Below are 57098 nucleotides of genomic sequence, written 5' to 3' on the forward strand. Positions count from 1 at the left end.
GTCGACTCGTGCGGCAACCCGCTCGACGTCGGGCGTGAGGAACGGCTGTTCACGCCGAAGCAGCGGATCGGGCTCGCGGTGCGCGACGCCGGTTGCCGGTGGCCCCGGTGCGACCGTCCGGCGTCGTACTGCGAAGCGCATCACATCGATGAATGGCACCGCGACCAGGGCCGCACCGACATCGACCGGGGGATTCTGCTGTGCCGGTTCCACCATATGGAGCTGCACCACGGTGGATGGCGGATCACCCGCGACGGGAAGGGCGACTTCGTCCTGCACGGCACCGATGGATCGGCGACGATCCTCACCCGACGGTTGCCGCTCCGCTACCTCTGGGGCGACGTGGATCCACCACCCAAACGATTTCGCCCCGCCGCCTGACCGAACCCGCGAAGGGAACCCCGGCCAGGCCGGACGGAGTGCGCAGATGCGCCGATTCGTCTCGGGGATCCGGGGCGTGGGCCGGACGGGCTCAGTTCACGCAGGGCACGTTCCCCGACTGCAGCGGGGACGACGAGTCCGTGTAGACCGGGTGGGGCGCCGGGGTCGAACCGGACCCCGAGGGGCCAGGCGACCCGGATCCGGATCCGGAAGACGACGACGGAGAGGCGGAAGGCGCCGCGGTCGGCGTCGGCGGGTTCAGCAGGTCCTTCACCTGCGCGCGGATCGCATCCACGTCGACGATGTTCACGTCCTGCCCGTCGACGGTGTCGTAGTGGTCGATCGGCAGCGTCACGAACGAGATGTTGCCGCCGGCCAGGCTCTGGGCCTGCTGGGCGAACGACAGCAGATCCAGCTTGTCGTCGAGGGCGACGTCCTTCTTCGCCACGTCGATGAGCTTCTGCAGCTTGCCGAAGTCGGTGAACGTCGACGCCTGCTTGAGCTTCACCGCCAGCGAGACCATGAACGCCTGCTGACGACGGGTGCGATCCAGGTCGGTCATGTCGAAGTCGCTCGAGGTGGTGTCGCGGCGCTGCCGCACGAACGCCATCGCCTGCGCGGCGTTCAGCTGCTGCACGCCGGCGGGGAAGTCCGCACCCGAGAACGTGTCGGCCGTGGCGTGGTTCAGGCACACCGTCACAGGCTGCACGGCCTGTGCCACCTCGTAGAACGCGGCCATCGTCACCTCGACGAAATGGTCGATCCTGACCCCACCGAGGAACGCGGACACCGTCTTGATCGTGCTCTGCCGGGCCGCCGTCCGCGACTGCTGATACGCGTCGTCGCCGGTCACGCCCTTGTCGGCCAGCTTCCTCATCGAGGCGTCCATGGCGTCGCCGTAGGCTTCCTTGATCTTGCCCTTGTCGACTCCGTCAGGGGAGTCGGGGAAGTCCACGTAGTCGTCGCGGGGGATCGAGATCCCGACGGCCTTGCCGCCGTTCGCGGGGATGTGGATCAGCATGAGCACGTTGGTGTTGTAGCCGCCGACGGACGCGTCCTCCGCGTGGATCTGGTCGTAGATCGCCTGCGGGAACGGCTTGCCGTTCTCGTCCACCCGGCTGTCGAGCCCCATGATCAGGATGTTGGACTCGCCCGTGTTCTGAGCAGGGCCGTTGCCGCCGATCGAGGAGCGGTGGATCCCGGTGTTCGCGTCGACGTAGGTCGTCACGATGAACGCGGCCGCCGCGATCAGGGCGACGATGACCACGGCGATGATGCCCACGGTCCAGCGACGGCGTCGATACATGCGGCGGCGGGCCGCCTGCTCGGGGCTCAGCGTCATCATCCGGGACCGTTCCTGTCGTCGGGCGGGCAACTGGTCGATCTTGAGACACCCACCTGTGCGAATTCCGGGAGAGGCGCGTGCGCCGGATCCGCAGGCATGCGACGATGAGCGCATGTTCATGGTGACGACGAACGACGTTCCCGGTTACCGGGTGACGCAGGTGCTCGGCGAGGTCATGGGCCTCACCGTCCGCTCGATGAATTTCGGGCAGGGCTTCACCGCGGGATTCCGCGCGATCGGCGGCGGTGAGATCCCGGAGTACACCCAGGTGATGTACGAGTCGCGGTACGAGGTGATGAACCGGCTCTGGGCCGAGGCGACCCAGCGCGGCGCGAACGCCGTCATCGCCATGCGGTTCGACACCGGTGCGCTCGGCAGCTTCACCGAGGTGTGCGCATACGGCACCGCCGTGGTGATCGAGCCGATCGCCGGATACGCGCAGGCCCCGGCCCAGCCCGCGCCGCCCACCGCCTGACCCGAGCTTCGGCACCGCGCCCGATCGCTCGTCAAGCCTGCCGTGCGAGCACCAGCAGCTCGCCGACCTCGCAGGGCGGCGAGCGCGCCGCCGGAGATGCGGGCCGGGCGATCGGATCGTGATGCCGGCAGGCGGCGGTGCGCGTCGATGCCGTCGCCCGTTCGCCGGGCCCGAAAGGCCCCGCCCGCGACTTGAGCGAGGTGACCGGGCCCGGCTCGGGAACCGGATCCCGCGCCGCGCATTCGAGACGTCCTGGGCCCGCGACGTCAAGCTTCGTCGCACAGCTATGCCGACGGCGAACACGGGCATGCGCCTCTCGCCCGGTGGTTACTCTCGATGTACCGGGCACGAACAGTGCCATCGCCCGGCGGTGCCATCGCCGCCACGGGCTTCGCCCCGAAGAGGGCAGACGAACAAGGAGTGACATGTTCGAGAGATTCACCGACCGAGCCCGTCGTGTCGTCGTCCTCGCCCAAGAGGAGGCGAAGATGCTGAACCACAACTACATCGGCACGGAGCACATCCTCCTCGGCCTCATCCACGAGGGCGAGGGAGCCGCGGCGAAGGCGCTCGAGTCGTTGGGCATCTCGCTCGACGCCGTCCGTGAGCAGGTGCAGGACATCATCGGCCAGGGGCAGCAGCAGCCGACCGGCCACATCCCCTTCACCCCGCGGGCCAAGAAGGTCCTCGAGCTGAGCCTGCGCGAAGCGCTGCAGCTCGGCCACAACTACATCGGCACGGAGCACATCCTCCTCGGCCTCATCCGCGAGGGCGAGGGCGTCGCCGCCCAGGTCCTCGTCAAGCTCGGCGCAGACCTGAACAAGGTGCGACAGCAGGTCATCCAGATGCTGTCGGGATCGCCGGGGCGCGAGCCCGCCGCGGTCTCCGGCGCCGCGCACGACGGCAACCAGCAGGCGGCCCAGGGCGGTTCACAGGTGCTCGACCAGTTCGGCCGCAACCTCACCCAGGCCGCGCGCGACGGCAAGCTCGACCCGGTGATCGGGCGCGAGAAGGAGATCGAGCGGGTCATGCAGATCCTCTCCCGCCGCTCCAAGAACAACCCGGTGCTGATCGGCGAGCCCGGCGTCGGCAAGACCGCCGTCGTCGAGGGCCTGGCCCAGGCGATCGTGAAGGGCGACGTCCCCGAGACGCTGAAGGACAAGCAGCTCTACTCGCTCGACCTCGGCTCGCTCATCGCCGGATCCCGCTACCGCGGAGACTTCGAGGAGCGCCTGAAGAAGGTCACCAAGGAGATCCGCACCCGCGGTGACATCATCGTCTTCATCGACGAGATCCACACCCTGGTCGGTGCGGGCGCCGCGGAGGGCGCGATCGACGCGGCCTCGATCCTGAAGCCGCTGCTCGCCCGCGGCGAGCTGCAGACGATCGGCGCGACCACGCTCGACGAGTACCGCAAGCACTTCGAGAAGGACGCCGCGCTCGAGCGCCGGTTCCAGCCGATCCAGGTGCAGGAGCCCACCCTCCCGCACACGATCAACATCCTGAAGGGGCTGCGCGACCGTTACGAGGCGCACCACAAGGTGCAGATCACCGACGGCGCCCTGGTGGCCGCGGCGAACCTCGCGGATCGCTACGTCGCCGACCGGTTCCTTCCGGACAAGGCCATCGACCTGATCGACGAGGCCGGCGCCCGCCTGCGCCTGTCGATCCTGTCCTCCCCGCCGGAGCTGCGCGAGTTCGACGAGAAGATCGCCAAGGTCCGCGAGGAGAAGGAGTTCGCGTCCGAGGAGCAGGACTTCGAGAAGGCCGCCTCGCTGCGCGACCAGGAGAAGGAGCTGCTCGCCGAGCGGCTGCGCCTGGAGAAGCAGTGGCGCAGCGGCGACGTCGCCACCAGCGCGATCGTCGACGAGGGCCTGATCGCCGAGGTCCTGGCGCAGGCCACGGGCATCCCGGTGTTCAAGCTCACCGAAGAGGAGTCCAGCCGCCTCGTCTTCATGGAGAAGGCGCTGCACCAGCGCGTCGTCGGCCAGGAGGAGGCGATCGCCGCCCTGTCCAAGACGATCCGCCGTCAGCGTGCCGGGCTCAAGGATCCGAAGCGCCCCTCGGGATCGTTCATCTTCGCCGGCCCCACGGGCGTCGGAAAGACCGAGCTGGCCAAGGCGCTCGCCGAGTTCCTGTTCGACGACGAGGGCGCCCTGATCTCGCTCGACATGAGCGAGTTCGGCGAGAAGCACACCGTGTCGCGGCTGTTCGGAGCACCTCCGGGATTCGTCGGCTTCGAGGAGGGCGGACAGCTCACCGAGAAGGTGCGCCGCAAGCCGTTCTCCGTCGTGCTCTTCGACGAGATCGAGAAGGCCCACCCGGACATCTTCAACTCGCTGCTGCAGATCCTCGAGGAGGGCCGCCTCACCGACGGCCAGGGCCGCGTGATCGACTTCAAGAACACCGTGATCATCATGACGACGAACCTCGGTTCGTCGGCGATCGCGGGCGGGCCGGTCGGCTTCCAGATCGAGGGCAACGCGCAGAGCACCTACGAGCGGATGAAGGGCAAGGTCGACGAGGAGCTCAAGCGCAACTTCAAGCCCGAGTTCCTGAACCGTCTGGACGACGTCATCGTCTTCCCGCAGCTGAACAAGGACGAGCTGCGCCAGATCGTCGGCCTGTTCGTGAAGCGCCTGTCCGACCGCCTGCTCGACCGCGACATGACGGTGGAGCTGACGGACGAGGCCAAGGACCGGCTGATCGACATCGGCTTCGACCCGACACTGGGCGCACGGCCGCTGCGCCGGGCGATGCAGCGCGAGGTCGAGGACCAGCTGTCGGAGAAGATCCTGCACGGCGAGCTCAACCCCGGCGACCACGTGCACGTGGACGCGCAGGACGGGAAGTTCATCTTCACCACCGGGCCGCGCGGCGAGAAGGTCTCCGTCGGCGTGAACACCGCCGCGACCATCCCCACCACGCCGGACCTGGCGGCAGGGGCCTGATCGGATCCGCATCCCACGAGAGGGGCGAGTGCTTCGGCACTCGCCCCTTCGCGTGTTCCGCGCATGCGGGTCAGGATCAGCGCGCCGGGGCGACGGGATCCGTCCCGTGAGGGCGCGGGTCGGGTCCCGGAGATGGAAAACGTCGCTCGCGGGGGCGCCGGGGCGCCGAAATCCATCCCGTGAGACCGCGGGTCGGGTCCCGGAGATGGAAAACGTCGCTCGCAGGGGTGCCGGGGCGGCAAAATCCATCTCGCGAGGCCCGGCGTCGGGTCCCGGAGATGGAAAACGTCGCCGCCAGGGGCGCAGGGGCGCCGAAATCCATCTTGTCGAGGGGTGGAGGCGTCGTCTTGCCGGTGCTCAGCGGCTCCGCGCGGTGGACGGACGCCGCGGGCTGCGCACGGTACGGCGACCGCGACGCGGTGCCGCCGCGGGCGCACCGAAGGACTCCAGCGCACTGCGCGCGGCGGAGAGGGACGGGTAGCTGCCGAGACGGCGGCTGTGTCGATCGTGCAGGACGTGGGACGAGCCGTCGACGGCCACGAAGCCGGCGTACTCGCCGTCCCGGGTCGCCACGTACACGTCGCGGTCGGCCTGTTTCCAGGTGATGTTCATGATGATGCTCAGATGTTCGAGGGCGGGGTCGGCCGCCGGGAGGATCTCGCCGGGCGCGCGGACACGCGTCGATGCGGTTCGCGGGCATGTGCTCCGGCCGAGGGGTTCGCGCGGTGCCGAAGAGACGTCGGCAGTCCAGGCGCGGAATCTCCGAGCCTAGCAGATCCTGCTCTCGCATGCATACTTCAACGCTCGCGCACCGGCTCCGCGCCCCACGACACGGTGTCTGAAGCGAGCGCCCCGCCTTGCGCCGCCGCGACCGGGAGACCGGACGCGGACGTCGAATAGCATCGCCCTGGCAGCACTCGACGAGGAGGACGGAGACGGCGATGGCACGGTGGCACATCGAGGACATCGACGGGCTGATCTTCTCGAACGGGTGGCGCGCAGGGGCTGGCGGAGTCCAGTCGATCGTGTCGCCCGGCGACGGCGGCATCGTGGCCCACGCCGGACTCGCGGACGAGTCGGACGTCGAGCGCGCGGGCGCGAGCGCCGTCGCGGCGCAGACCGCCTGGGGACGCACGTCGTACCGCACCAGATCCGACGTGCTCATGGCCGCGGCCGCGGCGCTGCGCGAGATCCGCACGGACGTCGAGCTCGTCCTGATCCGGGAGAGCGGATCCCTGCCCAGCAAGGCCCGCCACGAAGTCGGCAAGGCGATCGACGAGCTCGTGGCCGCGGCGGGCCTTGTGACGATGTCGCAGGGCGACCTGCTGCCCGTCGAGGATCCGGGCACGATCGGGATGGCGCGGCGGATACCCGTCGGCGTCGTCGGCGTGATCTCGCCCTGGAACGCCCCGCTCATGCTCGCGATCCGCTCGGTCGCGCCGGCGATCGCGCTCGGCAACGCCGTGCTGCTCAAACCCGACGTCAAGACGGCGTTCTCGGGAGGCGCCGCGATCGCAGAGGTGTTCCGCCGCGCCGGGCTCCCGGACGGCGTGCTGCACGTGCTCCCGGGCGGCCCCGCGACGGGCGAGGCCGTGGTGCGCTCGCCGCACACGGACGTGATCTCCTTCACCGGCTCGTCCGCCGCGGGCCGCCGGGTCGGCGAGGTCGCGGGCGGACTGCTCAAGCGCGTGGTGCTCGAGCTCGGGGGCAACAACGCCTTCGTCGTGATGGCCGATGCCGATCTGGATCAGGCGGTCGCCGCGGGCGTCGCCGGAACCTTCCGGCATCAGGGCCAGATCTGCATGGCCACCGGACGCCACCTCGTGCACGAGAGCATCGCCGACGAGTACGTCGAGCGCCTGCGCGCCGCCGCCGCGGCCCTGGTGCCAGGGGATCCGCTCGCCCCCGGCACGACGCTGGGCCCGCTCATCACCGCCGCGCAGACCGAGCGCGTGCACGGCATCGTGCAGGCCGCGGTCGCGGACGGCGCACGCGTCGTGCACGGCGGCGCCTATGACGGGCTCTTCTACGAGCCGACCGTGCTGGACGGCGTCGACGAGGGCAATGCCGCCTTCCGCTCGGAGATCTTCGGCCCCGTCGCCCCTGTCACCCGGTTCCGCACCGAGGAGGAGGCGCTCGCACTGGCGAACGCGAGCGACTACGGCCTCACGGCCGCGATCCACACGCGCGACGTGGCGCGAGCGCTCGGCTTCGCCGCACGGCTCAGGGCCGGCATGGTGGCCGTCAACGGGCAGACGATCTACGACGCCGCGCACATCCCGATGGGCGGCATCGGTGCGTCCGGCAACGGAGGTCGCCACGGCGGCCATTGGAACCTGGACGAGTTCACCTACTGGCAGTGGGTGACCGTCCCCACGATCTCGGGCTGAGGGCCGGCCCGCGGGCGGAAGGGAGCGTGCTGCTCCGAGGGGGACGGCACGTCCTCCTTCGTCGTCTCCGCGGCGCTGAGGGATGCGACATCGTGTCGGAATCGGCGGCCGAGTTTCGCGCTCACGGCACGTATCGTCGCGTTCCGGCGCCTCCCTAGCCTGGGATTCCCGCATTCGAGGAGGAATCCGTGACCGCATCCGTGAAGAGCACCCGGGAGCCGCTGCCGCCGTTCGGTGAGGACGAGTGGCCCGAGGCCGTCGAGGTCGTCGTCATGGGCGGCGGACCGGTCGGCATGAGCTGCGCGATCCTGCTCGCCCAGCGCGGGATCGACGTGCTGCTCCTCGAGCGCCGCGACTTCGTGTTCCGGTTTCCCCGTGCGCACCTGCTCAACCCGCGCACGATGGAGGCGTTCCACGACATGGGCGTCGCGGAGGACATCTACGCCGCGACCCCGACCCACGATCGCTGGCGCAAGGCGGTCTGGTACACGACCGCGACAGGGCCGGGGCGGTTCGACGGGCTCAAGATCGGCGAGGTCCCGGCGTGGGGCGGCGGGCCCGACGCCGAGCGGTACCGGGCCTCGAGCCCTCGTGCCTTCGCGAACATGCCGCAGCTGCGGCTCGACCCGCTCATCCACCGGCATGCGGTCGTCGCTGCGCCGGGCCGGATCCGCGCGAAGCAGGAGGTCATCGACATCCGGCAGGACGCGGAGGCGGCGACGGTCGTGGTTCGCGACGTCATCACGGACGAGGTCCGCGAGGTGCGTGCGCGGTACGTGATCGCCGCCGACGGCGGACGCGACAGCGCTGCCCTGCTCGGCGTCGAGCTGGAGGGTCCCCGGGATATTCGGGAGGTGGTGAACTACCACGTCAGCCTCGACCTGTCCGCCTGGTCGGAGCCGGACGCCCTGCTCGGGCATTTCCTGCACCCGGCGGGCGGCGCGCGGCGGCGCGGCACGATCCAGGCGCTCGGTCCCAACCACTACAACCGCGATTCCGAGGAGTGGCTCGTCTCGGTCGCCGGCTGGATGGTCGAGGGGGCCCCGGACGACGAGGCCGCACTGTTCGATTCGATCCGCCGCATGCTCGGCCTCGGCGAAGACCACGCGATCACCATGCACTCGATGACCCGGTGGACCTACAACGGACTGGTCGCCAAGCGTTTCCGCGCCGGTCGGGTCTTCCTCGCGGGTGACGCCGCCCACAAGCACCCGCCGACCGGCGGTCTCGGACTGAACAGCGGCATCCAGGACGCGCAGAACCTCTGCTGGAAGCTGGCCGCCGTGCTCGACGGCCAGGCGCCGGATGCGCTGCTGGACAGCTACCAGGCCGAGCGCCGTCCGATCGTGGCCTGGTACACGGCGCACTCCCTGGAGAACGCGAACCGGCACCCCCCGATCGCCGCGGCGCTCGGCTTCAGCGAGGACGAGGAGGAGGGCTTCCGCAACCTCGAGGTGTTCGTGAGCGACACCCCGGAGGGGGAGGCGATGCGCGCCCGCGTCGCGACGGAGGTCGCGCACAACGCGCACGACTACAGCCAGCTGGGCGTCGAGGCCGGATTCCACTATGGGGCGGGGGCGCTGGTGCCCGACGGTACACCGGTGCCGGGTGACCCGACGGATCCGACGGACTTCCAGGCCACATCGCGTCCGGGACACCACCTTCCGCACGTCTGGCTCCAGGGCCGCACCGCCGACAGCGGCGCCGCACTCTCCTCGCACGACCTCGTCGCGCGGGTGGGGCTGACCCTGCTCACCTCGGCCTCCGCTGCCCCGCGCTGGCAGGAGGCGATCGACCTCATCGGCGGCGCCCTGCCGGTCACGGTCGTCGCGGTCGACGACGCCGACGCGGGCTGGCGTGCCGCGCGCGAGATCGGCGACGACGGGGCGCTGCTCGTCCGCCCCGACCGCAAGGTGGCGTGGCGCGCGGCCGAGATGCCCGCGGACCCGTCCCTGGCGCTCGACGACGCCCTCGCCGTGATCCTCCGCGGCGGCGACGCGCCCGCCGAGGACCCGGCCGAGCCGTTCCTCAAGCGCATCCGCGCGGCCGCGAGCGTGCTCGTGCAGTGAGCCTGCTCGTGCCGCGGCCACGGGCCGAAGCGCCGTCGTTCGGGTGCGTCCCTTCGACAGGCTCAGGGACCGGAGTTGCGGGTCAGGGATCAGTCGTTGCGCGGGTGATTCGGATGCGGTGCGGGCGATCCGACACCGTGTCGGATCGGTCGCGGCGAGATTCCCGCAGACCGCCGATCCGCCTCGGTGCGGGCTCTCATAGCGTCGAGGCAGCGACGAAGCCCCGGCCCTCCGGACCGCAGAAGACTCAGAAGGAGCACCCGTGATCATCGACGTGCACGGCCACATGTCCGCCCCGGACGCGTACTACGCGTGGAAGGCCTCGCTGCTCGCCGCCCGCGGATCCCACGGCGGCAAGCCGCCCGTGATCAGCGACGACGCCCTCATCGCCTCGTACAACGCGCCGCACCCGAGCTTCGGCAACATCTCGCACCTCGACCACATCGACGGCGCGGGGATCGACCTGCAGCTGCTCTCACCGCGTCCGTTCCACGCGATGCACTCGGAGCGTCCGACGAAGATCGTCGAGTGGTTCACGGCCGAGACCAACAACCTCATCCACCGCGCGACCGAGCTGTTCCCCGGCCGGTTCAAGGGCGTCGCGGGGATCCCGCAGAGCCCCTACCTGAGCGTCGAGCAGTGGCTCCCGGAACTGCGCCGCGCGGTCACCGAGCTGGGCTTCGTCGGGGCGATGGTCAACTCCGACCCCTTCGAGGGCACCGAGGTCCCTCCGGCGATGGGGGAGCGCTACTGGTACCCGCTGTACGAGGCGCTCTGCGAGCTGGCCGTGCCGATGCTGCTGCACTCCGCGGGCTGCATGTTCCCGTCCCGCGAGCCGTACAGCCTGCACTTCATCCAGGAGGAGACCGTCTCGGTCTGGAGCATGATCCAGGCGAACGTGTTCGCCGACTTTCCTGACCTCAAGGTCGTCGTCGCCCACGGCGGCGGGGCCATCCCATACCAGATGGGCCGCTTCCTGCCCTCGGTCGTGCGCACGGGGATCTCGTACCTCGACAAGCTGCGCAACTTCCATTTCGACTCCTGCCTGTACACGCAGGAGAGCCTCGAATTGCTGCTCAAGGCGGTCGGCACGGACCGCGTGCTGTTCGGATCCGAGAAGCCGGGCACCGGATCCCAGATCGATCCCGCCACCGGGCGCTGGTTCGACGACATCCATCTGCTCATCGACGACATCGAGTGGCTCGACGACGACCGTCGCGCCGACGTGCTCGAGAACAACGCGCGCGCTCTCTTCCGTCTCTGACGGCCGCCCCCGCACTCCGAGAAAGGATCCACCATGACCGAGATCGTCGCCGGATTCGGCACCTCGCACGGCCCCCAGCTCAAGGCCGCCCCGCCTGCGGCCTGGGAGACCCGCGGTGTCGCCGACCGCCGCAGCAAGGGACTGAAGTTCCGCGGCGGCACGTACTCGTTCGACGAGCTCAAGGCCCTGCGCGAGGACTTCTCGCACGAGATCACGCACGACGTGATGCAGCGCCGCTGGGACAGCTGCCAGGCGTCGATGGACTCCCTCTCCCGCTTCATCGCGGAGCAGGACGTGGACGTGCTCGTGATCATCTCGAGCGACCACAAGGAGACCTACGGCGACGAGTGGCTCGCGCCGTTCTCGGTGTTCTGGGGCGACGAGGTCGCGCACGTGCCGTACACCCAGGCGCAGCTGGACGAGATGGCGCCCGGTCTCGCCGAGGCCGCGATGGGCGATGTGCCGGATCGCACGGTCATGCGGCCCACGCACCGCGCGCTCGGCAAGCACATCATCCAGTCCACCCAGGCCGACGACTTCGACACCGGCGCGACCGAGGTCATCCCCGCCGGCCGCTACGTGAACCACACGATCCCGCACGGCTTCGGCTTCATCTACCAGCGGTTCCTCGGCCAGGAGTCCACGATCCCGATGGTGCCGATCTTCATCAACACGTTCTGGGAGCCGAACCCGCCGAGCGCCAAGCGCTGCTACGACTTCGGCCGCGCGGTCGGCCGGGCGATCCGGTCCTTCCCCGGCGACCTGCGCGTGGGCGTCGTCGCCTCGGGCGGACTCAGCCATTTCGTGATCGACGAGAAGCTCGACAGCGAATTCATCCAGGCGATGAAGGACCACGACGCCGACTACCTCTCGTCCGTCCCCGCGGACGAGATGATGTCCGGCGCCTCGGAGCTGCGCAACTGGATCGCGGTCGCCGGCATCGCCGACGAGGTGGGCCTCGAGGTCACGAACGTCGACTACGAGCCCTGCTACCGCACCGAGGCCGGCACCGGCAACGCGATGGGCTTCCTCACCTGGGAGCGGACACCTCGATGACGGATCCGATCGTCGCGGCGCTGCGCGAGCTGGACAGCTGCGCGGTGTCGGACGCCCTGGACACGCTCGGCCTGCCCGGCGCGGTGACCGCGCTGTCGCCGCGCTGGGAATCCGGCGCCGTGCTCGCGGGCCGGGTGCGCACCGTCACGGCGGCGCCCAAGGCGGCTGCCGGTCCCGCGACGCACATCGCGACGCCGCTCGTCGCGGTCGCCGAGCGCGACGACGTCGTGGTGATCGACAACCACGGCCGTGTCGACGTGTCGTGCTGGGGCGGCCTGCTCGCCGAGGCGGCCGTGCAGCGCGGGATCGCCGGCGTGATCGTCGACGGCGCCTGCCGCGACGTGCAGGAGAGCGCAGCTCTCGGCCTGCCGGTGTACGCGCGGACGGCGGTGCCGGTCAGCGCGCGCGGCCGGATCGTGCAGCAGGCGATGGACGAGCGGATCCAGGTCGCCGGCGTCCCGGTCGCGTCGCACGACTACGTGATCGCCGACGTCAACGGCGTCGTGTTCATCGCCGCCGACCAGGCCGAGCGCGTGGTCGGGCTGGCCCGGCGCATCGCCGAGCGGGAGGCGCGGATGGCCGAGGCCGTGCGCGCCGGCCGCGACGTGAGCGAGGTCATGCACGACTCCCAGTTCCCGACCGTCACCGCAGAGGAGTGAGGCCATGACGGATCCTCTCATCGAGCGCTTCCGGGCCCTCGGCACCGCGACCGTCTCGGACGCGCTCGACAAGCTCAGGCGCCCGGGCAGCCTGCTCGGGATCGCGCCGCTCGCCGACGGGCAGCGCATGATCGGCCGCGCGTTCACGGTGCGCTACGTGAGCGCCCAGGTGCCCGCCGGCACGGTCGGCGACTTCATCGACCAGGTCGAGCCCGGTCAGGTGGTCGTGCTCGACAACGACGGCCGCGTCGACTGCACCGTGTGGGGCGACATCCTCACCGCGGTCGCGCACCACCGCGGCATCTCCGGCACCGTGATCGACGGCGTCTGCCGCGACACGCACCGCGCCCTCTCCATCGGCTACCCGATCTACAGCCGCGGGCGCTTCATGCGCACCGGCAAGGACCGCGTCGAGGTCGCCGAGGAGCGCGGCCCGGTCACGATCGGCGGCGTCACGGTGCGCCAGGGTGACATCCTGCTCGGCGACTCGGACGGCGTCGTCGCGATCCCGCAGGACTGCGAGGCCGAGGTGCTCGAGATCGCCGAGATGATCCACGCCCGGGAGGAGTCGATCCTCGCCGCGGCGCTCGGCGGCGCCTCGATCGCCGAAGCCAGGGCGCGCTACGGCTACCACGACCTGCAGCGGGCCGAGGCGTGAGCGCGGCCGTGTCCGTCCCGGAGGGGCTCGACGGTCTCGACCCGGCGGAGCTGCTGCGGCTCGGCAGCGCCACCCTGTACGAGGCGTCCGGGCTGGACTGCTTCCTGGATCCGGCCTTCCGCCCGGCCTGGGACGGCGCGACCGTCGTGGGCCGAGCGGTGCCGGTCATGGCGCAGATCGGCGACAACCTCGCGCTGCACCACGCACTCGAGGCCGCGGGCCCCGGTGACGTGCTCGTCGTCGACGGCGGGGGAGCGCCCTTCGGGTACTGGGGCGAGGTCATGGCGGTGGCGGCGCAGGCCCGCGGCATCGCAGGGCTCGTGATCGACGGCGGCGTGCGCGACACCGCGCAGCTGCAACAGCTCGGCTTCGGCGCGTTCAGCACCTCGATCTCGATCCCCGGAACCGTCAAGCAGTGGCCAGGGACCATCGGGATCCCGATCACCCTGCGCGGCCGCGTCGTGAACCCGGGCGACCTCGTCGTCGCCGACCGAGACGGCGTCGTGATCCTGCCCTCCGGCGACGTCGACCGGATCCTCGACGCGTCCCGCGCCCGCGCCGCCAAGGAGGACGCCTACATGGCGCGCCTGCGCGCGGGGGAGCTCACCCTCGACCTCTACGATTTCCGCCGCCTCGGGGATCCGATCCGCTGCGCGGCCGACACGAACGGAGTACGATGACCGGCACGCCGGACGCCGACGTCCTCATCATCGGGGCGGGCCCGGTCGGCCTGCTCGCCGCGCTGGACCTGTCCTCCCGCGGGGTCTCGGTGATCGTGGTCGAGACGCGCGACTTCCTCGAGCCGCCGGACGTGAAGTGCAACCACGTCGCCTCACGCACGATGGAGAGCCTGCGCCGGCTCGGGATCGCCGCCGAGGTGCGCGCCGCGGGCCTGCCGGCCTACTATCCGCAGGACGTGGCCTTCCGCACCTCCCTCACCGGAGCAGAGCTGTCCCGCATCCCGATCCCGGCGAGCGGCGAGCGGTACACCGCGACGGTCGGCCCCGACACCTCATGGGCGACGCCCGAACCGCCGCACCGGATCAACCAGACCTTCCTCGAGCCGATCCTGGCCCGGCACGCCGCCGAGGCACCGGGGGTGACCCTGCTCAACCGCACCCGCTTCCACTCCTTCGTGCAGGACGACGAGGGCGTCACGGCGACGATCAGCGACCTCGACGGCCGCAATGAGCGCACCGTGCGGGCCCGTTACCTGATCGGCGCCGACGGCGGCCGCTCGGCGGTGCGCAAGCAGATCGGCGCGAAGCTCAGCGGCGACCCGGTGCTGCAGCACGTGCAGTCGACGTGCATCCGGGCGCCGCACCTGTACGCGCTGATGTCGGCCGACGAGCCTCGGGCATGGGGCTACTACACGTTCAACCCGCGCCGGATCGGTCACGTCTACGCGATCGACGGCACCGGCACGTTCCTCGTGCACACCTATCTCTCGCCCGAGGAGGCCGCGGATCCCGGATCCGTCGACCGCGACGCGGCGATCCGTGCGATCCTCGGCGTCGACGAGGACTTCGCCTACGACGTGGTCTCGAAGGAGGACTGGGTCGCCCGACGGCTGCTCGCGGACAGGTTCCGCGTCGGCCGCGTCTTCATCGCGGGCGACGCCTGCCACCTCTGGGTGCCGTTCGCCGGGTTCGGGATGAACGCCGGGATCGCCGACGTGCTGAACCTCACCTGGCTGCTGGGCGCGAGGCTCGCCGGCTGGGCGGACGAGCGGATCCTGGACGCGTACGAGGCAGAGCGCCGGCCGATCACCGAGCAGGTGTCCCACTTCGCGATGAGACACCAGCAGAAGCTCGCCAAGCCCGGGCTGCCCGCCGCGATCGAGGACGAGGGACCCGCAGGCGACGAGGCCCGGCGCACGTTCGGCGCCGCGGTGCGTGAGCTCAACGAACCGCAGTTCGCCGCCGCGGGCCTGAACTACGGCTACAGCTACGACGCTTCGCCGATCATCCGCTACGACGGCGAGACCGCGCCCGGCTACACGATGGGCACGTACACGCCGTCGACCGTGCCCGGCTGCCGCGCCCCGCACGTCCGGCTCGCCGACGGCACGTCGCTGTACGACCGGTTGTCGCCGGGCTACACCGCCGTCTGCGCGCCGGGCGCTCCCGTCGCCGTGCTCGCCGCGGCCGCGGAGCTGCGCGGGATCCCCTTCGCCGTGGTCGAGACGGCGGCGGGGGAGCTGCCTGCGGAGTACGACCGGCCGATCACCCTCGTGCGCCAGGACCAGACCGTGGTCTGGCGCGGCGCCCCGCCGACCGCCCCCGAGGCCGCCGCGCTCTGGGAGCTGCTGCGCGGCGCCGTCTGAGTCGTCCCGGGGTCGGCGCGTTTCGTCTCGGTCGCCTGCGGCGTCCTCGCTCAACGACCTCGAGTGGCCGTCCGGGGTCGTTGAGCGAGCCCCGGCGCAGCCGGAGCGAGTCGAAACGCCCCTCGCGCGGTGAACGCGGGAGGGGCGCGGGCCGGATCAGCGCCGGATGACCTTCGTCGCCGCCATGGCCTTCAGCCCCTCGACGCCGAACTCCAGGCCGTAGCCCGAGGCCTTGGTGCCGCCGAACGGGATCGACGGGTCCACGCCGCCGTGCTGGTTGATCCACACCGTGCCAGCCTCGAGCCGCTGTGCCACGGCCGCGGCCTCGTCGGCGTCCGGCCCCCAGACCGAGGCGCCCAGGCCCTGCTCGGTGCCGTTCGCGCGGCGCACCGCGTCGTCGACGTCGGTGTAGCGGACGACGGGCAGGACGGGTCCGAACTGCTCTTCGTCGACCACCGCGGTGCCGTCGGACACGTCCGCGACGATCGTCGCGCGGTAGAACAGCGGGCCGAGCTCTGCGGCGGGCTCGCCGCCGACCACGATCCGTCCGCCGTGCGCGCGGGCGTCGTCCACGAGCCGCGACACGATCTCGAACTGCGCCGGGTTCTGCACCGGTCCGAGCCGGTTGCTCTTGTCGTGACCGGATCCCATCGGCGCCGCCGCGGCCCGTTCGGCGAGCGCGTCGACCACCTCGTCGTAGACCGAATCGTGCACGTAGAGCCGCTTCAGGGCCGCGCACACCTGGCCGGTGTTCATGAACGCGCTCCAGAACAGCCGGTCGGCGACCGCGGCGACGTCGGTGCCGGGCAGCACGATGCCGGCGTCGTTGCCGCCGAGCTCGAGCGTGAGGCGGGCGAGGTTGTTGGCCGAGCTCTCCACGATCCGCCGTCCCGTGGGGGTGGATCCGGTGAAGACGATCTTCGCGACGTCGGGGTGGGCGGCGAGGGCCGCACCCACCTCCCGGTCGCCCGAGATGGCCGTCACGACGTCGGCGGGCAGGTGCCGGCGGAACACCTCGGCCAGGGCGAGCACGCTGAGCGGGGTGTTCTCGGACGGCTTCATCACCACGGCGTTGCCCATCCGCAGCGCGGGCGCGATGTGCCACACCGAGATCATCACGGGGAAGTTCCACGGCCCGATCGAGGCGACCACGCCCAGTGGCAGGTAGTGCAGCTCGGTCCGCGATGTACCGTCCTCGCGGAGCACCTGCGGCTCGAGCACGGTGTCGGCCGCCGCCCGCAGCCAGTGCGCGGCGCCGTGCACCTCGCCGGCGCCGTCGATCTTGCCCTGCTCGGCGGTCACGATCTCGCCCAGCTCCTCCGCCTGCGCGTCGAGGTCGTCCGCGACCAGCCGCAGCAGCCGGGACCGCTCGGCGTGCCCGAGTGCGACCCAGGCGGGCTGGGCGGCGCGGGCGGCGGCGATCGCACGGTCCAGGTCCTCGACCGTGCGGATCGGGGCCCGGCCGACCTCCTCGCGGGTCGCGGCGTCCAGGATCGGCCGGCCGGCCGGGTCGGAGACGGACGTCAGCAGTGCGTTCATGGCAGCTCCCTCGCGTGCATGCGGCACGGCCGCATAATCATCAACAATCAATATAGGCAATTGCGGATCCACCCGCACGGATCGGCGGCTTCACCGCAGCGCGGCAAGCGTCGCGACCCGCAGCGCGGTGTGCAGCTCGCGGCGCACGCCGCCGTCCGCGAGATCGACGTCGGCGATCGCGCGGATCCGATCCAGGCGGTAGTACAGCGTGCTGCGGTGCACGTGCAGCTCCTGCGCCGTGCGCTGGGCATCGCAGCCGCAGTCGAGGTAGGCCTCGAGCGTGCGCGCGAGGTCGGGGCCGGACTGCGCGGCGAGCAGTCGCTGCACCGCCTCCGGCAGGTCGGTCACGGTGAGCTCCTCGAGCGGGAGCTGCAGCAGCACGCGGTCCAGGCCGAGCTCCGCCCAGTGCGCGACGCTGCCGCGGGCTGGGTCGATCGCCGCCGCGCGCTGGGCGATCCTCGCCTCGCGCAGCGAGCGGAACGCCGACGCGAGCGGCGCGTGCGCGCCGCCGATCCCCGCGCGCAGCGCAGCGAACGCGGGCTGCGCGAGCAGCGCGGTCAGCCGCTCCGCGTCGATCTCGTACGGCACCGCGAGCACCGCCTCGCCGTCGATCACCGCGCCGACGGCCTTGAGGGTCGGGAAGACCGGGATGCTCGCGAGCGCCCGATCCAGCAGCAGGCGCAGGGTCGCCGCGCTCGTCGCGGCGCCGTGCGGCGCGGCGATCGAGATCGCGGTGTAGTGCGGCGCGGGGGAGAGCAGGCCGCTCGTCAGCAGCTCGTCGGCGGCGCGGGCGCGCTGGTCGGATCCGCCGTCGAAGAGTGCGCTCAGCAGGCGCAGTGCGCGATCCTCGTCCTGCCGGTTGCCGAGCGCCATGGCGGCGAGGATCACGCCGAGCTGCTCCCGCCCCGCGCGCAGCACGTCGTCGTCCTCGACGGCCTCCTGCCCGTCCGGGACGGTCGACGAGACGTACCCCACGAGGTGTCCGTCATGCCGGATCGGGGCGACGAGGCGGGTCTGCCCGCCCTCGATCGCGGGGATCAGCACGGGCCCGTCGGCGTGTCCGACGCGGAACTCCTTGATCGACTCGCGGGCGCGGGAGGATCCGCGGTGGGCCAGGATGATCGCCAGTCGGGCGTGATCGACGTCGCCGTCGTGCACGCTGAACGCGATGACGGTGAAGTCGACGTCGAACACGATGATCGGGCGCCCGAGCCGGTCCGCGTAGGCCTGCACCTGTGCTTCGAGATTCATCGCCCGTCTCCTGTCCCGTGTCGCGTCCGTCGAGCCGGCCGCGTTGCAGTCGCCCCTCGGATAGATCTATATTCATTATATTCTTTTACGAGAGGCAATGCGATGGCAAAGATGACGGGCGGCGACGCGCTCACCCTGGCACTGCTCGGCGAGGGCGTCGAGACGGTCTTCGGGATCCCCGGCGTGCAGCTGGACGGGCTCACCGACGGCATGTACCGCAAGCAGGACGAGATCGACCTGCTCGTCCCGCGGCACGAGCAGAGCACGACGTACATGGCCGACGGGTACCACCGCGCGTCCGGCAAGCCCGGCGTCGCCATGGTCGTGCCCGGCCCCGGCGTGCTCAACGCCGGCGCGGGCATGGCCACCGCCTACGCGTGCTCCTCGCAGGTCATGCTGCTGGCCGGCACGATCCCGTCGACGCTCGTCGGATCCGGCCTCGGGGCGCTGCACGAGATCCCGAAGCAGAGCGAGACGATCGAGGGGCTCACCAAGTGGTCGGTGCGGCCGACCCGCGCCGAGGAGATCCCCGAGCTCGTGCACGAGGGCTTCCGGCAGATGCGCACCGGGCGACCGCGCCCCGTGGCCCTCGAGCTCGGCCCCGACCTGCTGCACGCCGAGATCGACGTCGAGGTCGGCGAGCCGTTCGCGGTCGCGAACCCCGTCGCGCCGACAGCCGAGGTCGCGGAGCTGCTGCGGATGATCGCCGCGAGCCGGCGCCCCGTGCTGCACGTCGGCGGGGGCGTGCGCGGGCAGCGCGCGTTCGATCTGCTCGCGGCCTTGGCCGAGCGGCTCGACGCGCCCGTGGTGATGAGCGAGAACGGGCGCGGCGCGATCGACGCGCGCGATCCGCACGCCCTCCCGGCGTTCGCGCTCTGGGAGCTGCGCGACACGGCCGACCTCGTGGTGTCGTTCGGCAGCCGCTTCCTCACGCCGTTCGGGCAGCAGCTGAACGCCGGCGCGGCACGGATTGCGCTCGTCAACGTCGACCCCGCCGACCTCGGCACCCCCCGCCGCCCGGACCTGGCGATCGCCTGCGACGCGACGGCGGTGCTCGAGGCGCTCGTCGCCGAGGTCCCCGCGCGCGAGGGCTGGGGCGACGAGCTCCGCCGCCTGCGCGCCGAGTGCGACGAGCGGATCCGCGAGCGCGTCGCGCCGCAGATGGCCTTCGTCGATGCGATCCGCGCCGCGCTCCCCGAGGATGGCGTGTACGTGAACGAGCTCACCCAGATCGGCTACGTCTCGAGCTACGGCTTCCCCGTGCACGCGCCGCGCTCGTACGTCTGGCCCGGCTATCAGGGCACGCTCGGCTACGCGATGCCGACCGCGCTGGGTGCGGCCGTCGGCTCGGGCGGCCGCCCGGTCGTCGCGATCACCGGCGACGGGGGTCTCGGCTGGTCGCTGCAGGAGTTCGCGACGGCGAAGCGCTACGGGATCCCTCTGGTCACGGTGCTGTTCGAGGACGGCAGGTTCGGCAACGTGTGGCGGATCCAGCGCGACACCTACGGAGGCCGGTTCATCGGATCCGATCTGGTCAACCCGGACTTCGCGGTGCTCGCACAGGCCTTCGGGATCGACTTCACGGAGGCGTCGGATGCGGACGACGTGCGAGCGGGCGTCGAGCGCGCGATCGCGGCCGGGGCGCCCGCGATCATCCGGGTGAAGGTCGACGTGTTCCCCTCGCCCTGGTCCCTCATCCACGAGCGGCACTGAGCGATGCCGCGGTCCCGTCGCCGACGATGCGCGGAGGCGGCGGGACCTCTACTCTGAACACACGCGTGACCGGACGACGGTCACCGGAAGGACCGACGGGGGAGCGCCATGTCGCAGATCACCAACGCCGCAGTCGCCGTGCAGGTGGCGAAGTCCCTCGAGGACGAGATCGTCTCCCACGGCTGGAAGGCGGGGCACTTCGTCGGGCGCAGGCAGGAGCTCGCCGCACGCTTCGGCGTCGCCCCTGCCACCCTCGGGGAGGCGATTCAGCTGCTGCGCTCCCGCGGCGTCGTCGACGCGAAGCCCGGCCCCGGCGGAGGGATCTTCGTCGCGGCGCGGTCGCCGTTCATGCAGCTCAGCGACCAGCTGCTGCAGCTGCGGGAGGGCAAGGCGACCGCGAGCGACTGCCTGCGCGTGCTGGACGCCCTGGACGGGCTCGTGCTGCACGACGCGATCGAGCACGCGAGCGACCACGACGTCGCCGAGATCCGTGCTCTCGCCGATCGCCTGCGCACGGACTGGGAGACGGATGCCGCATCCTCCGCGATGTGGGCCCTGCATGGCCGCATCGCCGAGATCACGCCGAACGAGCTGCTGCGCAGCCTCTACACGAACCTCGTCGAGTACATCATCGCCGAGCAGCTGGAGGGCGCTACGGCGCCGAACACGCCCGAGCGGCTGCGCACGCACCTCGACTTCGCGACCGCGGTCGCCGAGCGCAGCCACGCGCTGGCGAGCTCCGCGATCGAGCGGCACCGCCACTCCTCGGTCGCGACGCTGCTCTCGTCGTGACGGACCCGACCCGCGCCCGGAGAGGGTTGACAGGGTCGAAGCGTTCTCCAATAATGTTCATATTCATTATTAAGAATTAGCTTCGTCCGAGGAGGACGCATGCCGCTCGAGTTCCGGGACGTCATCGACGAGATGCTGCAGGTTCCGAACCGCCCCGCCCGCTCGACCCCGCCACCGATCCGGCTGTCGCAGAACGAGATGCCGTGGGAGCCCTCGGCGCCCGTCGTCGCCGCGATGACGACGGCGATCTCGACCGCGCACCGCTATCCCGACTACCACCGCGCAGCCGCGCGGGAGGCGATCGCCGCGGCCCTGCAGGTCGACCCGGAGCAGGTGGCCGTGGACAACGGCTCCGGATCCCTGCTGCACGGCCTCGCCCGCTTGGTGTGCGAGCCGGGCGTTCACGGCGTCTTCCCCTCACCGTCGTTCGAGGCTTACCGGGCGGCGCTCTCGCTCGCCGGCGCCGACATGACGCCCGTCGGGCTCGCCGAGGACGGCGCGATGGACCTGGCCGCGATGGTGGCCGCGATCCGCCCGGACACGCGGATCGTCTACCTCTGCAATCCGAACAACCCGACCGGAGGGCTGATCGGCGTGGACGGTCTCAGGGCGTTCCTCGCCGAGGTGCCGTCGTCGGTGATCGTGGTGCTCGACGAGGCCTATCGGGAGTTCGTCACCGACGAGCCCGTCGACGCCACGATGGCACTGCTCGACGAGTTCGACAACCTCGTGATCCTGCGCACGCTGTCGAAGTCGCACGGCCTGGCCGGCGTTCGCGCCGGCTATGCGGTGGCCGCCGCGCGCATCGCCGAGGCGCTGCGGCGCACCTCGGTCGGCTTCGCACTGAACGGCATCGCCGAGGCGGCGCTCATCGCGGCGTTCAGCCCCGAGGGCATCGCCGTGGCGGACGAGCGCATCGCGGTGATCGTGGCCGAGCGCGCCCGACTCGTCCAGGCGCTGTCCGACGCCGGCGTCGCGGTGCTGCCGAGCCAGTCGAACTTCCTGTTCCTGCCGGGCGACGCGGCGGCGCTCATGGCACGGTTCGAGGAGCAGGGCGTGCTCGCCCGTCCCTTCCCGAACGCGGGCGGCGCGCGGGTCACGGTGGGTCTGCCCGCCGAGAACGACGCGGTCCTCGCCGCGCTCCTCTAGCGCGTCCCCCGGGGATCCGACACCGTGTCGGATCCCCGGGGGAGGACTTCGGAGCGGGGCCCGATGAGGCCCGGCGGCCGGATTCCTACGCTGACAACACGACAGACAGAGCGGTGTGTCCCCGGGTGACCGGACGGCGGGGCCGCCCCTGTGAAGGGAAGAGGCAGTGACGGCAAGCGACTTCGACCGCGACCGGCGAGCATCGATCCGGCGCTCGATGACCGGCGGGTTCGGCTGGACGGTGTTCCTCGCCGCTCTGACGCTCGTGTTCGTCTACCCGGTTTCGATGATCGCGATCGGTGCGTTCCGCGACGGCCTCCCGTCGGACGACCTGCCCTTCACCCTCGGCGGACTGCTCGCAGCGTTCCAGGATCCCGAGACCTGGAAGACCATGGGCAACTCGCTGCTGCTCGTGGTCGTGTGCGGCACGATCTCGGTCGCCGGTGGCGGACTCTTCGCCTGGATCGCGGCGAACACCAATGTCCCCGGCCGGCGGTTGCTGACGCCGCTGATGGCGGTGAACCTGTTCGTGCCGCCGCTGTTCCACACGCTCGGCTGGATCATGCTCGGCAACCCGCAGAACGGTCTGCTCAACCAGTTCGGCCGCATTCTCGGCGCGCACGGCCCGATCCTGAACATCCAGAGCTGGGGCGGGCTGTTCCTGCTCATGTCGCTCGGCTACATGCCGTTCGCCTACCTGCTCATGCTCGGCGCGTTCAAGAACCGCGACCAGTCGCTCGACGAGGCGGCCGCGATCAGCGGCGCCGGCGCGGTGCGCACGTTCTTCACGATCACGGTGCCCTCCGTCGGTCCGGCGATCACGGGCGCGGCGATCCTCATCGCCGTGCTGGTGTTCCAGTCCTTCGACAGCCCGCAGCTGATCGGACGGCAGGCGAACATCTTCGTGTTCTCCACCCAGATCTTCCACTACGTCCGCGACCAGGCGCCGGCCGAGTACACCAAGGCGTTCGCGCTGTCGCTCGTGCTGATCGCACTCGTGCTGCTGCTCTTCCTCGCACAGCGCTGGATCCTGCGCGGCCGCAGCTTCACGACCCTCACCGGCAAGACCTCGCGGCGTGAGCCGCAAGAACTCGGCCCCGTGCGCTGGCTGTTCACCGCGCTCATCGCGTTGTTCCTGCTGCTGAACCTCGTCCTGCCGCTGTTCGCGATGATCCTCGGCAGTCTGCAGCCGATCTTCGGCGTGATGAGCACGGGGTTCACGTTCGACAACTACGTGCAGATGCTCACGGATCCCGAGTTCAGCTCGAGCCTCGGGCTGACCGCCTGGCTCGCCGTGATCGGCGGCTTCGGCTCGATCGCCGTCGCGCTGCTGACCACCTACGTCACCGCGCGTCGCACGGGCTTCATCCGCTCGTACACGTCGTTCTCGGTCTGGATCCCGTGGGCGCTGCCCGGTATCGTCCTGGCCCTCGCCTACATGTTCGCGGTGCTCTACGTCCCGGCGTTCCGAGGCCTGTACGGTACGGCGTTCCTGATGACGCTCGTGCTCGTCGTCGCCACGATCCCGGTCTCCAGCCGGATCGCCGAGGGCGCGCTCGCGCAGCTCTCCCCGGAGCTCGAGGAGGCCGGGCGCACATCCGGCGCCCGATCCTGGCGGGTGCTGATCACGATCGTCCTGCGGCTCGTGATCCCCAGCTTCCTGTCCGGGTGGTTCCTCTCGGCGCTGTTCATCGCAGGCAACCTGTCGGTGCCGATGCTGCTCGCCCCGCCGGGCCTCGAGCCCGTCTCGCTGACCGCTTTCCAGCAGTTCCTGCAAGGCAACATGTCGCAGGGCGCCGCCCTGTTCATGATCGTCCTCGTCGCGGCGACGGCCGTGCTCGCACTCGCCGCGGGCGGCATGAAGCTCGCCGCAGTGCTCCGTACCCGGATCGGCCGCCCCGGCCACGCTCCCACCGTCCCCCTCACCCGAATCACCCCCTGACACCCGAGAGGCAGAATGATGACGTTCTCCCGCACGACCCTCCGACTGAGCACCGCGGCCCTCGCCGCGGGCGCCCTGCTCGCCCTCACCGCCTGCTCGTCCGGCACTGCCGCCGCCAAGCCCGACAAGCCGATCGAGGTCCCCGGCACGAGCGCCAAGGGAAACGCGCACATGAATGATCTGTACGACAAAGCGCTCGCCGACAAGAAGACGGATCTCGTGGTCTACGGTCCGAGCGCGTCGTCGCAGAAGGCGCTGTTCAAGGCGTTCACGGACCGGTTCCCCGGGATCAAGGTCCTGCCGCAGGACCAGCCGGATGCTCAGAGCATCACCAAGATCGAGACGGAGGCGCAGAGCGGAAACCGGATCGCCGACGTGTACGACGGCGGAGAGTCGCCGCAGGTCGCGGCCAAGCCGGACCTGTGCACCAAGGCCGACGTGCAGACCGCACCGGCCGGGTTCGAGATCCCGACCGCCTACGACGGCCGCCTCACCTACTACGCGATGCGCTACTTCGTCTTCGTCTACAACACCGACCTGGTCAAGAAGGACGAGGCGCCGAAGAACTGGAAGGATCTGCTCGACCCGAAGTGGAAGGGCAAGATCACCGTCGGCGACCCGACCGTGCCAGGAGGGATCCGCTACATCCTCACCTCGCTGATGGTGCCGGAGAGCGCTGACAAGTGGGGCAAGCCGTACATCGAGGCGCTCGCCAAGCAGGATGTGCAGTTCGCCCAGTCCGAGCCGAACGTCCCCGCGGACGTCGCGAGCGGGCGGTTCCCGATCGGCATCGCGGTGTACCAGGGCTTCTACGAGGATGTGAAGGCGAAGGGCGGTCCGATCGCCGACGTGTTCCCGCTGGACGACGGCGGCAACTTCATGTCCCGCACCGGCATGTGCGTGGTGAACAAGGCCCCGCACGCGGACGCCGCGCAGCTGTACATCAACTGGCTGTACTCGCCCGAGGGTCAGAAGGCGCTCGCCGAGAAGAACGACTCGTACGGCTGGACACCCGACGCCCCCGGTCCTTCGGGTGCGCCGGCGCTCGGCAAGCTCGGACGCCTGCCGTTCTCCAACCCCGACCCGAACTTCAACCAGCCCTACTTCGACTTCATCAACGCCCAGTTCAAGAAGTAGGCGCGCGAGCGCGCGTACCCCCGACGAGAGAGCACTGATCGGCATGACTGAAGTCCAGGTTTCAGGACTGACCAAGCGCTACGGCGGCAAGACCGCTCTGCACGGATTGGATCTGACGATCCGCTCCGGAGAGTTCGTCACCCTGCTCGGCCCCTCGGGCTGCGGCAAGACGACGACGCTGCGGTGCCTGGCAGGTCTCGAGCGTCCCACCGGCGGACGCATCAGCATGGGCGATCGGATCGTCGTCGACACCGACCGGCGTACGTTCGTGCCGGCCGACAAGCGCAAGGTGGGCATGGTGTTCCAGAGCTACGCGCTCTGGCCGCACATGAGCGTGGCGGAGAACGTCGCGTACCCGCTGAAGGTCGCGCGGGTCGCGGCGGCTGAGCGTCGCCGGCGTGTCGACGACCTGCTCTCCGCGGTGGGGCTCGCGGACTTCGGCAAGCGACCGGTGACCGCTCTGTCGGGCGGCCAGCAGCAGCGGGTGGCACTCGCCCGCGCTCTGGCCGCCCGGCCGGGCATCATCTTCTACGACGAGCCGCTCTCCAACCTCGATTCCAAGCTGCGCTATCAGATGGGCCAGCAGGTCCGCGCGCTGCACAACCAGTTCGAGACGACCTCGGTCTACGTCACGCACGACCAGGAGGAGGCGATCACGCTCTCCGATCGGATCGTCGTGATGAACGATGGCGCGATCGTGCAGGATGGCACGCCGAGCGACCTATACGACCGCCCGAACTCGGCGTACGTGGCCGACTTCATGGGTTTCCAGAACATCCTCCCCGGCAGGATCCTCGACGTCCGCGGCGGGATCGCCGACGTCCGAGTGGACGGCACGTCCCTCGTGATCTCGGGCACCGTGACCGACGACGCCGCAGCCGGGGACCGCGCCGACGTGGCGTTCCGCGCCGCGCACGCCCGGATCGTGCCCGGCGTCGATCCCGTGTCCAGTGCGGGCCGCTTCGCTGCGACGGTCGAGCGCACCACCTACCTCGGCAGCGCCGTGAACCTGCTCGTCCGCGCCGACCGGCTGCCGCTGCGGGTGCGCGTCGAAACGGGGGAGGGCGGACCGGAGTCGGCGCCCCGCCCCGGCGAGGAGTTCGGCTTCGCGGTCAACCCGGCGCGCGCCGTGGTGATCCCATACCGCGCGGCCGCGCCGTCCGAGAGCGACTACCTGACCACGATGACCGATGCGATCGTCGCCGCGCACTGAGCGGCCGAGGCCCGAGAACGATCGAAGCCTGAGAGGAAACCTCCGATGAGTGACCTGCCCACCCCCCGCTCCGACGCGCCGCGGATCCGCGAGCTCGCGGAGATCGGCGGCCGCTCCGACACCCGCGACGTGCTCGCCCACGCCACCAAGCAGGCCCGCGACGACTACGACGACTACTTCATCGTCGACATCGACGCCCACGTCTCGGAGGACCATTTCTGGGGCGAGGTGCTCGACCTGATCGACAACGATGTCTGGCGCGACCTCGGCATGAGCCAGTACGCGGGCTTCGCAGGCAACAACGCCCTGCTGAACATCCAGCCCGGCATGTCGCACCAGAGCGTCGGCGGCCGCATCGGCCACCAGGGTCGCAAGGAGCCCACCGAGGGCACCGAGGGGCACCCGTTCGTGACCGCCGCCCGGCGCGGCATGGACGCGATGGGGCTCGACTACCAGGTGGTCTTCCCGAGCGCGATGCTGCTGCTCGGGATGCACCCGCAGGACGAGGTCGAGGTCGTGCTGGGTCGTGCCTTCAACCGCTGGCTCACCGAGGTGATCCTGCCGCCGAACCCGCGCCTGAAGGGCATGCTCTATCTGCCGTACAACACCCCCGAGGTGTGCGAGGAGCTCGTCGAGAAGTACGCCGACGACGACGGCATCATCGGCTACACGGTGTGCTCGACGCGCAACAACCCGGTGCACTCCGACGTCTACACCCGGCTGTACAAGCTCATCGAGGACAGCGGCAAGCCGCTCGCCTTCCACTCCGGCTACCACTGGGGGGATCCGTCGTTCGCGCAGCTGAACCGCTTCCTCTCGATGCACGCGCTCTCGTTCACGCACTACAACCAGATCCACGTGACGAACTGGATCATCAACGCCATGCCGGAGCGCTTCCCGAAGCTCAAGATGGTGTGGGTGGAGAGCGGCCTGGCCTGGATCCCGTTCCTCATGCAGCGCCTCGACCACGAAGTGCTCATGCGGCCGAGCGAGGCCCCCGGCCTCAAGCGCCTGCCGAGCGAGTACATGAAGGAGATGTGGTACACGACCCAGCCCATGGAGCGCACCAACATGGAGCTGCTCGAGGCCACCATGAAGTCGTTCAACGCGGAGACGCAGCTGCTCTACTCATCCGACTGGCCGCACTGGGACTGGGACGCACCGTCCACGATCACCCGCCTGCCCTTCCTGTCCGAACAGGCCAAGCGCAACATCCTCGGGCTGAACGCCGCGCGCGTGTTCAACCTCCCCACCGACCGACAGAAGCCCTCCGCGGAGCGTGTGCTCCAGGAGCGACCCGGGATCTCCTGACATGACTGAGAACAGCACCATCACCGCCCCCGAGACCGCCGAGCTCTCCGCGGTCATCGCCCGCCTCGGCGAACTCGTGCAGCACGTGAGCGACGAGGAGCGCGGCGCCGAGGTCTCCGACGAGCAGATCGCCGACGTGCTCTATGCCGCCGCGCGACTCTTCTCCGCGAAGACGGACCGCGTCGGCAAGATCGCGTGGCCGATCCGCGCGGACGCGCTCAACGCGACCGAGACCGTGGTCCTCGTCACGGCGCTCCTGGACGCCGCCGACGTGAACCTCTTCGACATGGCGATCTGGTACCGGAGGGCCGAATGAGCGCGCAGGTCGTCCGCCGGGACGTCGTCGTCGCGAGCCTCGCCGACCTGCAGGAGCGCGAACGGATCGTCGTCGACGTGGACGGCACCGAGCTCGGCCTGTACTTCCACGCCGGCGAGGTGCGCGCATGGCACAACGTGTGCCCGCACCAGGGCGGCCCCGTCTGCCAGGGCAAGATCATGCCGCGCACCGTTCAGCTCGTGCGGGGCGAGGACGGGCTGAAGAGCGGCGGGCCGGGATTCCACCCTATGGACCGGAACATCGTGTGCCCCTGGCACGGCTTCGAGTTCGACGTCCTCACCGGCAAGCACCCCGCGGACCGCCGTGTCGGACTGCGCCCGATCCCGGTGCGCGTGGACGCCGACGACGTCATCGTCACGGTCTGACGCGGCGGACGAGCACCCAGCCCCGTCGTTCTGCGCCTCCCCGCACCCGGCTCGACGCGACCGCGTCGTCCGCGGACGCACAGGACGGCGGTCGTAGGCTGGAGGGATGAGCGACTATCTCGTCCGGCCTGCGCGGGCCGCCGACGTCCAGGGCATCTACGCACTCCTGGAGCCGCTCGTGGAACGACGCATCCTGCTCGGCAAGGACATCGCGGTGCTCTACGGCGCGGTGCAGGAGTTCGCGGTCGCCGAGTCGGACGGGGTCCTGATCGGGTGCGGCGCGCTGCACGTGATGTGGGAGGACCTCGGCGAGGTGCGCACGCTGCTCGTGCAGGACGGATGGAAGCGGCACGGCGTCGGCCGCGCGATCGTGGAACGGCTCGAGCAGAACGCGATCGGACTGGGCCTCAGCCGGCTGTTCTGCCTCACTTTCGAGGTCGACTTCTTCCAGCGGCGCGGCTTCTCGCCGATCGGCGAACAGGTCGTGGATCCCGACGTGTACACCCAGCTGCTGCGCAGCGGCGACGAGGGCGTCGCGGAGTTCCTGGACCTCGCTCACGTGAAGCCGAACACCCTCGGCAACACGCGGATGCTCAAGCAGCTGTAACTACCCTGGAATCATGACGCCCCGCCAGTCCGCCGCCGTGTACCGCCGACGACGGATGGTGGTGCTCGGCGTCGTCATCGTGGTGCTGGCGCTGCTGATCGCCCTGGTGTGGTCGCTGGTCGCCCGCGCAGGAGCCGGCACAGCGCCCAAGCCCGTCCTGACGACGTCCTCGCCGTCGCCCCGGGCGACCACGCCCGCGCCGACGACAGCTGCCCCGCCGAGCAGCACGCCGCCGCAGTCTCCGACACCGACCAGCACCGCGGACGCCGGCCCGGTCCCGTGCACGGCCGCCGACGTGCAGGTCAAAGCCGTCACCGATCACGACACCTACGCGGCGGATCAGAACCCGCAGCTGTCGATCTCGCTGACCAACAGCAGCAGCAAGGACTGCACGATGAACGTCGGCACCTCGAAGCAGGTGTTCACCATCACGAGCGGCAGCGACACCTGGTGGCGCTCCACGGACTGCCAGGAGAACCCGAGCGACGCGGTGCAGACGATCAAGGCCGGCGCCACGGTGAACAGCTCGGCGCCGGTCGTCTGGGACCGCACGCGATCGAGTGTGGACACGTGCAGCGCGACCGACCGACAGCGGGCGCCGGGCGGCGGGGCCGCCTACCAGCTGCGCGTCTCGATCGGCGGTTTCGAGAGTGCGGCGCCCGTGCAGTTCCTGCTCAATTGAGGGGAATCCGTCGCTATCGGGCGTCCTTTGGGATACCATAGAACACGGTCTTCGAGATCTCTGACGGATCGCCATCCCCAGTGGCATCGACACCCAGCGTCCCCAGCGCATCGTCGTCCGTCTCCGGAGACCTGAGGGCCTCCCCGGTCATCTGTCCCCAAGCGATGACCGAGGAGGCCCTCTCCTATGCTGGAACGATGGCCGTGAAGAAGGCGAAGAAGAAGGCGCCCGCGCCCGAGGCGTTCCGCTCTGAGGCGCTCGCCCTGGCACTCGAGAAGCAGGACATGGCCGCCGTCGCGCTGGCCCTGCGCCACGGCAACACGGTCGTCCCGCTGATCCGTCCTGGCGCGCGCGACGATCCGCTCGACGGCGGCGAGGTGTGGACGTACCGCGACCCGGCGACCGGCGAGGTCGCGCTGCTGCTGTTCAGCGACGCGACGCACAAGCCCGCCAACCTGCCGCCCGGTGTGGGCATCTACCCGCCCGCCTGGCTGCGGTCGTTCCTCACCGCCCACCGCGACGTGATCACGACCGTGTTCCTGGACATCGCCGGCCCGAACCCGATGCAGGCACCGCCGGACGAGCTGCTCCGGGCGCTGGAGGCGTGATCGCCTAGAACGCGGGGATCTCCTCCTCCAGACGGCGCGGCGCGCTGTGCGCCTTGACGTCGCCGAGAGCCCCGCGGAGGGTGGCGGAGCGGTCGTCGATCACGTGCGCGTAGCCGAGGCGGTTCGCCTCGGAGCGACGCTGGCCCGCCTGTGTGACCGGGCGGACCTCGCCCGCCAGGCTCAGCTCGCCCACCGCCGCGAGCGTTCGCGGCACGGCCTTGTCCGTGAGGGAGCCGGCGACGGCGATCGCGATCGCGAGGTCGGCCGCCGGTTCGGTGAATCGCACCCCGCCCACCGTGGAGACATACACGTCCTTGTCGCTCGTCTTGATCCCGGCGCGCCGTTCGAGCACCGCCAGCACCATCGCGACCCGGGAGGAGTCCAGCCCGTTCACGACGCGGCGGGGGTTCGGCGCCTGCGTCGGGATGGTCAGCGCCTGCACCTCGACCGGCATCGCCCGGCGGCCCTCGAGCGCGATCGCGACGCACGTGCCCGGCTCCGGCCTGCCGCGGGACAGGAACATGCTCGAGGGATCCGGCACCTCGGCGATCCCGGATCCGGTCATCTCGAAGCAGCCGACCTCGTCGGTCGGGCCGAACCGGTTCTTCAGCGCGCGGATGAACCGCAGCGAGGTCTGCCGGTCGCCTTCGAAGTGGCAGACGACGTCGACGAGATGCTCCAGGATCCGGGGTCCGGCGACCTGGCCGTCCTTCGTGACGTGCCCGACGAGCACGATCGGGAGACCCCGCTCCTTGGCGATGCGGATCAGCGCCGAGGCCACCTCGCGGACCTGCGCCGGCTGGCCGGCGGCGCCGTCGGACAGCGCGGAGGCGACGGTCTGCACGGAGTCGACGATCACGAGCTCGGGGGAGACCTCGTCGATGTGCCCGAGGATCGTGCCGAGGTCCGTCTCGGCGGCCAGGTACAGCTCGTCGTGCAGCGCCCCGGTCCGCTCCGCGCGCAACCGGACCTGCGCCGTGGACTCCTCGCCGCTCGCGTACAGCACGCGCCGGCCCGAGCGGGCGCCCGCGGCGGCCACCTCGAGCAGCAGCGTGGACTTGCCGACGCCCGGCTCTCCGCTGAGCAGGATGGCCGCGCCCGGGACGATCCCGCCGCCGAGCACGCGGTCGAACTCGGCCACGCCGCTCGAGCGCCGCGGCGACTCCTGCGAGGTCAGCGCAGTGATCGGCCGCGCCGACCTGCCAGCGGACGGAGCCACCGCCTCCACCCGGCGCACGATCCCGGTCTGCGCCGCCTGCTCGGCGACCGTGCCCCACTGCTGGCACTCCGCGCACCGTCCCACCCACTTCGCCGTCGTCCACCCGCACTCGGTGCAGACGTATGCGGGGGCCTGGGGTCTGCGGGTAGCCATGGCTTCAGGCTAGCCGCGACCGCCGACGTCGGTCGCCGGGCGCCGTCGTCTCGTGATGCCGTTCCTCGGTCAGGGGCCGCGGAGCGGGACGAAGGGCGCGACGGTACCCTCGGACCTATGCACGAGGAGAGCGCGCGATGAGCTACCGCACCGTCGAGGAGCAGCTGGAGCGGGTGCTCGCCGCCGTGCACCCACGCTCCGCGATGACCCTGCCGCTGGAGCGGGCCGCCGGATCCACCCTGGCCGCCGACGCCGTCGCGGTGAACCCGGTGCCGGCGTTCGACAACTCGGCCATGGACGGCTTCGCCGTGCGCTTCGCCGACGTCTCCGCCGCGCGCGAGGACGCCCCCGTGACGCTGACCGTGACCGCGGACGTCCCGGCGGGAAGCCCCGAGGACCCCCCGCTCGCGCCCGGCGAGGCGGTGCGGATCATGACAGGGGCGCCGCTGCCGTCCCAGGCGGACACCGTCGTGCCGTTCGAGGACACCGCCGGAGGGCTCGCCGACTCGCTGGATCGCGCGATCGTGCGCAGCGCCCCTGCGGCGGCGGGCGCGCACGTGCGGCGGGCGGGCGGTGACGCGGAGGCCGGGGCGATCGTGCTCGCGGCGGGCACTCTGCTCGGCGCCCGTCAGCTGTCTGCGCTGGCGTCGGCGGGCATCTGCGAGGTCGACGTGGTGCCGCGCCCGCGGGTCGCCGTGGTGTCGACCGGATCCGAGCTGGTCCCGCCCGGCGCTCCGCTGTCGCGCGGGCAGATCCCGGAGTCGAACTCGCTGCTGCTGGCGCAGCTCGCCGCCGAGGCCGGCGCGGAGGTCGTGCTGCGCGAGGTCGTCGGGGACGAGGGGAACGGGCCGGCCGAGGCCGCCGCCCGTGCCACCCGGCTCGGCGCCGACGTCGTGATCTTCTCCGGCGGCGTCAGCGCCGGCGCCTACGAGGCGGTGCGGCTCAGCCTGGGCGACGAGATGGAGTTCGTCTCGGTGGCGATGCAGCCGGGCAAACCGCAGGGCTTCGGCGTCACCGCGGAGGGGATGCTGCTGTTCGGCCTGCCCGGCAACCCGGTGAGCGCGGCGGTGTCGTTCGAGACGTTCGTGCGGCCGGCGCTGCTGCGCATGCAGGGGCGTCGTGAGATCCAGCGTCCGCGGCGCCGGCTCGCGGCGGGCGCCGACTGGCGCACATCGGCCGGCCGCCGTCAGTATCTGCCCGCGGTGATCGACGCGCACGGTCGGGTGGTTCCCGCCACCCGCGGCGGATCCGGATCGCACCTCACGGTGGGACTCGCCGCCGCGACGGCCTACGCGATCGTGCCCGCCGAGGTCGCGCAGGTGCGCGAGGGCGACCTCGTCGAGGTGATGGACCTCACGTGACGGTTCCGGGCGCCACGGGCGTCGCCGGCGTGATGCTGGTCGGAGGCCGTGCCCGGCGCATGGACGGCGCCGCCAAGCCGCTGCTGCTCCTCGGCGGGCGCTCGCTGCTGGCGCGCGGACGGACCGCGCTGGCCGATGCCGGGGTCTCGCCGATCGTGGCCGTGGGGCCGCGCGCCGAGGAGCCGGGGCTCGTCTGGGTGCGCGAGGATCCGCCCTTCGGCGGCCCCGTGGCGGCGATCGCGGCGGCACTGGCGCGGGATGAGCTCGCGCAGGCCGGGCGGATCCTGCTGCTCGCCGGCGATCTGATCCATCCGGACGCGGTCGTGCGCCGCCTGCTCGCCGCATCGGCCGAGGGCGCGGACAGCGTGGCCTTCGACGCGGACGGGCGGCCGCAGTGGCTCGCCGGCATCTACCGGACGACGAGGGTGCGCGCGGCGCTCGCCGCCCTCGGATCCCCGGCGGGCGCCTCCTGCCGCGCGCTGCTCGGGGGACTCGCGATCCGGTGGATCCCGGACCAGGATGGGATCACGGCCGACGTCGACAGCCCCGCCGACCTGGACCGAGCCCGCGCCGACCTCGAGGAGCACTCATGACGGACGATCGCACCCTTCCCCCCGAAGCGCTCGATGCGTGGGCGGCCGTGCTGCGCGAGCGATTCGGCCTCGCCGAGGAGGACGTTCCGATCACCCTGATCCTCGACCTCGCCCGCGACGTCGCGCAGGGGGTCGCCCGTCCGGCGGCGCCGTTCAGCGCCTTCGTCGCGGGTCTCGTCGCCGGGCGAGCGGGCGGAGCGCCCGGCGACGTCCGGGCCGCGGTCGCCGCGATCACCGGGCTCGCGCTCGCGTATCGACAGCCCGACGCCGGCTGAATCCGCCTCGCGAATCGTCTCCATCCGCAGGTCCTATCGCGGAGGGCGTTTTTCACGGCCCGCGCGCCGATCCCGGCCCCGCGCCGATGCGACCATGGACACATGGCCAGCGCCGGGCCCGTCTGCGGGCCGATCTCCAGCTGCTCGCGAGCGCGGATCCTGCACCGCGCGACGCGAGGCCGCCCGAGTGTCCGCGGATCTCTGGCCCCGGCCGGATCGGCGCCGGGCACCGCACTCGGATCGCGATCCGCGAACACAGGAGGCTCCGCGCATGGATTGGCTTGACCCGCTCGTCCTGTCCCGCTGGCAGTTCGGTCTCACGACCGTCTACCACTACCTGTTCGTGCCGCTCACGATCGGCATGGCCACCGTCACCGCGATCTTCCAGACCGCGTGGGTGCGCAGCGGGAAGATCGAGTACCTGCACCTGACCCGGTTCTTCTCGAAGATCTTCCTGATCAACTTCGCGATGGGCGTGGTCACCGGCATCGTGCAGGAGTTCCAGTTCGGCATGAACTGGTCGGACTACTCTCGCTTCGTCGGCGACGTGTTCGGCGCCCCACTCGCCTTCGAGGGCCTGCTGGCCTTCTTCCTCGAAGCCACCTTCATCGGGCTGTGGATCTTCGGCTGGGACAAGCTGCCGAAGCGGATCCACCTGCTCACGATCTGGGGCGTCGCGATCGGCACGATCCTGTCCGCCTACTTCATCATCGCGGCCAACGCGTTCATGCAGCACCCGGTCGGCTACACCTACAACGCGGCCACGAACCGCGCCGAGCTCACGGACTTCTGGGCGCTGCTGACGAACAAGGTCGCGCTCGCCGCGTTCCCGCACACGATCTTCGGCGCGTTCATGCTCGCGTCCGGCGTCGTGATCTCGGTCTCCGCTTGGCACGTGTCGCGCGGGCAGCACCTCGAGACCATGTGGAAGTCCCTGAAGTTCGGGCTGTGGGCGATCCTCGTCGCGACCGCCGGCGTCGTGCTCTCCGGCGACCAGCTGGGGCTCGCGATGGTGAGCACGCAGCCCATGAAGATGGCCGCCGCCGAGGCGATGTTCAATTCGAGCTGCGGCGCGGACGCCTCCTTCTCGCTCTTCTCGGTGGGCACGCCCGACGGCACGGGCGAGATCTGGTCGCTGCGGGTGCCGTACCTGCTCGCGTTCCTGTCGACGCACGACCTGAACGGCTGCGTCGAAGGCATCAACGACCTCAACGCCCAGTACGCGCAGCAGTTCGCCTCGACCGGCCTCACCGAGTTCAATCCGGTCCTCTGGGTGACGTACTGGGCGTTCCGGTGGATGATCGGCCTGGGCATGGCGCACGCCCTCGTCGCCCTCGCGGGGCTGTGGTTCACCCGGAAGGGGGCGAAGAAGCCCCCGGCGCGGTGGATGTGGACCGTCGCGATCTACTCGTTCCCGCTGTCGCTGGGCGCGAACATCGTGGGCTGGGTGTTCACCGAGATGGGCCGGCAGCCCTGGATCGTGTTCAGCCTGATGACGACCAAGAACGGCGTCTCGCCGGGGGTGAGCGGCGTGGAGGTGCTCATCTCGCTGATCTCCTTCACCGCCATCTACGCGGCGCTCGCCGTCGTCGAGGTCGGCCTCATCGTGAAGACCGCGAAGAAGGGACCCGACACCACCGAGACGCACGACGAGGACGCGCCGGTCGCGTCGGTCGTCTACTGAGGAAGCACGGACATGGATCTCGCAACACTCTGGTTCTGGATCGTCGCCCTGTTCTTCGTGGGCTACTTCGTGCTCGACGGCTTCGACTTCGGCGTCGGCATGTCGCTGCCGTTCCTGGGACGGGACGACGTCTCGCGGCGCCAGGTGATCAACACGATCGGTCCGATCTGGGACCTCAACGAGACCTGGGTGATCGTCGCCGGCGCCTGTCTGTTCGCCTCCTTCCCGGAGTGGTACGCGTCGCTGTTCAGCGGCTTCTATCTGCCGCTGCTGCTGATCCTGCTCGCGCTCATCCTGCGCGGGGTGTCGTTCGAGTACCGGCACCAGCGCGACGATCCGCGCTGGAAGCGTCGTTTCGACACCATGATCGTGATCGGATCCGCCGTGCCCGCGCTGCTCTGGGGCGTCGCCTTCGGCAACATCGTGCAGGGTGTCGCGCTCGACGCCCACCACGTGCTCCGGGGGAGCGTTTTCGATCTGCTGAACCCGTACGGCCTGCTCGTCGGCGTCACCACGCTGCTGCTGTTCTTCCTGCACGGGCTGTACTTCGTCGCGCTCAAGACGGACGGGCCGGTGCACGAGCGCGCCAGGCGGATGGCCCGGCGGGCGGCGGTGCCCGCCGTCCTCGCCGCGGCGGCCACCGTGGTGTGGACGATCGGGATCGCGGCCGGACGGCCCTCGCTGGCCGGCGCCGTCATCGCGTTCGGAGCCGTGGCGGCCGTGTTCCTCATCCTGTCCGTGGTGTTCTCGCTGCGCGGCCGCGACGGCTGGGCGTTCGCCGCGGGGGTCGTGGTGATCCTCAGCGCCGTGCTCATGCTGTTCTCGGCGCTGTTCCCGAACGTGCTGCCCTCCACGGTGGATCCCGCGAACTCGCTGACGATCCGGAACGCGTCGAGCACGCCGTACACGCTGCAGATCATGAGCTGGACCGCGCTCGTCGCGATGCCGCTCGTGCTGGCCTATCAGGCCTGGACGTACTGGGTGTTCCGCAAGCGGGTGCGCCGAGCGACGATCGAGACGGCGCCGGCGCACGCATGAAGCCGATCGACCCCCGGCTGCTGCGATGGGCCCCCGCCGCGCGGGTGTACCTCGCCGTGTCCGCGGTCGTCGCGCTCGGGCAGACGGTCGTCACGATCGCGTTCGCCGCGCTGCTCGCGGCGGGGATCTCCGACGTCGCCGCCGGACGGTCCCCGCTCGGCGTCGTGCCGTGGCTCACCGGGGCAGTGGTCGTGCGGGCGCTGCTGCTCTGGGTCGCGGAAGCCTGGGGCGCTCGCGCGGCCGCGCAGACCGGACGGCAGCTGCGCACGGCGCTGCTCGACGCGATCGGCCGCCGCGGTCCAGCGTGGCTGGGCACGCGCAACCGGGCGGCGATCGCGGTCACCGCCGGGCACGGGCTGGACGCGCTGGATCCGTACTTCTCCCGTTACATCCCTCAGCTCGTGCTCACCGCGATCGCGACGCCGGTCATCGTCGTCGTGATGTGGGGACAGGACTGGCCGAGCGGTCTCGCCGCCGTGGTGACCCTTCCGCTGATCCCGCTGTTCCTGATCCTCATCGGCATCGCGACCCGGGGCGTGCAGCGGACGCAGCTGCGGGTGCTGCAGACGCTCGCGGCCCGCTTCGCCGACACCGTGCAGGGGCTGGCGACGCTCCGCCTGTTCGGCCGCGAGCGGCGCGCCGCCGCGCGGATGCGGGAGACGGCGGACCGGTACCGCCACGAGACCATGCGGGTGCTGCGGTTCTCGTTCCTGTCCGGCTTCGCGCTCGAACTGCTGTCGTCCCTCGCCGTCGCGATCATCGCCGTCTCCGTCGGGCTGCGCCTGCTCGGCGGCGAGCTGAGCCTCGGCGTCGGCCTGTTCGTGTTGCTGCTCGCGCCGGAGGCGTTCCTGCCGCTGCGCCAGGTCGGCGTTCAGTTCCACGCCGCGGCCGAAGGCGTCGCCGCGACCGAGGACGTCTTCGAGATCCTGGAGTCGGAGTCTCCCTGCGTTCGAGGAGCGGCATTTGCTCCGAAACCGCCGCAGCGGCAGCAAATGTCGCTCCTCGAAACCGGGGGAGGGGTCCGGCTGGAACTGCGGGATGTCGTCGTGCGGCCGGGCGAGCGGGCGCTGCCGGCAGTGTCGTTCACGGCCGAGCCCGGCACGGTCACCCTTCTCGAGGGACGCAGCGGATCCGGCAAGTCGAGCCTGCTCGCGGCGCTCCGCGGTGTAGTGCCGCACGACGGGACGATCGCTGTCGAGGGCGCGGCGGATCCGGATCCGGCGTCCTGGCTCGCCTGGGCGGGCCAGCGCCCCGGGCTGATCCGCGGGACGATCGCCGAGAACGTGTCGCTCGGCGATCCCTCGCCCGATCCGTTCCGGGTGCGCGCGGCCCTCGCCGCCGCGGCTGCAGCTGAGCTGGATCCCGCGCAGGAGCTCGGCGTGCAGGGTGCCGGGATCTCCGGCGGCCAGGCCCAGCGCGTCGCCGTCGCCCGTTCCCTGTACCGGCTCGGGTCCGGCGCCCGCGTGCTCGCCCTCGACGAGCCGTCGAGCGCTCTGGACGCCGAGACCGAGCAGCGGCTGTGGCAGGCCGTCCGCCGCGTCGCGGACGACGGCGCGACGGTGCTGCTCGTCTCGCACCGGGAGTCCGCCCGCGCCATCGCCGATCAGGTCGTGCGCCTTCCGGACGGCGTCCCCGGTATCGGCGAGCGGCCTCCGTCCCGCTCCGCTCGGCCGGCGACCCGCTCCGCTCGGCCGGCGACCGCGCAGCGAGACGAAGCACGTTCGCCCGCGGTGTCTTCGCTCGACGATCCCCAGGGACCGGTCCGAGACGTCCCCGATCTGCCTGACTCCGTCCGCGGGATCCTGCGCCTGGCCATGCCGGGCGCGCGGCGGTTCCTGCCCGGGGTGCTCGCGGGGGTCGTCTCGGCGGCCGCTGCAGTCGGACTGCTCCTGGCGAGCGGCTGGCTCATCGTCACCGCATCGCTCGTCGACGATCTGGTGCCGCTGTCGGTCGCGATCGTGGGCGTGCGCTTCTTCGCCGTCACCCGCGCCGTGACCCGCTACCTCGAGCGCCTCGCCGGCCACGACGCCGCTCTCGCCCGCCTGGCCGACCTGCGCGCCGCCGTCGTCCGCCGGCTCACCCCGCTCGCCCCCGCCGGGCTCGGCTCGACCGATCGCGGATCCGTGCTCTCCGCCCTCGTCGACGACGTGGAGGACCTGCAGAACCTGCCGCTCCGCGTGGTCCAGCCGCTGCTCACCGGCGGGATCGTCGCGGTGCTGTCGGTCGGCGTGCTGACCGTGATCGCGCCCGCCGCGGCCCTTGCTCTGGCCGTCTGCCTCGCGGTCGCGGTGAGCGGAGCCGTCCTGCTCGGCGGCGTCGCCGGCGGCAGGGCCGAACGCGCGCTCAGCCGCGACAGGGCGACGCTCGCGGGTGCGCTCGTCGACGATCTCACCGCGCTCGACGTGCTGCAGGCCTATGGCGCGGAGGGCCTCGCCCGGGATCGGATCCGCGCCGCCGACGACGCGCTGCGCCGCACCGCCACGCGGGCCGCGCTCGCCCAGACGCTGTCCTCCGCCTTCGTCTCGCTGGTCGCGGGAGCGGCGTCGATCTGGGCGCTCGCCGTCGCCGTGCCCTGGCAGGCGGGCGGAGCAGCCGACGCCCCCTGGTCCGCCGTGGCGGTCCTGCTGCCGATGGCCGTGTTCGACGTCTTCGCCGCGGTGCCGCACGCCGCATCGGCCTGGCGCGGGGTGCGCGCGGGTGCGGAGCGGATCCACGCGCTGCTGCCGGGAGAGCCGCCCGTCGAGGTGCGCGGCGACGACGGGGAGGGGCGGATCGAGGGCGGTGCGCTGCACCTGCGCGACGTCACCGCAGCCTGGCCGGGATCCGCGGCACCGGCGCTGCAGGGGATCGATCTCGACGTCGCGCCCGGGGAGCGGATCCTCGTCACCGGATCCAGCGGCGCCGGGAAGTCCACGCTCGCCGCCGTGCTCGTCGGGTTACTGCGCTTCACCGGCGCCTTCCGGATCGGCGACGCCGACGCCGGACGCGTGCCGGGGCCGGAGCTGCGACGCCACGTCGGGCTGTGCGAGCAGGATCCCATGCTGTTCGACGAGGACATCCGGCAGAACCTGCTGTTCGCGCGCGACACCGCCACCGATGCCGAACTGCTCGCCGTGCTCGACCGGGTCGGGCTCGGCGCCTGGGTCGGTGAGCGCGGGGGCCTGGACGCGCGGGTGGGGGAGCGCGGTTCCCTCGTGTCCGGCGGCCAGGCGCAGCGGATCGCTCTCGCGAGGGCGCTGCTGCGCGGTTTCCCCGTGCTGGTGCTCGACGAGCCGACGGCCGGCGTGGATCCGGACGCGTCCGATGCCCTGCTGCGCGATCTGCTGGACGCCGCGGGCGGGCAGACCGTGATCCTCGTCTCGCACGTCGAACCGCCCGCCGGAACCGTCGATCGCACCGTCCGGCTCGACGCCGGGCGCGTGGTCACCACCGCACGTCTCTAGCATCGTCCGGGCGTGCGCGCCAGCCATGGCGGTTCCCAGCGGGCCGGCGTAGCGTGGCGGCATGGGGCGCACGGATGAGGTCGGCATGCACATCGCCGCGCCCGCGGACCGCATCTACGCGGCCTTCATCGACCCGGACGCCGTGATCCGCTGGCTTCCGCCGGACGGCATGGCCGGCCGGATCCTGCTCTTCGACGCCCGCCCGGGCGGCAGATACCGCATCGTGCTGGAGTACCTGGATCCCGCCGAGGCGCACGGCAAGACGTCCCGCACGGAAGACCTGGTCGAAGGCCTTTTCCTCGAGTTCGAGGACGGCGTGCGCGTCGTGCAGGAGGCCGTGTTCGCCTCCGACGACCCGGAGTTCGCCGGGACCATGCGGATGACCTGGGAGGTGCGTCCCGCCGAGGGCGGGTCGTTCGTCACGATCCGCGCCGAGGACGTGCCGCCCGGGATCCCCGCCGCGGACCACCGCACCGGCATCTCATCGTCGTTGCGCAACCTGGCGGCGTTCGTCACGCAGGACGAGTCCGGCCTCTGAGTGCGGCACGTCCGGAGTCCCGGCCGCGCATCACTGCGCCGGCTCGGGCCGTCACCCTGGCCCTCCGCCCGGCCCATTGCCTAGGCTGGGCGCGTGAACGAGGGGGATCGCATGACGGATCAGGCGACGGCCGCGGCGGCGACCGTGAAACGGCGTCGGAGGCTGTCGGTGCCGCGGATCGTGATCGGCGCAGTCACGGTGGCACTGCTCATCGCCGGCGAGCTCCTGCCGTTCGCGGTGGCGCCGTTGGAGCATGGGCGAAGCGAGCCCCTCTCCGCGCTGACCGCGACCACCCTGCTCAGCCATGCGGGGAGCGAACGGATGATCGGGACGGGGTTCGCCGGGCTGCTGATCGTGGTCGTCCTGTTGGTGGCCGTGCTGCTCCTGGTCATGTTCGCGGATCGGGTGCGGGTGCTCCTCCGCGTCCTCGGGATCCTGCTGGGGATCGTGGGGGCGATCGGGTCGTGCGTGGTCCTCGCGCTGACCACGACGGCGATGAGCAATGTGGGAGCCGCCTTCGGTCCGGGCGGGCCCGTCCTGCTGCTCGGCACGGTCACGGCGATCGTGCTCGTCGCCGCGTCCGGACTCGCCAGCCGCGGCCCCGCCCCCGCCGGCCGCTGATCCGACGGCGCCGTCTTCGACCCGGCGCGACCGTTCTCAGGATGGATATCGCCGATCCGCGTCCTGGGCGACGGGATCCGGGCGCCGGCGCGAATCCATCCTGAGAACGGTCAGCTCAGCCGGCGATCCCGGAACCGGAGGCGGCCGGCGCGATCGCACCGCGGAGCGAAACCCGGCGCCGGCGCTGCGCGAACCCGCCTACGCTTTCAGCATGACGAACCCCCGCGGAGCGTTGCTGGTCGGCAGCGTGAACGACGACGACGCCGAGACCACGATGCGCACCGCCGCGGAGATCCTGGGGCGGCGGCTGAAGCGGATCCCGGACGGCGAGGTCGGCAAGAGGTTCCACTGGATCATGTTCCAGCCCGACGTGCTCGGGCAGGCGGAGGGCATCGAGCGGGTGGGACCCGAGCGGATCCCGTTCGGCGCGGGCCTCGACGCGCGGCCGCTGCGGATCGCCGACGGTGTGGACGCCGCGGCCATCGAGCTGCCGCCGCTCGGCTACGCGGATGCGGCGCTGACGTCGTATGAGATCTTCCGGCGGCTGCGCGCCGAGGGAGCGATCGCCGCGGGCGTGCGCTTCCAGGTGTCGCTGCCCACCCCGCTCGCCGTGATCTCGTCGTTCTTCTCCGGCGACGACCGCGCGGCCATCGAACCCGTCTACACGGCCGCCATCGTGCGTGAGCTCGAGCAGATCCTGACCGGGATCCCCCCTGAGGATCTCGCGATCCAGTGGGACGTCGCGAGCGAGATGGGCATCATCGAACGCGCCGCCGGCTACGGGAAGGTCATGGAGGCGTGGTGGCCCGGTGACCCCTTCGACGGCCTCGTGTCGAGACTGGCCTCGCTCATCGACGCCGTGCCTGCGGACGCGGCGGCGGGCGTGCACCTCTGCTACGGAGACGCCGCCGAGAAGCACTTCACGGAACCGGCCGACGCGGGCGCTCTCGTCCGCTACGCGAACGCCGTGATCGCCGCGGCGCACCGGCCGCTCACCTGGTTGCACCTGCCGGTGCCGATCGAGCGCGACGACGACGCCTACTTCGCCCCTCTGGACGGGCTCGCCCTCGATGAGGGCACCGAGCTGTACCTCGGTCTCGTGCACCGTGAGGACGGCGCGGAAGGGGCCCAACGCCGCATCGCCGCAGCGTCACCCCACGCCGCCGCGTTCGGCGTCGCGACCGAGTGCGGCATCGGCCGGGCCCCCGCGGGCTCGACGGTGGGGATCCTGCGCACCCACGCCGAGGTTGCGGAGGTCTGGTGAACCGAGTACAACCACATCCGCAGCGACCCGGGGAACATCATGGGACGGCGCTTCCGCGTGCGGCGGAATGAATTGGACCGGGCCCGCTCGATTCGCGCTCGATCCCGGCGTCGCGTAAGCTTGTCCGCGGTGACGTGTCCGAGCGGCCGAAGGTGCAACTCTCGAAAAGTTGTGTAGGGTAACCCCCTACCGTGGGTTCAAATCCCACCGTCACCGCCACAGCAAAGGCCCCGACTCCCCTAGAAGACACTGGGGAGTCGGGGCCTTCGCTCTGCCTCTCAGTTGCTGCCGAGTCCGGCGGATCTCCGGTGACGCGCCGGAGAAGACGCCTCAGGTCAGGACCGGGCGGGCGCGGCCGCGCAGGACGTCATATCGTCGGCGGCGAGCAGGACGCCACCGGTCGAATTCGCGGAGTTCGCGTACTCCTGGACCAGCTTCGGGTCGATCTCGGGAGGATTCGGCTCGCTGAACTCGAACCGGAGCGGGATGGACGGGTGCAGCCAGATGGTGCTGCGCCCCGCCGGCTGACCGGCCGGATGCCGCCACGTCACGGTGAAGCTCTCGCCTCGGCGCAGCTTCGTCGCGATCACGATCTTCAGGTGGGCGAGCGCGCGATCGTCGATGTGGATCGGCGAGGCGGACCCGCCGTAGTAGATGGTTCCCAACTGCACTCCTATTCCGAGCTGTCCGCCGAAGGTTCCCCCACGGGCGCGAAGTGAGGGATCGGGATCGGCTTCGTGCTGCGGGAGACCACCCGACGGAGGTCGCTGATGACGTTCGAGGGACACACGTATCGCGTCGGCAGGGCGAAGTCGACCAGCCAGGTGACCTCGCATTCGCCGTCGTCGAGCCTCCAGATGGACGCCACCGTGCCGTGCGGGTCAGGTGCCGCGTAGCGGTGGTCGCGGATGATCCACTCCATGCCGTCCACCTGTTGCAGCTCGAACTGCAAGTCCGTCGTCATCGTCATGTCACGCCCCCGCGACATCGGTCTGCTGCTCGGGGTGAGATCCCTCGTGGGCCTCGGCGTCCGTGTTCTGCGCCGGTCCATCGAGCGCGTGGATCTCGTGTTCGCGCACCCGCATCCGGTCAGGACGGAAGCCGTGCTCCACGCCCCACAGGACGGCTTCCGTGCGGGAGGTGACGCCGATGCGCCGGTATGCCGATCGGATATAGGTCTTGACCGAGTTGATCGACAGGTGAGTTCGGTCCGCGATCTGCGTGTTCGACAGTCCTTGCGTGATCAGGGCGAGGACTTCGGACTCCCGGGCGGTGAGCCCCTCCTCGCGTCCGGGCCAGTCACCGGCGAGGATCGCCGTCTTCCCCTGCGCGCCGACCCAGATCTTCGGCCCGCCGGCGCAGATCTGCTGCAGAGCGGTGACCAGCTGGCGAGCGGGGATGCCTTTGGACACGTAGCCGCTGGCGCCGTTCGCGATCGCGGCGCGAATCAGGGCGTCGTCCAGCGCCCACGAGTACACGACGACACGGCTCACGCGCGGATTGCCCGCGAGGTCGTGGACGTCGGCGCGGTCGCCCTGCGTCGACGCGAACGTGTCGTACAGCGCGACGTCGACGACTTCGGCGACGGGTTTGTTCAGATCCAGCTCGACGACCTGGATGACGTCCTGATAGCTGCGCAGCATCGCCGCAAGGCCGCGCACGACGACCTCGTAGTCGTTCACCAGAGCGACCCGCTGCACCTTCCCGCCTCCGTCGGCCGGCGGAGCCTTCACTCCTCCGTGAAGGGCGGGGATCGCGGGCAGGGGTGTCTCCGTCATGCGCCCAGGGTCTCCTTGGTCGGGTCCTCGGACGTGTCCGCGTCCGTTGAGGTTCTGCCGCGGCAGTCGAGCCGAGTGATCATGTCCTGTCCTGTCTCCCTGCTCCGCAAGCAAGACGATCCATGACTCGGTCGCTTCCTCTGCTCTCACGCTAGTCACGCCGGGGCGGGCGGTCTTCACCCCAAAGGGTGAAACGCGCTCTCTCGACGATCCGCGCGACCGAGGTCCGCAGGCGATCCGCCGTGAGCGGTAGGACGATACCGGCGACCCGTGGGAACTTCAAGCCCCTGCGCCGCCATGGTCGCCGTGCGCAGACTGGGCGAGATGTCGACGCTGTTCTCCAGAGTCGCTGTTCTCCAGCGCGGCGTCGACGGCAGAGGAGAAGGCAGAGGAGGAGAGGATGGACATGGATTCTTCGACACCGGACACGCCTGCGGGAGACAGCGCCGACGACAACCGGCCGCTGCGCGATCGCGACGCCACCGCGGAGGCGGACCCGCGCGACGATCCCGCCGAGGCGGAGTGGGAGCGCACGGACGCGCTGGATGCGGGGGCCGGTGCGCAGGACATCGATCCGGCGACGGCGACCGGAGCGGATCCGGACGAGATCCCCGCGCCGGACGACGAGATCCCGGCCGAGGACCAGCCGGGACCTTCGCTCCAGCCGGAGACCCAGGGCGATGATCCGCTGATCGCCGAGCTCGGCGAGGACGGCGACGGGGACCTCGCTCCGGAGGACCTCTGATGGCCGCCGCGAGAGTGGTGACGAGGTCCAAGAACGGGCAGTGGGTGAACGAGGTCGACGGCGCCCGGGAGCTCTCGAGGAGCTACAGCAGCCGCGACGAGGCCGTCGAGGAAGGACAGGCGCTGGCGGCGAGTCGCGGTCTCGAGCATGAGCTCATCGAGAGCGAGCCCACGGGGACGATCGTCGACGGCGGCGCACCCGCCGACGACGTGGCGGTGGTCGGTGAGCAGCCCGCGTCCGAGGAGCCGCCTGGCACGCCCGAGCGGAACGGGCCACCGCGGGAGTAGCGGACGGCGGGGTCGAAAGGCCCTGGATCCTTGGCAGATCAGGATCCAGGGCCTTCGTCGTGGTCGGATCCGACGCGCACGACGTGCGCGGAAGGGCCGCGGATTCGAGAATCGCCTCGGCGTGTTCAGCTGATTCTGTTCCCTTGCATAGGGTTTTCACGGTAAAGGTTGTAGCGGTGCGTCCGACCGGCGCACCGACATCCGCACCGCTGCGGGAACCCCCGCGACGATGCCTGGAGGGAGAAGCAATGTCAGAGAAGAGCGTCCGCGCACGACGACGTGCGGCGGCTGCGACGTCCGCATTCGTACTGGCGACGGCCGGGGTCGCGACCTTCGGGGCCGTCCCCGCGGTCGCCGCGTCGTCGAGCGCCCGGCCTGCGAGCACCGCTGCGAGCACCGCGCCAGCGAGCACCGCTCCAGCGAGCACCGCGCCCGCATCCGGCAGCGGCAGCAGCGACCACTACATCAACTACGTCGCCCCCAACGTCGAGGGCATCAACGACGCCACCGACGACGAGGCCGTCGCGACCACCGGCGGCGCGGTCAAGAGCACCGTCAGCGGAGCCGCGTTCGAACGTGCCAAGGAGAACGACCAGAAGCACGCCCAGGGCAACCCGAAGGCGGCGCACCAGCTCGCGGTCACCGAGGCGAAGGCCGTGAAGACCGGCAAGAGCCCGAAGAACCTGAAGCAGTCCAAGACCACGCAGCAGGCCAAGCTGCTGACCATCCTCGTCGAGTTCGACGGCACCGAGGACTTCTCGAACCTGCAGGTCCCGACCGCTTTCGGCGCGACCGACTGCAAGCCGGGCGACATGCAGGGCCCGACCCTGCACAACAACATCCCGGATCCTGCTACGGCCGCCCACGAGGACAACAACACCATGTGGGTGCGGGACTTCTCGAGCGACTTCTACAACAAGATGCTCTTCTCGAAGGAGGGCGTCACGCAGCGCGTGCGCACCGATCTCACCGGCCTCGACGGCAAGCCCGGCTTCGACATCTCGGGCAACACCATGAAGAACATGTACGAGGAGATGTCGCGCGGCGCGTACACCCTCACGGGTGAGGCGACCGCCTGGGTGCAGGTGCCTCACTCCGAGGCGTACTACGGCGCCACGGTCTGCCACCTGAACCCGGAGACGGGCCAGTACGAGGCCGGGCCGATGCAGGACATGCAGGGCCACCCCGACAACCCGCTCGGCCCCGGCCAGCTGCCCATCGACGCCGTCACGACGCTCGCCGCGTCGGACCCGGGCTTCCCGTGGGCCGACTACGACATCGAGGATCAGGGCGACGTCGACGGCGACGGGAACGTCAACGAGCCCGACGGCGTCATCGACCACGTCGTGCTCGTGCACGCGGGCGCCGACAAGTCCGGCGGCGGCGGCAAGGAGGGCACCTACGCGATCTGGGCCCATTCCTCCGACGTCGCGGGCGGCGCACCGATCCCCGGCACCGACCTGAAGCTGCAGAACTACATCGTGCAGCCGGAGAACTCGGGCGTGGGGGTGTTCGCGCACGAGTACGGGCACGACCTGGGGCTGCCCGACCTCTACGACACCTCGAACGCCGGCAACTCCGACGTCGACTTCTGGGATCTGATGAGCTCCGGCTCGCACTCGGGCCCGATCTTCCAGTCCCAGCCGACCCATATGGGCATCTGGGACAAGTGGGTGCTCGGCTGGGCCGACCCGAAGGTCGTGAGCCCGGGCGACGGCACCCAGACGATCAAGGTCGGCCAGACCTCGCGCCCGGCGAAGGGCACCGAGGACGGCATCAAGGTCGACCTGCCCGACAAGGTGATCACCCTCGCCGAGCCGCACAGCGGATCCGAGATGTGGTACTCCAGCGCCGACCAGAGCTGGGCGGACGCGACGCTGACCCGCTCGATCGACGACGTGCCGGCCGGCGCGACGTTCTCGATGTGGAACGACTACGTCATCGAGGAGGACTGGGACTACGGCTTCGTCGAGGTCTCGAGCGATGGCGGATCCACCTGGGCCGAGCAGAAGGTCTACGACGAGTCGGGCGCGGTGGTCTCGACCGATGACGGCTACGGCGACCCGAACGGCCGCATGGCCGACTACGGCGGCAAGAAGTACGGCCTCACCGGATCCTCGGGCGGCTGGCGCCACGACCACATCGACCTGTCGGCGTACGCGGGGCAGGACATCCAGATCCGCCTGCGTCAGGCGACCGACGCGGCGTTCGAGGAGCGCGGCTGGTTCTCCGACGACTTCGCGCTGAGCGCGGGCGGCGCGGACGTCTGGACCGACGACGTCGAGTCCGGCGACAACGGCTGGACCGCCGCGGACGGCACCTTCACCGACACGACCGGCGCCGGCTGGGTGCGCGACAGCGGCACCCAGGTCAAGGCCCAGTACTACCTGGTCGAGTGGCGCAACTTCGACGGCTTCGACAACGGCCTCAAGTACGGCTACAACAGCGTGTACAGCGACGACGGCTGGAAGGTCGAGAAGCAGGCGTACAACGCGCCGGGCGCGCTGATCTGGTACCGCGACACCACCTACGGCAGCTCGAACCAGGTCACCACGAACCTGACGAGCCTGCCGAGCTACGGCGCGAAGGGCGGGCTGCTCCTGGTGGACAGCCACTTCGACCCGCTGCGTCGCACGGGTGACGCCGCAGCCCACGACGGAACGACGCTGCACAACCTGCCCAGCCGTGCGCAGTCCTCGAACGCCGCGTTCGGCCTGACCCCGACGCACCCGTTCCGGGAGTGCATCGCCGATGCCTCCTTCACGGAGTACTGCACCGACATCGCGGCCCAGGCGCCGGTGAGCACCTTCACCGACGACCAGGGCTGGGTGGCCGGCCTCGAGGTGCGCGACGGGCAGCTGTTCAACCGCATGCGCGACGCCTCGGTGGTCGTGCCTTCGGTGGGCAACGCGCCGTACAGCACGCGCGTGGTCAACCCCGACGGAACCCCGGCGACCGACCTGTACGGTCTGGACCTCGGCTTCACGACCCTCGGCACCGGCAACCCCGCCGACGCCGGGGTGGGCTTCGGCACGGTCATCTCGGTGAAGAAGGCCATGAAGGACAACACCGCGGCACTGATCTCGGTGACCGCGCCCCGCAAGGGCTGAGCCCCGCGCCGGGCTCGACCCGGCACGGAGCAACCGGATCCGCAGCGCCGGTCCTCGCGAGTCGAGGGCCGGCGCTGCGTCGTTCTGCCGCGGGTGTCAGGCCGTGAGGGCGAACCCGGCGTCCAGCGGCTCGAGCAGCAGCGAGGCTGTTGGACTTCTCGTTTCACGGTTCCTATCGTGAGGGGGCAACCGCAACACGACAGAGCGCTTCCGCAGCGGCACACGCTGCGAAGCCCGCCTCACGGCCACGAGGACAAGGAATTCTCCATGAGCGAAGCATCCGGACCGGACCCGTACCGCACCCTCGGCGCCAGCGGCCACGACATCATCGACGCCTGCGTCGCGGCGGGAGGGAACTTCATCGACACGGCGGACGACCACCCGTACGGGGCGCCGGTACGGGCCCAGCGCCACCGGAAGATCGGAGGCGGGCGGTGAGCGGGCTGAGGATCGCCGTCACCGGCGGATCGGGCAAGCTCGGCCGGACCGTGGTGCGGGTGCTCCGCGAGGAGGGGCATGACGTGCTCAACCTGGATCGCGCCGGTGAGCGGGGCCGCGGGTTCGTGCAGGTCGACCTGACCGACTACGGGCAGACGATCGATGCGCTCATGGGCGTCGACGAGCACAGCGCCGGCTTCGACGCCGTCGTGCATCTCGCGGCGATCCCCGCTCCGGGACTCCAGCCCGACGTCGCCACGTTCCACAACAACATGACGGTGACGTACAACGTCGTCCGGGCCGCGGTCAGGGCAGGCGTCAGGACTATCGTCACGGCGTCGAGCGAGACCGTGCTCGGGCTTCCGTTCGACACCCCGCCGCCCTACATCCCGGTCGACGAGGAGTGCACCAGCCCGGAGTCGCACTACTCGCTGTCGAAGCATCTCGAGGAGCAGCTGGCCGTCCAATACGTGCGCTGGCATCCGGATCTGTCGATCCAGGCCCTGCGGTTCTCCAACGTGATGGATCCGGACGACTACGCCCAGTTCCCGTCGTTCGAGTCCGACCCCCGGCTGCGCAAGTGGAATCTCTGGGGCTATGTCGATGCCCGCGACGGCGCCCAGGCCGTGCTCAAGGCGATCCTGCGAGGTCGGCGCGAACCCGGTTTCGAGCGGTACGTGATCGCCGCCGGCGACACCGTCATGTCGCGGCCCAACGCGCAGCTCGTCGCAGAGGTGTTCCCGGGGGTCGAGATCCGCGGCGATCTGGGCGTGAACGACACGCTCCTCTCGATCGAGAAGGCGCGTCGTCTCCTCGGATACGAGCCCGAACACACCTGGCGCGCCTGAGCGGGCCCGCTCGAGTGCGCCGCGGACGCACGACTCGCCCTCGTGAGGATTCCGTGAGGAACCGTGGCCACAGGCGACAGCGCTCTAGGCTTCGTCTGTGAACAGCCACGCCGCGACCGTCGGCAGAACCCCCGCCCTCAGGGAACCCCTCCGGCTCGCGCTCGTGATCGGCGCGCTAGGCGTCGTCTTCGGCGACATCGGGACGAGCCCGATCTACACGCTGCAGACCGTGTTCGATCCGCACGATCCGCACCCGATCCCGCTGACGACGGAGAACCTGTACGGCGTCGTCTCGCTCATCGTGTGGTCGGTGATCCTGATCGTCACCGTCACGTACGTCCTGCTCGCGATGCGGATGGACAACGACGGCGAGGGCGGGATCATGGCGCTGCTGACCCTGCTGCGCCGCTGGGCTCCCAAGGGGCGGGCCCGCACGGTCGCGGTCCTGGCCGCCCTCGCGGTGCTCGGCGCGGCGCTGTTCCTGGGCGACAGCATCATCACGCCCGCCATCTCGGTGCTGTCCGCGGTCGAGGGGCTCAAGACGATCAACCCGGACTTCGGCGAGTGGGTGGTCCCCGTGACCGCCGTGATCCTGCTGATCCTCTTCCTCGTGCAGAAGCTCGGCAGTGCGGCGGTCGGTCGGCTGTTCGGACCGATCACGGCGATCTGGTTCGTCGTCATCGCCGTGCTCGGCATCGGCGGGATCCTGCGCGATCCGCAGATCCTGCTGGCGCTGCTGCCCACGTACGCGATCGGCTTCATGGTGGGGCATTTCAACGTCGCGTTCTTCGCCCTCGCCGCCGTGGTGCTGTCCTTCACCGGGGCCGAGGCGCTGTACGCCGACATGGGTCATTTCGGCCGCCGGCCGATCTCGATCGGCTGGCTGTTCCTGGTCTTCCCCGCGCTCGCGCTCACCTACCTGGGCCAGGGCGCGCTGCTGCTGCAGGACAGGGCGAACCTGTCGGCCCCGTTCTTCCTCCTCGCGCCGGGATGGGCCAGGATCCCGCTCGTGATCCTGGCGACGATCGCGACCGTGATCGCATCCCAGGCGGTGATCTCCGGAGCGTTCTCGGTGGCCGCGCAGGCCGCGGGTCTGGGCTATCTGCCCCGGCTCCGGGTCACTCACACCTCGTCCGAGACCCACGGACAGATCTACGTCCCGTGGATCAACTGGCTGCTGATGGTGTCGGTGATCACCCTCGTGTTCGCGTTCCGCAGCTCGGCATCGCTCGCGTTCGCGTACGGGATGGCCGTCACCGGGACGATCACGATCACCACGATCCTGTTCTTCTACCTCGCCCGCCGGCGCTGGAAGATCCCCGCCTGGATCCTCTGGATCGGCGCCGCCGTCCTGCTCACGGTGGATCTGCTCTTCCTCGCCGTCAACCTGACGAAGTTCGTGCACGGCGCCTGGCTGCCGCTCGCCATCGGCCTCGTGGCGTTCATCGTGATGACCACCTGGCAGCGCGGGCGTGAGCTCATCACGGCGCGCCGCAGCGAGGCGGAAGGGTCGCTGAGCGAGTTCGTGCAGTACCTGCGCACCCACGCGAACGTTGTCGAACGGGTGCCCGGCACCGCGATCTTCCTCAACCCGGGCAGCGCCACGACACCGCTCGCGCTGCGGGCCAACGTCGAGCACAACCACGTCCGCCACGCGCGCGTGATCATCCTGTCCGTGGACATCCAGAACGTCCCTCGCTTCCCTCCCTCGAGGCGCTGCACGGTGGACGACCTGGGCGATCCCACCGACGGGATCCTGTACGTCTCCACACGCTTCGGCTACGCGGAGAAGCCGGATCTTCCGCGCGCTCTGCGCACGATCCCGCCGGAGAAGACGCAGGGATGGATCGACCTCGACAAGGCCACATACTTCCTGTCCAAGATCGAACTGCGCGAGGGACCGATCGGAGGCATGGCGCGGTGGCGCAAGCGGCTGTTCCTCGCCTCCTCGCACATCACCACGGACGCCAGCGACCATTTCGGCCTGCCGCGCGATCGCGTGATCGTGATGGGGTCCCAGGTCGAGCTCTGAGCCGCGGGCGCGGCCGGTCGCGGCCGGTCGCGGCTCGCACCGGCCGACCGGTGGGCGCACCGGAGCGGGGGCGAACCTGCCGTTCGACCGAGGCCGCCGTGGCGCCGGCCCTCGGCGCGCTCGCGCATAATGAGCTTGTCGGCATGGAGTGGAGGTGCGCGTGGCTGTGGACGGCGATCTGCCGCGCGCCCTGAATATCCGGGATGTCGCCCGTGAAGCCGGCGTCTCGTATCAGACCGTATCGCGGGTGCTGAACGGCAGCGAGCGGATCCGGGACTCGACGCGCCAGCATGTGCAGAGCGTGATCGACCGGCTCGGCTACCGGCCCAACCCGGTCGCACGGGCGCTGTCGACCAACCGGTCCCGCACGATCGGCGTGCTCACCGCGCAGAGCGCGCTGTACGGTCCTGCCACCGCGATCGCCGCGATCGAGTTCGCCGCGCGCGACGCCGGATACCGGTTGTCGATCGCGAACCTGCGTTCCACCGATCCCGGCGCCGTGCGCGCGAGCATCGACGACCTGCTCAGTCACGCGGTCGAGGCGATCATCGTGATCGCGCCGCAGCAGCAGGTGCTGTCCGAGGTGTCCGAGATGAGCGTGGACGTGCCGATCGCGGCGCTCGGCCCGAGCGGGGAGCGGCACTCCATGGCGATGGACCAGATCGCCGGCGCGCGGGCCGCGGTGGGCCATCTGGCCGATCTCGGGCACGAGTACATCGTGCACCTCGCGGGCCCGCAGGACTGGACCGAGGCCGAGGCCCGCATGGCCGGCTATCTGCGCGAGCTGGACGCCCGCGACCTCCGGGTGCGGGCGCCGCTGCTGGGGGACTGGACCTCGCAGTTCGGCTACGACGCCGGGCTCAGCCTGCTGCGCATGCCCGACTTCACCGCAGTCTTCGCCGGCAACGACTCGATGGCGCTCGGGTTCCTGCACGCCTGCCGCGATCGCGGCGTGCGGGTGCCGGAGGACATCAGCGTGGTGGGCTTCGACGACATCCCGGACTCGGCGCACTTCTTCCCGCCGCTGACCACCGTGCGGCAGGACTTCGTCGAACTCGGCCGACGCACGATCGGCATGCTCCTGGCGCAGCTCAGGGGCGAGGAGAATGCGCAGGAAACCCTGGTCCCGCGGCTGATCGTGCGGGAGTCGACCGCGGCTCCGCGCGGCCTCTGAGACACCGCGGACACGGCGCGGATCCGCCGATCCGGAAGAACGGCTTGACAAATGTGACCGGTTCGCCGGAGGATCTCTCCAGCGGGTGTGATCGGTCACAGCCGCCGCGACGAGGGAGTCCGGAAACCCAGGCCCCCTTGCCGACCGAAGCTCGACACCGGCGGCCACCGGCGCCGAGCCGAAGAGATCCCTGCACCGACAGCCGCTGCGATGCGGCCGTCACCTCCATGCCCCGTCCCGCGGGCGCATGTCACGAACGGGCCGCCCGACTGTGCCACGGGCGGGCCGGTGCTGTCCCGAGTGCGCCATGGCGGCGTGCTCGACGAAAGGAATCACATGAAGTTCAAGAGACTGGCCGTCGGCGTCACCGCCCTCGCCCTCGCCCTGACCATGACCGCCTGCGCGGGGACGCGCGGCGGCGGCGGATCCTCCACCGCCGAGCCGGGAGCCAACAAGGGCGCCACGGTCGGCGTCGCGATGCCGACCAAGACCTCGACCCGCTGGATCCACGACGGCGACGCCGTGAAGGCGGGCCTGGAGAAGCTCGGCTACAAGGTCGACCTCGAGTACGCGGACGACGACATCCCCACCCAGGTGCAGCAGATCTCGAACATGCTCACCAAGGGCGCGAAGATCCTGATCATCGCCTCGGTCGACGGCACGGCGCTGTCCAGCCAGCTCGACCAGGCGGCGTCCAAGGGCGTGAAGGTGATCGCCTACGACCGCCTCATCAACGGCAACAAGAACGTCGACTACTACACGACCTTCGACAACTACAAGGTCGGCGTGCAGCAGGCCACCAGCCTCCTCGAGGGCCTCGGCGTGCTGGACAAGAGCGGCAAGGACACCGGCAAGACCGGGCCGTTCAACATCGAGCTGTTCGCAGGCAGCCCGGACGACAACAACGCCACGTTCTTCTTCAACGGCGCGATGGACACCCTCAAGCCCTACCTCGACAAGGGCGTCGTGAAGGTCGGCAGCGGCCAGACCGGCTTCACCCAGGTCGCCACGCAGGGCTGGCAGGCGGATGTCGCGAAGAAGCGCATGCAGGACCTCATCGCCTCGACGTACTCGGGCGGCCAGAAGGTCGACGGCGTGCTCTCGCCGTACGACGGCCTCTCCATCGGCATCATCTCGGCCCTGACCGGCGCCGGCTACGCGACCGACAAGCTTCCGATCATCACCGGCCAGGACGCCGAGATCCCCAGCGTGAAGTCGATCATCGCGGGCCAGCAGTACTCGACCATCTACAAGGACACCCGCAAGCTCGCGAGCGAGGCCGTGAAGATGGCCGACGACCTGCTGAACGGCAAGAAGCCCGAGGTCAACGACACCAAGTCGTACGACAACAAGACCAAGATCGTTCCCACGTTCCTGTTCGAGCCCGTCGTGGTCACGAAGGACAACTACAAGGAGGCCCTGATCGACACGGGCTACTACAAGGAGTCCGACCTCAAGTAGGCCCCTCGTCCACCGGGGTGGCTGCTGACGCTCCCGCAGCCACCCCTTCCGCTCCGGAAGGAGAACCATGAGCGACAACATCCTGGAGATGCGCGGGATCACGAAGACGTTCCCCGGCGTCAAGGCTCTGCAGGACGTCGCGATCACCGTGCAGCGCGGCCACGTGCACGCGATCTGCGGCGAGAACGGCGCCGGCAAGTCCACCCTGATGAAGGTGCTCAGCGGCGTCTACCCGCACGGCTCCTACGAGGGGGAGATCCTGCTGGACGGCGAGCCGGTCGCGTTCAAGAGCATCAACGAGTCCGAGCACGCCGGCGTCGTGATCATCCATCAGGAACTGGCGCTGAGCCCGTACCTGTCGATCGCGGAGAACATCTTCCTCGGCAACGAGCGTCAGTCCGCCGGCTGGATCGACTGGAACACCACGAACCAGGAGGCCGCGGCGCTGCTGGAGAAGGTCGGGCTGCGCGAGAACCCGGCCACCAAGATCGCCGACATCGGCGTGGGCAAGCAGCAGCTCGTCGAGATCGCGAAGGCGCTCTCGAAGAGCGTTCGGCTGCTGATCCTGGACGAGCCGACGGCCGCCCTCAACGACGACGACTCCGAGCACATGCTCGAGCTGATCAAAAGCCTGCGCGATCAGGGGATCACCTCGATCATCATCAGCCACAAGCTCAACGAGATCCGCGCGATCGCCGACGAGGTCACCGTCATCCGCGATGGCCGCAACATCGAGACGCTCGAGATGCGCACCGACGACGTCAGCGAGGACCGGATCATCCGCGGCATGGTCGGCCGCGACCTCGCGAGCCGGTTCCCCGACCGCACGCCCAAGATCGGCGAGGAGCTGCTGCGGATCGAGGACTGGACCGTGCATCACCCGCTGGATCACGAGCGCAAGGTCGTCGACGGGGCGAACCTGTTCGTCCGCGAGGGCGAGATCGTCGGGATCGCCGGGATCATGGGCGCCGGGCGCACCGAGCTCGCGATGAGCGTGTTCGGGCGCAGCTACGGCGTGAACATCTCCGGCACCGTGTACAAGCGCGGCGTGGAGATCTCCACGAAGACGGTCTCCGAGGCGATCGGCCACGGCCTCGCCTACGCGACCGAGGACCGCAAGCGCTTCGGGCTGAACCTGATCGACGACGTCGAGCGGAACATCACGATCGCCGCGCTCGACCGGATCGCCAAGATCGGCTGGGTGAACGAGAGCCGCGAGCGCATCGTGGCCGAGTCGTACCGCAAGAACATGAACATCAAGACCAGCTCGGTCGAGGCGATCGTTGGCAAGCTCTCCGGCGGCAACCAGCAGAAGGTCGTGCTCTCCAAGTGGATGAACACGCAGCCGGACGTGCTGATCCTGGACGAGCCCACCCGCGGCATCGACGTCGGTGCCAAGTACGAGATCTACGGAATCATCAACAAGCTCGCGGCCGACGGCAAGGGCGTGATCGTCATCTCCTCGGAGCTGCCGGAGCTGATCGGTCTGTGCGACCGGATCTACACCCTCGCCGAGGGGCGCATCACCGCGGACGTCCCGCGGGCCGAGGCCACGGCCGAGAACCTCATGCGATTCATGACCCAGGAGAAGGAGGTGGGCGCCGCATGAGCGGAACATCCATCGCCCCGAAGACCAGTACGTTCCGCAGTGCGCTCGACTTCCTGACCGGCCAGCTCCGGCAGATCGGCCTGTTCATCGCGTTGATCGTGATCGTGATCTTCTTCCAGATCACGACCGGCGGCATCACGCTCGCCCCGATCAACGTGTCGAACCTGATCATCCAGAACAGCTACATCCTGATCCTCGCGATCGGCATGGTCATGGTGATCATCGCCGGCCACATCGACCTGTCGGTGGGATCCGTCGTCGCCTTCATCGGCGCCGCCGCCGGCGTGCTGATCACCAAGATGGGTGTGCCCTGGCCGGTCGCCGTCGTGCTGTGCCTCGTGCTCGGCGCGCTGATCGGCGCCTGGCAGGGCTTCTGGATCGCGTACTTCAAGATCCCGGCGTTCATCGTCACCCTGGCCGGCATGCTCACGTTCCGCGGCCTCACCGAGATCACGCTGCAGAACACCGCGATCTCGCCGTTCCCGGACGGCTTCCGGGCGATCGGCGCCGGGTTCCTGCCCGATCTCGGCGGCGGTCAGACGGTCGTCGAGCCGCTCACGATCATCCTCGCGGTGCTCGTCGTGCTCGGCATGATCGGTTTCGGGATCCGCGGGCGCATGACCCGGCGCAAGTTCGCGGTCGAGGACGAGCCGCTGTGGTGGTTCGTCGCCAAGCTCGCCTTCACGAGCCTGCTGATCGCGCTCGTCGCCTACCTGCTCGCGAGCTACAACGGCACGCCGATCGCCCTGGTGATCCTCGGCGTGCTGACCGTGGTCTACTCCGCGATCATGGCGCGCAGCGTCTGGGGCCGGCACATCTACGCGATCGGCGGCAACCCGCTCGCGGCCAGCCTGTCGGGCGTGAAGACGCCGCGCGTCACGTTCACGCTGTTCATCAACATGGGCGTGCTCTCCGCGCTCGCCGGACTCGTGTTCACCTCGCAGCTGAACCTGGCCAGCCCCCGCAACGGCGACGGGTTCGAGCTCGACGCCATCGCGGCCGTCTTCATCGGCGGCGCGGCGGTCACCGGCGGCATCGGCAAGATCACCGGTGCGATCATCGGCGGTCTGATCATCGGCATCCTGAACAACGGCATGTCGATCCTCGGTGTCGGCACCGAGTACCAGGCGCTCATCAAGGGCCTCGTGCTCCTCGCCGCCGTCGCGTTCGACGTGTTCAACAAGCGCCGTTCGGGGCGCTGAGCCGA

The 57098-nt window shown here is 70.4% G+C and carries 50 protein-coding genes and 1 tRNA gene; 43 read left to right on the top strand and 8 right to left on the bottom strand.

The window, feature by feature from the left end; genetic code table 11:
* Positions 1-381 (top strand): HNH endonuclease signature motif containing protein (locus ACTJJZ_RS15005; RefSeq protein ID WP_440721995.1); only part of this gene is annotated, 381 nt, incomplete at its 5' end.
* A gap of 91 nt (positions 382-472) precedes the next feature.
* Here the strand turns inward: ACTJJZ_RS15005 and ACTJJZ_RS15010 are convergent.
* Entirely contained in the window at positions 473-1726 is a 1254-nt protein-coding gene (locus ACTJJZ_RS15010) for an LCP family protein (RefSeq protein ID WP_440721996.1), read from the bottom strand.
* Between the two features lie 112 nt (positions 1727-1838).
* Here ACTJJZ_RS15010 and ACTJJZ_RS15015 point away from each other — a divergent pair, with 112 nt between their 5' ends.
* On the top strand, positions 1839-2201 hold the full coding sequence (locus ACTJJZ_RS15015) for a YbjQ family protein (RefSeq protein WP_440721997.1): 363 nt from the start codon (positions 1839-1841) through the stop codon (positions 2199-2201).
* Positions 2202-2626: 425 nt separating this feature from the next.
* On the top strand, positions 2627-5152 hold the full coding sequence (locus ACTJJZ_RS15020; protein WP_440721998.1) for an ATP-dependent Clp protease ATP-binding subunit: 2526 nt from the start codon (positions 2627-2629) through the stop codon (positions 5150-5152).
* Between the two features lie 357 nt (positions 5153-5509).
* Here ACTJJZ_RS15020 and ACTJJZ_RS15025 read toward each other — a convergent pair whose 3' ends face one another.
* Entirely contained in the window at positions 5510-5764 is a 255-nt protein-coding gene (locus ACTJJZ_RS15025; RefSeq protein WP_440721999.1) for a hypothetical protein, read from the bottom strand.
* Positions 5765-6093: 329 nt separating this feature from the next.
* Here ACTJJZ_RS15025 and ACTJJZ_RS15030 point away from each other — a divergent pair, with 329 nt between their 5' ends.
* The 8 genes from ACTJJZ_RS15030 to ACTJJZ_RS15065 all read left to right on the top strand — a co-directional run bounded on the left by ACTJJZ_RS15030 (position 6094) and on the right by ACTJJZ_RS15065 (position 15574).
* Entirely contained in the window at positions 6094-7542 is a 1449-nt protein-coding gene (locus tag ACTJJZ_RS15030) for an aldehyde dehydrogenase family protein (protein WP_440722000.1), read from the top strand.
* 188 nt (positions 7543-7730) lie between these two features.
* Positions 7731-9611 (top strand): FAD-dependent monooxygenase, encoded by a 1881-nt coding sequence (locus ACTJJZ_RS15035; protein WP_440722001.1) that lies wholly within the window; start codon positions 7731-7733, stop codon positions 9609-9611.
* A gap of 262 nt (positions 9612-9873) precedes the next feature.
* Entirely contained in the window at positions 9874-10875 is a 1002-nt protein-coding gene (locus ACTJJZ_RS15040; RefSeq protein ID WP_440722002.1) for an amidohydrolase family protein, read from the top strand.
* Positions 10876-10908: 33 nt separating this feature from the next.
* Entirely contained in the window at positions 10909-11931 is a 1023-nt protein-coding gene (locus ACTJJZ_RS15045) for a hypothetical protein (RefSeq protein ID WP_440722003.1), read from the top strand.
* Positions 11928-12590 (top strand): RraA family protein, encoded by a 663-nt coding sequence (locus tag ACTJJZ_RS15050; protein WP_440722004.1) that lies wholly within the window; start codon positions 11928-11930, stop codon positions 12588-12590. Before ACTJJZ_RS15045 ends, ACTJJZ_RS15050 begins: the two co-directional genes overlap by 4 nt.
* A 4-nt stretch (positions 12591-12594) precedes the next feature.
* Complete coding sequence (locus ACTJJZ_RS15055) at positions 12595-13248, top strand: RraA family protein (RefSeq protein ID WP_440722005.1); 654 nt, start codon at positions 12595-12597, stop codon at positions 13246-13248.
* Positions 13245-13928 carry a 4-carboxy-4-hydroxy-2-oxoadipate aldolase/oxaloacetate decarboxylase gene (locus ACTJJZ_RS15060; RefSeq protein WP_440722006.1) on the top strand — a complete coding sequence of 228 codons (684 nt, stop codon included), beginning with the start codon at positions 13245-13247 and terminating at the stop codon, positions 13926-13928. The genes ACTJJZ_RS15055 and ACTJJZ_RS15060 overlap by 4 nt, the downstream gene beginning before the upstream one ends.
* Positions 13925-15574, top strand: a complete 1650-nt coding sequence (locus ACTJJZ_RS15065) for an FAD-dependent monooxygenase (protein WP_440722007.1) — start codon at positions 13925-13927, stop codon at positions 15572-15574. Before ACTJJZ_RS15060 ends, ACTJJZ_RS15065 begins: the two co-directional genes overlap by 4 nt.
* Before the next feature lie 156 nt (positions 15575-15730).
* Here the strand turns inward: ACTJJZ_RS15065 and ACTJJZ_RS15070 are convergent, their stop codons facing one another.
* Both ACTJJZ_RS15070 and ACTJJZ_RS15075 read right to left on the bottom strand, forming a co-directional pair.
* Positions 15731-17113 (bottom strand): aldehyde dehydrogenase family protein, encoded by a 1383-nt coding sequence (locus tag ACTJJZ_RS15070; protein WP_440722008.1) that lies wholly within the window; start codon positions 17111-17113, stop codon positions 15731-15733.
* A 90-nt stretch (positions 17114-17203) separates the two neighbouring features.
* Positions 17204-18364, bottom strand: coding sequence for a PucR family transcriptional regulator (locus ACTJJZ_RS15075; RefSeq protein ID WP_440722009.1), 1161 nt, complete (start codon positions 18362-18364; stop codon positions 17204-17206).
* A gap of 102 nt (positions 18365-18466) precedes the next feature.
* On the opposite strand from ACTJJZ_RS15075, the gene ACTJJZ_RS15080 reads away from it, so the two are divergent.
* From ACTJJZ_RS15080 to ACTJJZ_RS15135, 12 genes are all read left to right on the top strand, one after another.
* Positions 18467-20077 (top strand): thiamine pyrophosphate-binding protein, encoded by a 1611-nt coding sequence (locus ACTJJZ_RS15080; protein ID WP_440722010.1) that lies wholly within the window; start codon positions 18467-18469, stop codon positions 20075-20077.
* Between the two features lie 108 nt (positions 20078-20185).
* Positions 20186-20869 (top strand): FadR/GntR family transcriptional regulator, encoded by a 684-nt coding sequence (locus ACTJJZ_RS15085; RefSeq protein ID WP_440722011.1) that lies wholly within the window; start codon positions 20186-20188, stop codon positions 20867-20869.
* 99 nt (positions 20870-20968) lie between these two features.
* Positions 20969-22018, top strand: coding sequence for a pyridoxal phosphate-dependent aminotransferase (locus ACTJJZ_RS15090; protein ID WP_440722012.1), 1050 nt, complete (start codon positions 20969-20971; stop codon positions 22016-22018).
* Between the two features lie 166 nt (positions 22019-22184).
* Entirely contained in the window at positions 22185-23960 is a 1776-nt protein-coding gene (locus tag ACTJJZ_RS15095; RefSeq protein ID WP_440722013.1) for an ABC transporter permease, read from the top strand.
* Positions 23961-23978: 18 nt separating this feature from the next.
* The gene (locus ACTJJZ_RS15100) at positions 23979-25097 is read left to right on the top strand and encodes an ABC transporter substrate-binding protein (RefSeq protein ID WP_440722014.1); all 1119 of its coding nucleotides are present in this window, start codon (positions 23979-23981) and stop codon (positions 25095-25097) included.
* Between the two features lie 43 nt (positions 25098-25140).
* On the top strand, positions 25141-26310 hold the full coding sequence (locus ACTJJZ_RS15105; RefSeq protein WP_440722015.1) for an ABC transporter ATP-binding protein: 1170 nt from the start codon (positions 25141-25143) through the stop codon (positions 26308-26310).
* A 45-nt stretch (positions 26311-26355) separates the two neighbouring features.
* The gene (locus ACTJJZ_RS15110) at positions 26356-27621 is read left to right on the top strand and encodes an amidohydrolase family protein (protein WP_440722016.1); all 1266 of its coding nucleotides are present in this window, start codon (positions 26356-26358) and stop codon (positions 27619-27621) included.
* A gap of 1 nt (position 27622) precedes the next feature.
* The gene (locus ACTJJZ_RS15115) at positions 27623-27937 is read left to right on the top strand and encodes a hypothetical protein (RefSeq protein ID WP_440722017.1); all 315 of its coding nucleotides are present in this window, start codon (positions 27623-27625) and stop codon (positions 27935-27937) included.
* Positions 27934-28323 (top strand): Rieske (2Fe-2S) protein, encoded by a 390-nt coding sequence (locus ACTJJZ_RS15120; RefSeq protein WP_440722018.1) that lies wholly within the window; start codon positions 27934-27936, stop codon positions 28321-28323. The genes ACTJJZ_RS15115 and ACTJJZ_RS15120 overlap by 4 nt, the downstream gene beginning before the upstream one ends.
* 106 nt (positions 28324-28429) lie before the next feature.
* On the top strand, positions 28430-28930 hold the full coding sequence (locus ACTJJZ_RS15125; protein ID WP_440722019.1) for an amino-acid N-acetyltransferase: 501 nt from the start codon (positions 28430-28432) through the stop codon (positions 28928-28930).
* A gap of 13 nt (positions 28931-28943) precedes the next feature.
* Positions 28944-29612: a hypothetical protein gene (locus ACTJJZ_RS15130; protein ID WP_440722020.1), complete on the top strand. Its 669-nt coding sequence runs from the start codon at positions 28944-28946 to the stop codon at positions 29610-29612.
* Between the two features lie 197 nt (positions 29613-29809).
* Positions 29810-30220, top strand: a complete 411-nt coding sequence (locus ACTJJZ_RS15135; RefSeq protein ID WP_440722021.1) for a dehydrogenase — start codon at positions 29810-29812, stop codon at positions 30218-30220.
* A gap of 4 nt (positions 30221-30224) precedes the next feature.
* Here the strand turns inward: ACTJJZ_RS15135 and radA are convergent, their stop codons facing one another.
* The gene (gene radA, locus ACTJJZ_RS15140; RefSeq protein WP_440722022.1) at positions 30225-31592 is read right to left on the bottom strand and encodes a DNA repair protein RadA; all 1368 of its coding nucleotides are present in this window, start codon (positions 31590-31592) and stop codon (positions 30225-30227) included.
* A gap of 137 nt (positions 31593-31729) precedes the next feature.
* Between radA and ACTJJZ_RS15145 the strand changes: the two genes are divergently transcribed.
* The 10 genes from ACTJJZ_RS15145 (at position 31730) to ACTJJZ_RS15190 (ending at position 42628) form a co-directional block, all read left to right on the top strand.
* Positions 31730-32953: a molybdopterin molybdotransferase MoeA gene (locus ACTJJZ_RS15145; protein WP_440722023.1), complete on the top strand. Its 1224-nt coding sequence runs from the start codon at positions 31730-31732 to the stop codon at positions 32951-32953.
* A complete protein-coding gene (mobA, locus tag ACTJJZ_RS15150; RefSeq protein WP_440722024.1) occupies positions 32950-33546 on the top strand; it encodes a molybdenum cofactor guanylyltransferase in 597 nt (198 codons plus the stop codon). Before ACTJJZ_RS15145 ends, mobA begins: the two co-directional genes overlap by 4 nt.
* Positions 33543-33821 (top strand): DUF6457 domain-containing protein, encoded by a 279-nt coding sequence (locus ACTJJZ_RS15155; protein ID WP_440722025.1) that lies wholly within the window; start codon positions 33543-33545, stop codon positions 33819-33821. The genes mobA and ACTJJZ_RS15155 overlap by 4 nt, the downstream gene beginning before the upstream one ends.
* Positions 33822-34092: 271 nt before the next feature.
* Complete coding sequence (locus ACTJJZ_RS15160) at positions 34093-35505, top strand: cytochrome ubiquinol oxidase subunit I (RefSeq protein WP_440722026.1); 1413 nt, start codon at positions 34093-34095, stop codon at positions 35503-35505.
* A gap of 12 nt (positions 35506-35517) precedes the next feature.
* Positions 35518-36543 (top strand): cytochrome d ubiquinol oxidase subunit II, encoded by a 1026-nt coding sequence (gene cydB, locus ACTJJZ_RS15165; protein WP_440722027.1) that lies wholly within the window; start codon positions 35518-35520, stop codon positions 36541-36543.
* On the top strand, positions 36540-39986 hold the full coding sequence (gene cydD, locus ACTJJZ_RS15170; RefSeq protein WP_440722028.1) for a thiol reductant ABC exporter subunit CydD: 3447 nt from the start codon (positions 36540-36542) through the stop codon (positions 39984-39986). The genes cydB and cydD overlap by 4 nt, the downstream gene beginning before the upstream one ends.
* A gap of 61 nt (positions 39987-40047) precedes the next feature.
* On the top strand, positions 40048-40524 hold the full coding sequence (locus ACTJJZ_RS15175) for an SRPBCC domain-containing protein (RefSeq protein WP_440722029.1): 477 nt from the start codon (positions 40048-40050) through the stop codon (positions 40522-40524).
* A gap of 93 nt (positions 40525-40617) precedes the next feature.
* Entirely contained in the window at positions 40618-41145 is a 528-nt protein-coding gene (locus ACTJJZ_RS15180) for a hypothetical protein (protein ID WP_440722030.1), read from the top strand.
* Positions 41146-41356: 211 nt separating this feature from the next.
* Complete coding sequence (locus tag ACTJJZ_RS15185) at positions 41357-42409, top strand: hypothetical protein (protein ID WP_440722031.1); 1053 nt, start codon at positions 41357-41359, stop codon at positions 42407-42409.
* Between the two features lie 128 nt (positions 42410-42537).
* Positions 42538-42628: transfer RNA gene (locus tag ACTJJZ_RS15190), tRNA-Ser, on the top strand.
* A 116-nt stretch (positions 42629-42744) separates the two neighbouring features.
* Here ACTJJZ_RS15190 and ACTJJZ_RS15195 read toward each other — a convergent pair.
* From ACTJJZ_RS15195 to ACTJJZ_RS15205, 3 genes are read right to left on the bottom strand one after another with little or no spacing between them, the layout of a single operon-like run.
* Positions 42745-43074 carry a DUF7882 family protein gene (locus tag ACTJJZ_RS15195; protein WP_440722032.1) on the bottom strand — a complete coding sequence of 110 codons (330 nt, stop codon included), beginning with the start codon at positions 43072-43074 and terminating at the stop codon, positions 42745-42747.
* A gap of 8 nt (positions 43075-43082) precedes the next feature.
* On the bottom strand, positions 43083-43379 hold the full coding sequence (locus ACTJJZ_RS15200; protein ID WP_440722033.1) for a hypothetical protein: 297 nt from the start codon (positions 43377-43379) through the stop codon (positions 43083-43085).
* Between the two features lies 1 nt (position 43380).
* On the bottom strand, positions 43381-44187 hold the full coding sequence (locus ACTJJZ_RS15205; protein WP_440722034.1) for a response regulator transcription factor: 807 nt from the start codon (positions 44185-44187) through the stop codon (positions 43381-43383).
* A 406-nt stretch (positions 44188-44593) separates the two neighbouring features.
* On the opposite strand from ACTJJZ_RS15205, the gene ACTJJZ_RS15210 reads away from it, so the two are divergent.
* From ACTJJZ_RS15210 to mmsB, 10 genes are all read left to right on the top strand, one after another.
* Positions 44594-44932, top strand: a complete 339-nt coding sequence (locus ACTJJZ_RS15210) for a sugar ABC transporter ATPase (protein ID WP_440722035.1) — start codon at positions 44594-44596, stop codon at positions 44930-44932.
* Positions 44932-45219: a DUF2188 domain-containing protein gene (locus ACTJJZ_RS15215; protein WP_440722036.1), complete on the top strand. Its 288-nt coding sequence runs from the start codon at positions 44932-44934 to the stop codon at positions 45217-45219. The genes ACTJJZ_RS15210 and ACTJJZ_RS15215 overlap by 1 nt, the downstream gene beginning before the upstream one ends.
* A 248-nt stretch (positions 45220-45467) precedes the next feature.
* The gene (locus ACTJJZ_RS15220) at positions 45468-48329 is read left to right on the top strand and encodes an immune inhibitor A domain-containing protein (RefSeq protein ID WP_440722037.1); all 2862 of its coding nucleotides are present in this window, start codon (positions 45468-45470) and stop codon (positions 48327-48329) included.
* A 267-nt stretch (positions 48330-48596) separates the two neighbouring features.
* Positions 48597-48767: a hypothetical protein gene (locus ACTJJZ_RS15225; RefSeq protein WP_440722038.1), complete on the top strand. Its 171-nt coding sequence runs from the start codon at positions 48597-48599 to the stop codon at positions 48765-48767.
* 5 nt (positions 48768-48772) lie between these two features.
* The gene (locus tag ACTJJZ_RS15230) at positions 48773-49615 is read left to right on the top strand and encodes an NAD-dependent epimerase/dehydratase family protein (RefSeq protein WP_440722065.1); all 843 of its coding nucleotides are present in this window, start codon (positions 48773-48775) and stop codon (positions 49613-49615) included.
* A gap of 97 nt (positions 49616-49712) precedes the next feature.
* A complete protein-coding gene (locus ACTJJZ_RS15235; protein WP_440722039.1) occupies positions 49713-51647 on the top strand; it encodes a potassium transporter Kup in 1935 nt (644 codons plus the stop codon).
* 160 nt (positions 51648-51807) lie between these two features.
* Positions 51808-52821 (top strand): LacI family DNA-binding transcriptional regulator, encoded by a 1014-nt coding sequence (locus tag ACTJJZ_RS15240; protein ID WP_440722040.1) that lies wholly within the window; start codon positions 51808-51810, stop codon positions 52819-52821.
* A 336-nt stretch (positions 52822-53157) separates the two neighbouring features.
* Positions 53158-54282, top strand: coding sequence for a multiple monosaccharide ABC transporter substrate-binding protein (gene chvE, locus ACTJJZ_RS15245; protein WP_440722041.1), 1125 nt, complete (start codon positions 53158-53160; stop codon positions 54280-54282).
* 67 nt (positions 54283-54349) lie between these two features.
* The gene (gene mmsA, locus ACTJJZ_RS15250; protein ID WP_440722042.1) at positions 54350-55891 is read left to right on the top strand and encodes a multiple monosaccharide ABC transporter ATP-binding protein; all 1542 of its coding nucleotides are present in this window, start codon (positions 54350-54352) and stop codon (positions 55889-55891) included.
* On the top strand, positions 55888-57093 hold the full coding sequence (gene mmsB, locus ACTJJZ_RS15255) for a multiple monosaccharide ABC transporter permease (RefSeq protein WP_440722043.1): 1206 nt from the start codon (positions 55888-55890) through the stop codon (positions 57091-57093). The genes mmsA and mmsB overlap by 4 nt, the downstream gene beginning before the upstream one ends.
* The last annotated feature ends 5 nt before the right edge of the window (positions 57094-57098 follow it).

Source organism: Microbacterium sp. 22242 (assembly GCF_052045495.1).
Classification (GTDB): domain Bacteria; phylum Actinomycetota; class Actinomycetes; order Actinomycetales; family Microbacteriaceae; genus Microbacterium.

What these genes read in the sequence shown, in the direction of transcription:
- ACTJJZ_RS15010 (WP_440721996.1), bottom strand. Translation starts at nt 1,726, where the DNA reads ATGATGACGCTGAGCCCCGAGCAGGCGGCCCGCCGCCGCATGTATCGA.
- ACTJJZ_RS15015 (WP_440721997.1), top strand. Translation starts at nt 1,839, where the DNA reads ATGTTCATGGTGACGACGAACGACGTTCCCGGTTACCGGGTGACGCAG.
- ACTJJZ_RS15020 (WP_440721998.1), top strand. Translation starts at nt 2,627, where the DNA reads ATGTTCGAGAGATTCACCGACCGAGCCCGTCGTGTCGTCGTCCTCGCC.
- ACTJJZ_RS15025 (WP_440721999.1), bottom strand. Translation starts at nt 5,764, where the DNA reads ATGAACATCACCTGGAAACAGGCCGACCGCGACGTGTACGTGGCGACC.
- ACTJJZ_RS15030 (WP_440722000.1), top strand. Translation starts at nt 6,094, where the DNA reads ATGGCACGGTGGCACATCGAGGACATCGACGGGCTGATCTTCTCGAAC.
- ACTJJZ_RS15045 (WP_440722003.1), top strand. Translation starts at nt 10,909, where the DNA reads ATGACCGAGATCGTCGCCGGATTCGGCACCTCGCACGGCCCCCAGCTC.
- ACTJJZ_RS15050 (WP_440722004.1), top strand. Translation starts at nt 11,928, where the DNA reads ATGACGGATCCGATCGTCGCGGCGCTGCGCGAGCTGGACAGCTGCGCG.
- ACTJJZ_RS15055 (WP_440722005.1), top strand. Translation starts at nt 12,595, where the DNA reads ATGACGGATCCTCTCATCGAGCGCTTCCGGGCCCTCGGCACCGCGACC.
- ACTJJZ_RS15065 (WP_440722007.1), top strand. Translation starts at nt 13,925, where the DNA reads ATGACCGGCACGCCGGACGCCGACGTCCTCATCATCGGGGCGGGCCCG.
- ACTJJZ_RS15070 (WP_440722008.1), bottom strand. Translation starts at nt 17,113, where the DNA reads ATGAACGCACTGCTGACGTCCGTCTCCGACCCGGCCGGCCGGCCGATC.
- ACTJJZ_RS15075 (WP_440722009.1), bottom strand. Translation starts at nt 18,364, where the DNA reads ATGAATCTCGAAGCACAGGTGCAGGCCTACGCGGACCGGCTCGGGCGC.
- ACTJJZ_RS15080 (WP_440722010.1), top strand. Translation starts at nt 18,467, where the DNA reads ATGGCAAAGATGACGGGCGGCGACGCGCTCACCCTGGCACTGCTCGGC.
- ACTJJZ_RS15085 (WP_440722011.1), top strand. Translation starts at nt 20,186, where the DNA reads ATGTCGCAGATCACCAACGCCGCAGTCGCCGTGCAGGTGGCGAAGTCC.
- ACTJJZ_RS15090 (WP_440722012.1), top strand. Translation starts at nt 20,969, where the DNA reads ATGCCGCTCGAGTTCCGGGACGTCATCGACGAGATGCTGCAGGTTCCG.
- ACTJJZ_RS15100 (WP_440722014.1), top strand. Translation starts at nt 23,979, where the DNA reads ATGACGTTCTCCCGCACGACCCTCCGACTGAGCACCGCGGCCCTCGCC.
- ACTJJZ_RS15105 (WP_440722015.1), top strand. Translation starts at nt 25,141, where the DNA reads ATGACTGAAGTCCAGGTTTCAGGACTGACCAAGCGCTACGGCGGCAAG.
- ACTJJZ_RS15110 (WP_440722016.1), top strand. Translation starts at nt 26,356, where the DNA reads ATGAGTGACCTGCCCACCCCCCGCTCCGACGCGCCGCGGATCCGCGAG.
- ACTJJZ_RS15115 (WP_440722017.1), top strand. Translation starts at nt 27,623, where the DNA reads ATGACTGAGAACAGCACCATCACCGCCCCCGAGACCGCCGAGCTCTCC.
- ACTJJZ_RS15120 (WP_440722018.1), top strand. Translation starts at nt 27,934, where the DNA reads ATGAGCGCGCAGGTCGTCCGCCGGGACGTCGTCGTCGCGAGCCTCGCC.
- ACTJJZ_RS15125 (WP_440722019.1), top strand. Translation starts at nt 28,430, where the DNA reads ATGAGCGACTATCTCGTCCGGCCTGCGCGGGCCGCCGACGTCCAGGGC.
- ACTJJZ_RS15130 (WP_440722020.1), top strand. Translation starts at nt 28,944, where the DNA reads ATGACGCCCCGCCAGTCCGCCGCCGTGTACCGCCGACGACGGATGGTG.
- ACTJJZ_RS15135 (WP_440722021.1), top strand. Translation starts at nt 29,810, where the DNA reads ATGGCCGTGAAGAAGGCGAAGAAGAAGGCGCCCGCGCCCGAGGCGTTC.
- radA (WP_440722022.1), bottom strand. Translation starts at nt 31,592, where the DNA reads ATGGCTACCCGCAGACCCCAGGCCCCCGCATACGTCTGCACCGAGTGC.
- ACTJJZ_RS15145 (WP_440722023.1), top strand. Translation starts at nt 31,730, where the DNA reads ATGAGCTACCGCACCGTCGAGGAGCAGCTGGAGCGGGTGCTCGCCGCC.
- ACTJJZ_RS15155 (WP_440722025.1), top strand. Translation starts at nt 33,543, where the DNA reads ATGACGGACGATCGCACCCTTCCCCCCGAAGCGCTCGATGCGTGGGCG.
- ACTJJZ_RS15160 (WP_440722026.1), top strand. Translation starts at nt 34,093, where the DNA reads ATGGATTGGCTTGACCCGCTCGTCCTGTCCCGCTGGCAGTTCGGTCTC.
- cydB (WP_440722027.1), top strand. Translation starts at nt 35,518, where the DNA reads ATGGATCTCGCAACACTCTGGTTCTGGATCGTCGCCCTGTTCTTCGTG.
- cydD (WP_440722028.1), top strand. Translation starts at nt 36,540, where the DNA reads ATGAAGCCGATCGACCCCCGGCTGCTGCGATGGGCCCCCGCCGCGCGG.
- ACTJJZ_RS15175 (WP_440722029.1), top strand. Translation starts at nt 40,048, where the DNA reads ATGGGGCGCACGGATGAGGTCGGCATGCACATCGCCGCGCCCGCGGAC.
- ACTJJZ_RS15185 (WP_440722031.1), top strand. Translation starts at nt 41,357, where the DNA reads ATGACGAACCCCCGCGGAGCGTTGCTGGTCGGCAGCGTGAACGACGAC.
- ACTJJZ_RS15200 (WP_440722033.1), bottom strand. Translation starts at nt 43,379, where the DNA reads ATGACGATGACGACGGACTTGCAGTTCGAGCTGCAACAGGTGGACGGC.
- ACTJJZ_RS15205 (WP_440722034.1), bottom strand. Translation starts at nt 44,187, where the DNA reads ATGACGGAGACACCCCTGCCCGCGATCCCCGCCCTTCACGGAGGAGTG.
- ACTJJZ_RS15210 (WP_440722035.1), top strand. Translation starts at nt 44,594, where the DNA reads ATGGATTCTTCGACACCGGACACGCCTGCGGGAGACAGCGCCGACGAC.
- ACTJJZ_RS15215 (WP_440722036.1), top strand. Translation starts at nt 44,932, where the DNA reads ATGGCCGCCGCGAGAGTGGTGACGAGGTCCAAGAACGGGCAGTGGGTG.
- ACTJJZ_RS15220 (WP_440722037.1), top strand. Translation starts at nt 45,468, where the DNA reads ATGTCAGAGAAGAGCGTCCGCGCACGACGACGTGCGGCGGCTGCGACG.
- ACTJJZ_RS15225 (WP_440722038.1), top strand. Translation starts at nt 48,597, where the DNA reads ATGAGCGAAGCATCCGGACCGGACCCGTACCGCACCCTCGGCGCCAGC.
- chvE (WP_440722041.1), top strand. Translation starts at nt 53,158, where the DNA reads ATGAAGTTCAAGAGACTGGCCGTCGGCGTCACCGCCCTCGCCCTCGCC.
- mmsA (WP_440722042.1), top strand. Translation starts at nt 54,350, where the DNA reads ATGAGCGACAACATCCTGGAGATGCGCGGGATCACGAAGACGTTCCCC.
- mmsB (WP_440722043.1), top strand. Translation starts at nt 55,888, where the DNA reads ATGAGCGGAACATCCATCGCCCCGAAGACCAGTACGTTCCGCAGTGCG.